The organism is Liquorilactobacillus cacaonum DSM 21116, from assembly GCF_001436735.1.
Taxonomy (GTDB): domain Bacteria; phylum Bacillota; class Bacilli; order Lactobacillales; family Lactobacillaceae; genus Liquorilactobacillus; species Liquorilactobacillus cacaonum.
Genome location: NZ_AYZE01000014.1, coordinates 174,423 through 232,093, shown reverse-complemented (window position 1 = coordinate 232,093; position 57,671 = coordinate 174,423). Strand labels below are relative to the sequence as shown.

Genomic DNA, 57,671 nt, shown 5'->3' with positions numbered 1-57,671 from the left:
GTGCACCACTTTCATATTTTAATTTTGAATAAACGCTGTTACCATTAATCAAAAGTGCAAGTTCTTTAAAACCTCCAACTTCGGTAACATTTTTATCCAGAACCTCGATTGTCCATCCTTCTTTTTCAGCAAATTTTGAGTACATACCAAACAAGTCTGCAGCAAATAAGCTAGCTTCATCTCCACCAGCAGCCCCTCTAATTTCCATAATAATATTCTTATCATCATTAGGATCCTTCGGAAGTAAGAGAATTTTTATCTCACTTTCTAAATTCTCTTTTTCAACTTTTGCAGCTGCTAATTCTTCCTTAACCATTGATGCCATTTCATCATCAAGTTTTTCACCTAACATTTCTTCATCATCTTTGATTGTCTTAGTTACATTTTTATATTGATTATATTTCTCAACTGTTTCTCTTAAGTCTGCCATTTCTTTTGAAAGACTCGTGAATTTTCTTGTATCACTTATAATATCGGGATCGGATAATAATTCACCCAATTCCTCGTAGCGATCTTCAAGAGATTGCAAGCGATCAAACAAATCATTCATTAAAAATAAACCTCCATTTTTCCATATAGTATAGTTTTTTAGTCTAGCGGTGGATTTAAATAATGTTTTCGACAAACCGGATAATATGCTTCATTACCGCCAATTAAAATCTGTTCGCCATCATAGACAGGTTTTCCATTGTGCATTCTTAAATTCATAATAGCCTTTTTTGCACAGAACCAACAAATTGTCTTCATTTCCTCAATTTTATCAGCATATAGTAAAAGATACTTGGAACCTTCAAATAATTCATTTCGAAAATCATTTTTCAATCCAAAGGCCATTACCGGAATACCCAATTTATCAACAATTTTTGCCAATTCCTTAATATGATGCTGTCGCAAGAACTGTGCTTCATCAATCAATACACAGGATAATTCTTGTTTTATACTCAATATTTTCTCATAAACATTAGTTGTATCGTAAATAGGCAACGCCTTTCTTTTCAGTCCCATTCGACTTGTGATAAATCCAATCTCATCTCGATTATCAACAGCACTTGTCATAATCACAACTGTCTTATCTTGTTCTTCATAATTATGTGCAACCTTTAATATTTCAATACTCTTACCACTATTCATTGCACCATAACGAAAAAACAATTGTGCCATGATTATCAACTCCAAATTTAGACTTTCCTATTAATTATATATGATTCTTTTTCAAATTTCACTATTCATCTATCCATTGCTTTGTATTTTCTTTTAAATTAACCTTTTATCTGACAGTCACTTAACCTTTTAACTTCGTTTTATGATATTATTTTCTTTGTAATTAACAAAAAAACTAGAATCACACATGATTACTAAATGTAGTTTTTTTGGAATGGAGGAACTATAATGTCACTCAAAAGTTCAGCGGCGATTATTGCGGGACGAACATCCTATTGGTTTTTACACAATTTTTTACATGGAGGAACTTCATTACCGGGAAAAATTACATTAACAATTGATCCCGATGTTCTTCAAAATCTTGCAAAAGACTACGAAACTGTCCTCATAACTGGGACAAATGGGAAAACTTTGACAACTGCTTTGACCGTAAAAGTACTTAATTCAAAGTATTCAAGTGTTTTAACAAATCCAAGCGGTTCAAATATGAAACAAGGAATTGTTACAGCATTTCTAACTTCACATAAAAATAAAAATGGGAAAAAACTGGCTATACTTGAAACTGATGAAGCAAATGTTGAACTTGTAACACGTTACGTCAAACCAAAAGTATTTGTATTAACTAATATTTTTCGTGATCAAATGGATCGTTACGGTGAAATTTATACAACATATGCTAAAATTCTTGCGGGAATAAGACTTGAGCCAACTGCAACAATTATTGCTAATGGAGATGCTCCAATTTTTAACAGCATTTCATTGCCTAACCCTACTATCTATTATGGTATTGATGCTGTTCCTGATAAAGAACAACTTGCATTGCCTAACACAGACGGATTACTTTGTCCAAAGTGTCAACATATTTTGCACTATAAAAAAATATCCTATGCCAATTTAGGGAAATATTATTGCCCAAATTGTGATTTTAAAAGACCTGAACTCGATTTTTATGTTTCAAAAATAAGCAAACAAACACCACAAAGTTCAGAATTTATCATTGGCAATACTGTATTTAATTTACACATTGGTGGTAACTATAATATTTACAATGCACTTGCAGCATATAGCATTGGTCGTTTTTTTGACGTTGATGACGAGCAAATTGCTCAAACATTGAATGACAAAGACGAAAAAGTGTTTGGTCGCCAAGAGGTCATTAAAATAGATGATAAAGAATTAACACTAATTTTAGTAAAAAATCCAGTTGGACTAGATCAAGTACTTGAAATGATTAAAACTGACACTCATCCTTTTTCACTAGCAGTCTTGTTAAATGCAAATTATGCTGATGGAATTGACACCAGCTGGATTTGGGATGGGCGCTTTGAAAATCTTCCATTTTCGAATATTCCTGTAGTTCTAGCAGGTGGTGAACGTTATCGTGATATTGCATTTCGTTTAAAAGTTGCCGGTGTAACGCAAGAACAATTTCTTGAACGTGAAAGTCTTTCGGATGTTCTTACATCAATAAAAAAAATTCCCACAAAAAAAGTATATGTTTTGGCAACTTACACAGCCGTTTTACAATTACGTAAATTATTAGCAAGCCAAGGTTATATCAAGGAGGGAATGGAATAATGGAATTTAAATTACATGTTGCCCACCTTTATGGTGATCTCTTGAATACCTATGGTGATATTGGCAATATTCTTGTTCTTGAATACTATGCAAAACAGATGAATGTTGAATTAACCTCAGAAATCGTCAGTCTTAATCAACCATTTAATGAAAAAAACTTTGATTTAGCATTTTTTGGTGGCGGTCAAGATTATGAACAAGTCATCGTTTCAAAGGACATTCAAAATAAAAAAAACTCTTTGACCTCTTTTATCGAACATAACGGTCCGATGCTTGCAATTTGTGGAGGTTATCAGCTTTTGGGAGAATATTATATTGGAGCCAAAGGAGAAAAAATTCCTGGAATAAGTGCTTTGCCACATTATACAAAAAGTCAAAATAATAATCGCTTTATTGGTAATATTGTCATCAAAAACACAGAAACAGAACACACATATCATGGATTTGAAAATCACAACGGTATTACTTATCTAGGACAAGGTGAACGCCCATTAGGTGTAGTACTTAGTGGCCATGGTAATAATGGAACAGACAAATCTGAAGGAGCAATCTACAAAAATATCTTTTGCTCTTATTTTCACGGACCAATTCTTGCACGCAATGGTGAACTAGCAAAAAGGCTATTACTTTTGGCTTTGAAAAGAAAATATCCAAATGCGGATTTCTCTCAACAAGAACAATTAGAGATCAAACCTACCTATTAATAAACTTCTTGATATAAAAATACCAAGCCAATACAATCTATGGTTTGGTATTTTTGTATAGTTATCCTTAATCATTAAGTTTTTTCTACGCTTTATCCCCAGGCTCAGAAATTATCAAAATCAGATTACCTTCAAATTTCCACTCCTTTACATCGAAAGGTAGAATGAAGTGATTGCCCTTTTTAATCACATATTCCTTATTATCAACTATCACTTTCCCGTTACCTTCCAAAACAGAAAATAGTGTGTATGGTGCTTTCTTTCGTATATCTGTATACTGTCCTTTAAGCAACTCCAATTTATAAACACTAAAAAAATCTGTTTGTACAAAAGTTGTTAATTCTGCATTGTCTTTTTTAATTTTCTTAATATCTAAATTTGGATCGATATGAGGTACATTTGTCACATCAATCGATTGTTGTATATGAAGTTCTCTTTTTTCCCCAGTTTTTGCATCAACACGATCAAAATCATAAACACGATAAGTTGTATCACTACTTTGTTGGGTCTCCAAGACCATTACACCCTTACCAATTGCATGAATTGTTCCGCTTGGTACATACAAAAAATCTCCAGCTTTAACTGGAACATGGCGCAATAATTTGTCCCATTTTTCATTTTTTATCATATCTGCTAGTTCTTCACGAGACTTAGCATAATGCCCATAAATCATTTCAGAATCCTTATCCGCTGCAATCACGTACCAACATTCTGTCTTTCCTAATTCATGCTCATGTTTCATCGCATATTTATCGTCTGGATGAACTTGCACAGAAAGAGCTGCTTTAGCATCCAAAATTTTTGTCAACAATGGAAAAACTTCTCCTTTTGCATTTCCAAATACCTCACGATGTTCATTCCATAGTTCATTGAGTTTATACCCTTTAAACTCACCATTAGCAATAGTTGCTGGCCCATGTAAATGTGCAGATATTGCCCAACATTCTCCCGTGTGGTCACTTGGAATTTGATATCCAAATTCCGTTGAAAGTCTATTTCCACCCCAGATTTTTTCCTGAAAAGCAGGTTCTAAAAAAAGTGGTTCTTTTGCCATAATTGTTGCCCCTCTCTTTTTTTGGTCTCGCTTACATTATATATCTTTTTCCCTCAAATATTCAGCAATAATTTGATCACGGCGTAATAAAAATTCATTATTTGGAGTAACTGGGTGAACTCTATTGGTCAATACAATAAGTGCATCTTTTTGTAATAAATCTATTAGTAGAAATGTTCCAGTATAACCCGTATGATATATACATTTTTGGTCAAATCGATTGATTCGTAAATCCCATCCATATGTTCTCCCTAGATTTTTTGTAGGTGTTTGATCCTTTAATAACTCATTTAAAATATTAGACTTAAAATAATTATGCGTCGTTCGTTCATTTATCATCCACCTTGAAAATGAAACTAGGTCTTGCATGGGCATAAACAGCCCCGCCGAACCACATCGATCACCTAAAATATATGCTTTGGGATCGTGAACTACTCCTTGGATTAATCCTCGCTCAAGCGTAATTTCAGTAGGGACACACTCTTCTTTTTTAGGAGAGAACGAACTACTATCTAATAATAATGGTTGCAAAACAACTTGTTCAATAACTTTTTGAACCGGCATTCCATAGATACTTTCAATTACTTGGCCCAAAAAAAGCATACCAATATCCGTATAGACGACTTCTTTTTCAAAAGTTGGTCCAACATGTAGTGTATATAGAGCTTTCAAAAGTTCTTCTTTACCTAACTTATTTCGATTTTTTATATACCCACTAATTCCAGAGGTATGCGTTAGTAAGTGCCTAATTGTGACCCGATTATCAAAAAAAGCCGGTAAAAATTTAATAATCAAATCATCAAATTTGAGCACCCCACTATCAACTAGTTTTAAAATAACAGTAGTCGTTCCTACAACTTTTGTTAGTGATGCGATATCATATTTTAATTGTGCTGTTAATTTAACCCTATTAGGGACAAGTTGGCGCTCTCCAAAAAATTCACTCTGTTTTTTTTCATGTTGAATCATCGTATATGAAACTCCTGGTACTATCTTGCTATCAACAAGTTCATGCAATAATTGTGCTGTTTTTGGATTCATCATTTTATCGACTTCTTTTTATTTACATTTACAATCTTAAAATTTCCATTCTCATAATCAACTTGACTTACTCGTGCGTTCTTTAGTAAAAAAAGTGGAACATCCCCACTTAGGTTTTCAATAAATAAAGAAAGAATCAATGCATGAGCTACTATTAAGACATTCACATTTTTTCCATTATATTGTTTTCCAATTGTAGACAAAGTTCTCTCAATTCTAATATTTAACTGGTCAGCATCCTCAATTTGTGCACCTTCATCCATCTTACTAAACAAATTGGCGACAGCAGTTACTCTTTTTTTTGCTAAAGCAGCCTTAACAATTTGTTTTATTCCCAACTTTTTGATTGCACTAGGAACCATGTGGCGATTTTTCATTTCTTCGAAGTTACCGAAACTAATTTCTCTAAGGCCAGGTTCACGAATAATCTTTGGCTTTGCTTCTAGGTTTTCACTCAAAATTATTCTTGCTGTTTCTTGTGTCCTTTTTAAATCACTCACATAAGCTCCAGCAAATTTAATATCTTGCAACTGTTTTCCCAACTTGCTAGCTTTTATCATTCCTTTGTTAGTTAGCGGTGAATCAGTAATCCCTTGAAGCCGATGATGCCTATTTAATTGTGTCTGCCCATGTCTAACTAAATAAAAATGTACTGTCATAATTCACCTTCATTCAAAGAAATTCTTAAGTTAGTTCAATTATACCAAAAATACTGCTACAATTAAGTTAAATAACTAAGGAGAATGATAAAAATGGCAAGTAATTCTGATTCTATTTTTAATTTGCTATCTTATTTAAAAAGACACCAAGCTAACTGCCAAATATTGAATAATCCATATAATAATGTTGTTAGACTTTCTATTCCAAACGAAACACCAATTGCGGATACTAATATATATTTCCCAGCTAATCAGCTAATGGTTAATCGTTTAACTGATGACTTTGTTGCGCAACACGGCAATCTACTAGACTTTTATCTTGATTTAGGACAAATAAATAACCCTTACTTTATTGAAGTTTGGGTTACTACTACGTATGTCACAAAAATTCAGAGATATTTTCTAGAACTTTCGTTTGAATAAGTTTTTCTCAACGATGTAATTTAAATGGAACAAATTTTAGCACTATTAGAAAATTAAGTAATACTAAGCCTGCTGTCACTAAAAAAACTCCTTGATAATCGAATACACTTGAGACAAGTGAACCAATCAAAGGGCCCACAACCCCACCAGTTGCTTGAAAAGATTGATTATAGCTAAAAATCCTTCCAAAAGCTTCACTTGGTACATCTACAGTCAAAATTGTCTGCACCGCCGGTAACATAGCTGCGCTAGAAAGGCCTAATGCAAAACGCAAAACACCTAACTGCAGCGGACTTGTGACAAAAAACATAGGGACAAAAACTATTGCTGTTACTAATAATCCGAATAATAAAACCCTTTCCGGTTTTGTTTTATCCATTAATCGGCCAATCCTTGAAGCAACTAATAGCGTTCCAAAGCCTGGCATTGCAGCAACCACACCACTAATTAAAGAAATATTTCCTTGACCGTGCATTAACTGTCTTACAAATAAACTAATAATGGGTGAGATTGACATTAATGATGATTGAACAAGCAATGTTGTCAAAAACATTGTAACGATTAATCCTTTATTATCTAACTCTGCAAAAATTTTTTTCATTGGCTTCATTTTTTTTGCAGGAATCGCAACAAAATGTTCCTTAGCATAAATATAAGTTAATACGAACACAGTTGCCATCAAAAAACCAGTAATAAAAAATGTAATTCGATATCCTAATGTTCCAGCGATTAACCCACCAAACAAGGGGCCTAACAAAGTACCAGTAACATTTGCAGTCATCAAATTTCCCATTACCTGTCCACTACGTTCATGTGGGGTTTCTCCTGCCATTAAAGCAGTTGCATTATTAATATAACCTGAAAAAGCACCCTGTAAAAATCTCAATAAAATAACAATCCAGACACTTTGCGCAGTTCCAATTAAAAATATTGTGCAAGCCATTACTCCTGAAGCACGAAGGCACATCAACTTACGGCCTTTTTGATCTGCTAAACTTCCCCAAAAAGGAGAAACAATTGCCTGTGAAAAATATGTAATCGAAAACGCAACTCCAGAATATATATTTAGTTGCCACGTCGAAAAACTCCCCAATGTATCTATATACAATGAGATAAATGGCATTGTCATTGAATAACCTAACGCTGTAATAAAACACCCAAACCAAAGTGTCAGGAAACTTCTTTTCCAAACTCGTTTATCATTTGTAGTGGTACCTTCCATACAAAATTCAGCTCCTTATAAATTAAACAATTACAATGTTAACACTTGAACTTCCTTTAGCCTACAAAATTATGATACCTAGCAGCAAAAACTAATTATCGAAAGTCCAGAATTTTCTAATAATAATATTATTTGCTTTTGTCGTTAAAATCCAAATATAGTTAAACACACCCTAAAAAATTTATTTGGAAACCAAAAAAGAAACTACAGCCAAAATGTAATTTTTAACTCAGTTCCTTTATTGTTTGCACATGCTTTTTTTCATACTGGTAAATAGTTAGAGATAATCCTATCTATTCTTATAATAAAAATTTGTTGTCGTTAGCTAATTAATCATCCAAGTCACGTTCAATATCTAGGCCATATATATTACTAACTGGTTCATCCTTATCAACCGGATGAACCACTAAAATAGTTGTTGCACCTTTTTCACTAACATATCCTGCAAAACTTGCCACTTCTTCGACGCGATATGCTAGGCCATCTGAGTTATAGATATACTGCCCGGAAACAGGCATGTTTTCAAAATATACCTTGTTCATACGATAGTATTCATTTTCTCCATCATGCATTACAAGAACAACCTTAAACATACACACTTCACCTCTCACAGTCTATAAATACAGTTAAATTTTATCTAATATAGTAATTATATCATTTATAAATTCAAATACATGTTATAAATATCTAATTAGTTACCTTATTCATCTCATTTACTACTTACTCATTTTACATTAATCAATAAGAATATTATTAATTTCAAAAAGATTGTTAACTGTATAACTAGCTTTGTACTTCACCAAATTTTTGTTGTTTTTTGGATTAAACCAAATTGTATCAATACCTGCATTGATTCCTCCTAAAACATCAGATGTCAGTGAATCACCTATGATTAAAGAATTTTGTGGTTTACTACCTTCAATATTTTCAAAAACAAAATCAAAAAAATTTTTATTTGGTTTTTGAAATCCGACCTCTTCAGAAATAAATATTTGAGAAAAAAATTGAGCAAAGTGTGAATCTGCTAATCGCGGTATTTGAACACGCTTAATTCCATTGGTAACAACGTATAAGTCATAACCATAATTTTTTAAATCCGTTAACAATTTTCTTGCACCTTCAATTTCTTGGTGCCCTTTTGAAAGATAGGTAAGGTATTTCCTACTAATTTTTTCATTATCAACAACAAGGTTAAATTCGTTATTAAAAAAATCTGCAAAACGCGTTCCTAATAGTTGCTCCCTTGAAATCTTACCTTGTTCAAGTTTCTTCCACAGTCCTTGATTAAATATTCGAAAATCTTCTTTAATATGCTCATTTAAATTAATTCCATCTATTTCAGAAAAAAGTCGTTCTAACGCTTGATTCTCTGTCGCTTTAAAGTCTAACAATGTATCGTCAATGTCAAATAATATAGTCTGATATTTTTTAGTCAAAGTCCATTCCTCCATAATTAGTTCAATTATAACAATAATCAAGGTTTATGTATTCGTAAAAAAACATTATAATTAATAAAAATCTAAATCAAAAAGGATATTTTATATGGCAATTTTTAATTATTCATTTGAAATTTCTCAAAATCATCTAGATGTAAATCTAAAAAATCTCAATCCAGAATTTATAAGTGTTGCATATACGAATCATTCATTATCTTTTTTTAAAACAACACTTTCAACTGCTATTTTGCAAAAAAACAAGACAAATGTTAGAACAGTAATTCATGTACCAGCTTCCGCATTTTCTTCTGCTGAGCTAAACAAACTTATGATTACAATTAAACAATCCAACCTAGACTCCATGCTTATTTTATCTGGTGAAAAAAAATCCCAGATAAGCCAATTCTCCTCCAGTCTCAAGCTGACTCTATTCATGCATAAAAAATTTCCGAATCTAAATATTCTATGTGCTTGTCATCCAGAAGCCATAATTTCAGAGAAATCATTAGCACAAGAACTTTTATTGATGAAAAAAAAAGAACTTGCCGGATGTAGTCTATTTATATCACAAATTTTTTTTGATTCCGCCTTATTTAAAAAATTTGTACTTCGTTGCAGAGCTTTTGGCATCAAATCACGTATCAAAGCTGGCATAATGCCTATTACCACTTTCAATCAAGTTTCTTTCATTAAAAACACACTACAATTGCACCTTCCCGCTGAATTCAGCTTTGCCACTGAGGCAAGTCAACTTAGAACTGTCGGAATTAATTTCGCTATAAATCAGATAAATGGTTTAATGCTCCAAAAAATAACTGATTTTCATTTTTTTGCAACTGAAGACTATAACGTTGTTGAATCTATACTCAAAGGAGTATCATAATCAACGTTGAAAATAATATTTTTAGGAGTGATAAAATGTGTGACAAAATTGAAAAACTCAAAGTACCAAATCTTTCTTCTAAGCTACGTGCTGACATTGTTGAGACACCCAGAATAATTCGTAACGCATCAGGAATCAGTTTATTTGGCAAGAAAATTAAAAGCATTATTTATACAACAGATGTTGCTGTAATTGCAAATTGCAATGCTGATGCTGTATTAGTCGTTTATCCATGGACGCCAAACACCAGAATTTTAGATGCAGTTTCGACTGTTTCAAACATTCCTATACTCGCCGGTATTGGAGGAGGTTTAACTAAAGGTATAAGATCAGCAGTTGTAGGATTTTTTGCTGAAGAAAGTGGTGCACAAGCTGTTGTCTTAAATGCACCAACTCCCATAGAGACCATAAAAAGTGTAAAAAAAGCCGTTGATGTTCCAATTATTTATACCATAGTAAATTCACATGTCGATTTAAAAGAGCGTATTGAAGCTGGGGTCAAAGCTTTTAACATTGCTGGTGGTAAAGATACAGCACTTCTAGTAACTTGGACTAGAAATGAGTTAAAACGACTTAACTTAGACCCGGATTTTCCAATTATTGCCTCTGGTGGTAAAACAGATGAACAGATTCTCAAAACAATCCAGGCTGGAGCAAATGCAATTTCATTTACTGCTTATGGTATTACAGAAGCGACATTCCAAAAGAAAATGGAACAGTATCGTCGTGAGAACTAAAAAAGACTACCTTTGCATTCTTACCACCCACGAAAAAGGTAAGCTAGCACAAGATAGTCAAAAACAGTGTTTAAACATTGTCTTTTGCCTTAACTAAAAGACAACTGCATTGTACGTTATTCCAATATGTTTGGCAAATTTTTCGAACAGCTAGTAAAAGATACACAAAACTCTGCTTTTTTAGATATGGAATTAATTCATATCCAAAAAGCAGAATCAGAAGTATTTTATCTCCCGATTCTGCAATACCAAACCAATATCATCATCAACAGAATTAACATCTAATCTGTATAAATTTACTCTATTAAGTCGGCTCTACTAACGTTTTAATATAAATAATAAATTTTAGAATTATAGTGAAATTAGGAAGGGGTTAAGACCTCCTCTATAAGAAAAACAAAGGCAAGTCACCTACTTGCTAGGAGATATAAGATCACTTCCTTTCAGTTACTAAAGCAACATACTATTGGAAATGTACTCAATATCTCACCTCCTTAAAAAGAAGATAGCTTTACACCCATATTTTACCACTAAAACTGATTATTACTAGCTAAAACTAGTCTTCATGTTCAATTATATCTTCAGTGATATCATCATACATAACATTATCAATTCGATAAGAATCACGCACATCAATTTTTGAAACTTTCATATCTGGTTTCAGTAAAAAACTTTTTCCATTAGAATGCTTAATTGAACTATTCCCCGGATTATAGCTAGTAACGACAACGATATGTCCTTTACCCTTTGCTTTTTCCCCTTCAGCATTCTTGCCATTTGTTGTTCCTACATATACACATGGATTAGTTTCATTACCAACCATTAATCCCAAATCTTTAAGTACACGTTCCATCTTAAATCCTTCTTCCACCTTTAAATTGACGAAGGCGTCATACCGTTGTACGACGCCTTCTAACTAAGCTAATTATATTAAATTGTTCCGAAAATTTTATTACATGAACCAAAATTAAATTCTAACTTTCAAAGTGTTATCCCAACCTCTATAACACAATTACAACTCTATAGTTGCGCCTTTTAACATGAAAGATCACCAAACCTAAAAACGATCTATAAATTAAATAACGCTTAATGTACATTCATTGTATCACAATTAACAAGAAATTGGTAGTCAACTAATCTATACGGATTTAAAACCATTAGGAAACATAAAAAGGATTAGCAATTATCAGCTTAACATCAGGCTTATTTTGAAAACTTCCCACAACTTCCACTCTAAATTCTCCACTCTTTAGTGGTAAGGAAACTTTGTAACTCCGAAGTTGTTCAGTAACCTTAATTTCCTCAATACATTCTTCGTTTTGAAGTAATCGCAACTTAGTAGGCTTAACCATGAAATTTCCGTTCAAGTTATTGCTTGTTTCTCCCAATTCAACATCGACTTCATACATACCTGGATTAAGTAACGACCCCATCTGAAAAAATCTAGAATTCGAATGTGCTTTCACTTGGATAGAACAGGTTGGACCAAGTGTAACATAAAAATTTCCCTGCCGAATACTTTGTTTTATTTGACTCGAACTAATTTCTTCTAATCCAATATAGTTTATTGCTACATTGTCTTCAACTTTTTTAGGGCGATGCCAATCTCTTCCGCTACTACACGAAATATGTCGACCTTCTTTTAATAAATCACTCCAAAGCTTGTAAGCCTGCTCATTATACAACTGATTCTGTGGAGAATTACCATTAAAAATCTCAATAAAATCAACTTTATCCCAATTTCGTACAAGAAAATCCCAATGACATCCCGTACAAATTGGACTGCCCAGTTTAAACGGATGTGCAACTCCTATCAAACCATCTGCCATCTTAATTTTATTAATCCAACTATCAATATCATCCGGTTTGGCAATACTCCAATCGATAATTTCATTTGCTCCTAAGACAAGCATATGTCCGTAATAAGTTGTCCATTCAATAGACCCTTTAAAAATAAATGGACGTTTTCCATACATACAATTTCCTTTAAGTTCGTCATATGCACTTGTCGTATTATGATCAGAAATGCTTAAAATATCGTAACCAAATTCTTGTGCATTATTGACTAACTCCATAGTAGTCTGTTGAGCATCACTGTGTGTCGTATGTGTGTGCCACTCAATGCTATAGTACCTCATAAAACTTGGGTCACCTCGCTAACTACTAATTGCACAGAAATTTTTTGAGAAGCAACACAATGCTGATGCAAATTAATTTTCCATTTGCCCACCAAATCACCAATTGCATTATATCCTAAAGACGAAGAATTCTTTTTGATTTTAATAAGTTGCTCAGAACTTTTATAATGATGATTACCTATATATTGCCCATCCTTACTTAATGAGCAGGTAAGTAGATTTTTTAACGGTAATGTCTTGACTATCGTTGATTCATCATAATCATATTCATTATCAAGCAATTCTTTTTCAATCAATTTTCTAGCAAGCGACTCTTCAACATCTTGTGGTGAAAATCGTAGCTCGATGATTAATTCATCCACTTCTTTTTCAATTTCAAAGAAAAATGGAATATTCGTTTTATCGTCTACAGGGGTCAATTCAAAATTCCATTGCTTTAATTCTTGCAACATTTTATCTCCACTTTTCCTTACGCATATTAACAATGATATAAACAACTGCAGAAAGACTACATAGTAAAAACAAAATTACAGATAAAGCTGCCGCCTGATTGTAATTCATATTTTCGTTGAACTCTCGATATAAAACTACGCCCAACATTTGTGGATTATTTGCACCCATCAAGAATGGTGTAGTAAAGGCTCCAACATTGCTCATAAATACAAAGGCTCCTGCAATAAAAATTTGTTTATACGTACTCGGCAAAATTATATCCTTAAGTAAAGTCATTTTTTTTGCCCCAATATCACGTGCACTTTCTATAGATGCATCCTTAATTGATGACAGGCTCGCTAAAAGTAGTAATGTCGCAAATGGAATATTAAACCATAAATTCATAGAAATTAGTCCCTTTGCTGCGTACAACATATTAGGGTTATACTGAATTCCAAACTTCAAAGCAATGCGACTCAAAACGCCACCATTACGAACAACCATCATAAATGAGTACACGGCGACAAGTCCTGGTATAAATTGTGGTAAAACAGTTAACGCTACCACAGCTTTACTAATTTTATTTTGGTTGAATCTAATATAAAGAGCCAGAATAAAACCAAGAATTAATGACAAAAGGACTGTTGCAATTGACACAAACAAAGTATAACCAATATTGAAAAGTTGAATCTTATTAGTTAAAAAATATTGATAATTGGCTATTGTGAAATGTGATGTTGTTGAATCTTGAAATGATAGTTGTATTGAAGTCACAATCGGATACGCGATCAACAGCAGGATTAGTAAAAAAGCTGGTGTCACATAGATATATGGAATGATTGCTTTTCTCAAACCTCTGCTTTCATTCATAGTTATTTAACTCCATTTCCAATTTCTGAAGTCCATTTTTGATTCATGTCATTTGACAAATCACCAATACTTGAGAAACGGAAATCCTTAGCACTAAGATTCTTAAGATATTTTAGGTTGCTTGATGTAATTTCTTTTTCGTTAATTACAGGAATTGCTGCCATTGTATTAACAAGAATATTTTGAGCTTTCTTTGTCAACATGAAATTCATCACAGCCTCAGCACCCTTTTTATTCGATCCAATCGATGGAATAACCAAACTATCCAAGTTACCTGTAAGTGCTGGAGAAATTTGTGTCATTTTAATAGTCTTTGGCAATGTTCCACTTTGTAAAGCAATTGTTGTCATATCTTGCCATGCTGGAATCATTTCAACCTGTCCGTTAGTTAGTAAATCCATTGTTCCTTGGTTTTTATTTGGATAAACTACCTTGCCACCTGATTTATACATATATGAATCAAGTGATTTTAACAAGTTAAATCCTTTATCCCATTTAGCTTCCCACTTCTTGTCACTAGATGTCAATGCTGATTTAGGAAGGTAATTATAAAGTGCTGTCTGTACAAATGATGATCCTGCCCCACCTGAATCAGGTGTATTGTATGCAAATTTGCCTGGATGCTTCTTTATCCATGCATAAAGCTGTTTAGCAGTTTTAGGTGGATTCTTTACTTTGGAAGAATCATAAGCTAAAACAACGGTAGTTCCTCGATATGGTAGCAAGTATCCCTGTCCTGCCCCAACAGTTGCTTTATCATTTTTAATATTAGGTATTGCTGACTTGTCGTATTTCAAGAAAATATCTTTTCCACCCAATTGTGTATATCCAGAATATTCTGCATCTGAAGCAAGTATTAAATCATAATCTGTTTTTTTCTGGCCTGCCTTTTTGGCAGCAACCAATCGGTCTTGCAAACTTGCAGCACTAGTTCCTGACATGATAAATTCCAAATTTAATTTATATTTTTTACCTTCTGGACTTGCATTAAAGGCACTTACAATTTTTGTCATTCCGTCTTTAACATTTTGGGAACCACCTGCCCACAAAGTAACATTTGTTTGTTTTACTGTCTTTGTGCTAGACTCGCTTGTTGCTTTTTTGTTACTCGTAGAATTACTACAGCCTGCCAATGATGCAAAAATTGCTAACCCCGCTGTAAAAATTGCAGCTTTCTTAATAAATTTCATTTTATTTCTCCTTTTCAAAACTCAGCTTTTTTGTAATTTTAAATACAATTTTAGATCCTACTGTATATTTTTCTATTACTTCTTTTGAACCAAAAAGTATAATTGTTTCACTCGCAACTGTTACAAACAATTGAGTGTAATGTCCCATTTGCGTTAAGCTTTGAATGACACCATCAAAAGTTTCTGAATTATTTTCATTCACTGAAACAAACTCTGTGTCTTCAGGACGAAATGCAATAATTCTGTTTTCTTGATTCAAAAAGTTCATCTGACCAATAAATGAGGCTATATAAATATCAGCTGGACTATTATAAATTTCACTTGGCGTCCCAACTTGAACAATTTCGCCTTTTTTCATAACAGCAATCCGAGTTGAAAGCATCATCGCCTCTTCTTGATCATGTGTAACAAAAATTGTTGTAATTTTTAGTTTTTGTTGAATCTTTTTTAATTCTTCTCGCATTTGTACTCTAATTTTTGCATCTAAGGCTGAATATGGCTCATCTAACAATAGTATTTCTGGTTCCAAAACCAATGCTCTTCCAATTGCAACACGCTGTTGTTGTCCTCCAGAAAGTTGTTGAGGATACTTCTGCGCCATTGCTGAAATGCCTAACATCTCAAGCATATCTGCTATCTTATTTTTGCGCTCATCTTTTGGAATTTTACGCAACTTCAACCCAAATTCAAGATTTTCAAATACTGTCATTCGCTCCCAAAGATTGTAACCTTGGAAAACCATGATTGTCGGACGTTTTTCAGGTGGAAGAGTCGTTATATCTTGATTATCAATACTGATGCTTCCTTCAGTTACACTCTCAAAGCCACCAATTGACCTTAACAGTGTACTTTTACCACAGCCAGAAGGTCCCAATAATGTTAAGATTTCACCTGCTTGAACTTCCAAGTTAATATCCTGAATACCATCACCATTATCATACTTTTTTGAAACATTTTTAATTTCTAACTTTATTGTCACTAGTTTGTCACGTCCTTACTTTACAAACAATTGCTGTAATATTGATTTTTTCCCCAAAAATTTATAGCAAATCCACAAAATTAATATTGCAGGAACAATTAGGAGAATTGCAAAAATTGCTCCAACCATCGGAGATTGATCTAAAATAATGCCATACATCGATGTTGCCATTGTCTTTATTTGTGGAAAACCAACAAGTAATGTTCCTTGAGATTCATCCAACGCTCCTAAAAATGTGTACATGGCCGCGACGATGATTGCTGGCAAAGCACTAGGAAAAGTTATTTTAAAAAATGTTCTGATTGGTCCTGCACCAACATCACGAGCTGCTTCTTCTTGTTGTTTATATACATTTTGAAAGGCTCCAATTGGAATCCAGATCATAAAGATCATGGTATTCAATACATTGATCAGAACTACGCCAGTTAATGTGCCCATTAACTGTAACTTGTAAAAAATAATTCCGATTGCTGTGTAAAGCCCTATCTTAGGAAATGCATTCGACAATAAAAATGAAAATAAGAACCAAGATCTTCCTTTAAACTCATATCGAGCGATTGCATAGGCTGCCGGCAAACAAATTATCATTGAAACGATTGTTGCTAAAATAGCAATTAAAAAGGAATTGAAGAATGCTTGCAATAAATCACCTTGAGAAAAAACATTTTTCCACCAAGTAAACCCAAAAGCTGATGGAATAATGTGTGGTGCTTGATATTGGGTTGCAAAAGCCAACATAATCGTATTAAGCAAGGGACCATACATAAAAAATGTAAAAATAAATAAAATACTAAAATTCAAAATAAATTTTCTTCTACTCATTTTCTTTTGTCCCTTCTAAAAAAATTTCATAATCATGTGCAGCTAAAGTGGTAATATTATCAAATCCATAGCTTTCAAGATAGCGAACTGTCAATAAATCTTCTGCAGTCCAAACTGATATTTTTAATCCAGAAACTTTTAAAAGCTCTAAATTAAGTGGATGTAATAATCGATAAGGAATATTAATCCATACCGCTCCTTCGTCCTTTGCCTGAATCAGAGCACTCTCAAAGAAATCTCGATCTTGCAATAAACGCTCAAAAGTACTATTGGGTAAAATAGTGTCAATATTTCTCCAAAGCTTTTCCCCAAATTCCAATTGATCAGCTTTAGTTGCAGCCCCTGTGAAGATAAGTCGTTGTTGCAATTCAAATTTTGTTGCCATTTTCATTACCTCTGTTGCAATCCCCACGTCCTTTAAATCACAGTTGATTAGGCATTGGCTTGTACTCTTTTGAATATCGATGAATGCATCCTCCAAAGTCAAAGGTGCTGTCATGGTATAATCATGACTCAATATCAAAGTAGTATCCGCAGCTCTTCTAACATCAATCTCAAGTGCATCTATCGACCATTTTGTCGCAGTTCTTAGATAGTTAAGACTATTACTAATTAACCCATCACTACCTGAATGTGCGGTAATAATTACAATCACTCCCTTTTATTAACTCGTACGTACGAATGTTAATTATAATTAGCTAATGTAAATTATTAGGCCATATTGCAGTAATTTTTTTGTAAATATATAATTTACCAAATATTTATAAAATTATTTTATTTAATCACAATTACTTGATCTCCAAAAACAATCACTTTAAAACTGAACTTAGTTTTTTGGTTATCTAGCTGACTATGTAGAAATAACCTTGCAGAACTTAAAAACCCCCGTCTAATAATGTCGTTACGAAAATTACTTCTTATAGTTTCGTTTTTTCATCTATATTAAAATAATTTTATATGGCATCAGTTATTTTTATTTTATTTTTTTAAATAAACACATACAACAAAAAGGACTAAGCCACAATATAGCTGACTTAGTCCTTACTCAATTCATTCTATGTTAATAAGTTTTACTAATTAAATACCCTTTTCTTGTTTCATTCTAACAACATCAAATTATAAATAATTATCCGTCTCATTCAAAAGATTCTAGTATAGCCCAGAAATTTGACCATCATCGCTCAATTCCATACCATTTGCTGCTGGAGTCTTAGGTAATCCTGGCATAGTCAAAACATTACCAGTAAGCGCCACAATAAACTGCGCTCCTAATTTTGGAACAAATTCCCGGACATGAATTGTAAAATCTGAAGGTGCTCCTAATTTTTTTGCATCATCTGATAAAGAATACTGTGTTTTAGCCATACATACTGGCAAGTGGTCCCATCCTAATTCAGCGAATTGTTTAAGTTGGCGTTTAGCTTTTGGACCATATTCTACTTTTGAACCACCATAAATGTCGGTAACAATTTTTTCGATTTTAGTTTGAATGCTATCTTCTACCTCATAGAGTGGTTTAAATTCAGTAGTTTTATCGCAAGAAGACACGACTGCTTTTGCTAAATCCAAGGCTCCTTCTCCACCATTTGCCCAAACATTTGCAACAAACGCCTCTGTCTCATCATTGGCACATAATTTTTGTAAAGTTATTAACTCGTTTTCTGTATCCGAAGTAAACTGATTAATTGCAACTACAACAGGTACATTATATTGTTTCATATTATTAATATGTTTCCTTAAATTGACGTAGCCTTTGGTCAAAGCTTCTATATTTTCTTGTTCAAGATTATCTTTTTTCAACCCACCATGCATTTTTAAAGCGCGAATCGTTGCAACAATAACAATTGTGTCTGGTGTTTTCCCCAATACAGGCGTTTTAATATCTAGAAATTTTTCTGCACCTAAGTCAGCACCAAATCCAGCTTCCGTTATTGTATAATCAGCTAATTTCAAGGCAGTCTGTGTAGCAATCACACTATTACAACCATGAGCAATATTTGCAAATGGCCCTCCATGAACAATTGCAGGCGTGTGGGCTAATGTCTGAACTAAATTGGGCTTAATCGCATCTTTTAATAATAAAGCAATTGCACCTGTAACCCCCAACTGTGTAACAGTAACAGGTTCCCGTGTTGCCGTATATCCAATAACAATATTACCAATACGACGCTTTAAATCCGCAATATCTTTTGCAAGACATAAAATCGCCATTAACTCACTTGCAACTGTAATATCAAATCCATCTTCTCGAGGGATTCCTTGAGAAATTCCTCCAAGACCAATTACAACATGCCGTAAAGCACGATCATTTATATCCAAAACTCTCTTCCAAATAATTCGCCGTTGATCAATGCCCAGAGTATTCCCTTGATATATATGATTATCAATTAGTGCAGCTAATGTATTATTTGCTGTTGTTAATGCATGCATGTCCCCAGTAAAATGAAGATTAATATCCTCCATTGGAACAACTTGCGAATAACCACCACCAGTTGCTCCACCTTTCATCCCCATCACTGGCCCCAAAGAAGGCTCACGAAGCGCAATTATTGCTTTTTTACCAAGCAAGCTCAGTCCATCACCTAATCCAACGGTTACCGTAGATTTCCCCTCCCCAGCAGGAGTAGGATTAATTGCCGTAACTAAAATTAATTTCCCTTTAGTTTTCTTATTGGCAGCAACTGGAAGTTTGATTTTTGCTTTATAGTCTCCATACTGATCAATATCCGTAGGCTTCAACCCAACTTTTGCAGCAATTTCGGTAATTTTCACAATCTCAGCTTGTTGTGCAATTTCAATATCTTTCAATGAGAACATCCTCCTAACAAATATGCCTAAATTATAATCTATTGTTCGTTAAATGTCATTAAAATCACTAAATTGCTTTGATTTAAAAGTCAGTCAATGATTATCACAAGAAATTAACGAACATTTGTCGTTGTTAACAACAAATTATACAATATTTCACGACCATTTTTATTCATGAAATAAAAAAATTTTTGATTTTCAACTTTTACTACCACACCATGACGCGTCATTCTGACCTTGCTAATATTTATTAAATCAATTTTCTTAATATTTTGTGGGATTACTGTGTGTACAATCATTCTTTCGTCAGTTAATTCTATCCATCTAAAAAATAGTTGAATAAACACCGTGATTAAAAATATTAGAAAAACAAGGATTGTCCATATTTGAAGAACAGTGATTTCAAGCCATAGTAATAAACTAAAAAGTAGTATAATAAACGTAAATGACCAACATATTGTACTTGTCGCAATGTCTGGTTGATAACGTAATTTCTTATTCATAAAAACACCTTCCTAGGAGCGATTAATGTGATTAAACTTTATACTGATGCAGCTACAAAAGGAAATCCAGGAATTAGCACAGCTGGCATTTTGATTATAAAAAATGGAAAACAATATCAATACGCGATTAACCTTCCAAATTCATCCAACCACACAGCTGAATTTTTAGCAGCAATAACTGGATTCCAGTATGTAGACAATCTCTTTAGCAATACAGAAACTCTGATGTTTTTTTGCGATAGTAAAATTGTAATTGAAAGCATTGACAAGAACTATTCCAAAAATTTTCAAAAAATGCTCTCTGAATTGATTAATTTACAAAAAAAGTTTCCTCTAGTTATCAGTAAATGGATTCCAGAAAAAGAAAATAAAGGAGCCCATTTTCTTGCCACCCAAAAATTGCGTAACTCACTATAAACGCTAAATTCTTCTTTCATTATACTAAAGATTTAATATAATCTGCGAACTTAATTCTTAAAATAAATATTTTTTAAGAATTATTAAAAAAATAGGTCAATTATATTTGAATTCTAAAATCGATTTGTACAATCTTTTAAAGTTAGTTCAAATTTAATAATCAACCTACATAGCCATATTTTTTTGAAATTAAAATTCACGCTTAATTGAAACTATATTTTATCTCTAATACATTAATCCTTACGTTCTTTTTTTCCCCAATACTGAAAATAATCCGTTCTTAGTGAGCCATTATATAATTTTCTTTTCTTAGTTGCCCTAGTACCGTAGAAGTTTTCAAACTCAAGGTCACTCGTTAAAATATATTTACTCCAAGTATTTAAATTCTTGTATGTCTGTCCCATTTGCTTATAAAGTTCTCTAACAGCCTTTTGATCACTCAATCGTTCACCATATGGTGGATTTGCTACAATGACTCCGTTTTTCTTTTCAGTTCGAAAATCTTTCAAAGCAAGTTGTTTAAATTTTATACTGTGAAGAAGACCTGCTTCTCTAGCATTCAATTTTGCAATGTCAATCATCTTACCATCAATATCATATCCAGAAATATCTAACTCAATGTCATAATCAGCTAATGTATCAGCTTCATCACGAATTTGTTGAACAAATTCTTCTGTTTGCCAACCCCAGCTTTCACAAATAAAACTTCGATTAAATCCAGGAGCAATATTGTGTCCAATCATCGCTGCTTCAATTGGGATTGTCCCAGATCCACATACCGGATCAATGAAGGGCATTTCTGGATACCAATGTGCTAAAAGAATCATTGCTGCTGCCATATTTTCTTTTAGCGGTGCCAACCCCTTTTCAATTCGATAACCACGTTTAAAAAGACTTGACCCTGTTGTATCTAACGTTAACAACACTTTATCTTTGTTAATCGCCACTTCTAATGGAAACTTGGCCCCAGTTTCTGCTAATCTAGTTTTTCGATGATAAACTAAACTCATCTTATCAACAATTGCTTTTTTTACAATAGCTTGCACATCTGGAACACTATACAACTTGGACTTTTGTGATTTTCCTGCAACAGGAAATTCAGCATCCAATGGTAAGTACCGATCCCATGGTATTGCCTTTGTTTTTTCAAACAATTCATCAAAAGAAGTCGCAGTAAATTCCGCAATTATAATTTTTACACGATCAGCAGTTCTTAACCATAAATTAGTTTTGATAATATCAGCAAAATCGCCATTAAATCTGACACGACTATTTTCAACTTCAACTTTATAACCTAGATGTTTAAGCTCATTTCCAACAAGAGACTCAATTCCAGCAGCTGCAGTCGCAATTAAATTGTATTCCTCCATTTTTTACCAAACCTTTCTTAATTTGTAAGTGAACCCGTTTATTTACAATAATAATAGAAGAACCAGGTTAAAATTTACTTTTTAACCTAGTTCCAAAATAAAAAGGTTAGGATTAAACCTAACCTTTCCCTGAAATGTAGTCCTCTATAAGCCACGTTCCGTACGTCATCCAATACAGGTAATTGGAATCGGTGGTAATCATCTATCTCCAGATAGTCACCTATCTGCCCCCATGATTTGTTCATTTCCGTCATGAAGCGCCCCTACCAAAGTTTGGGTTACCTGCTCGTGGGGTTTACCGCGTTCCATCAATATCGTTTCCAATATTGCTTCGTCACTGTGGCACTTTCAAGACTACTCAGACATAGCACTAAACCTTAGCCTTTTTATCTGCCGTTACCCATAAAGGTACCTTGCCTTATTTTTTCAGCAAGCACGATCACTACAGACATCTCAGTCTGTGCAAGCTTGGACTTTCCTCAGCCTACTCAAGGTAGACCGCGATTACCAGAAAACTACACCAAATATTCAAGATAGACTATTAAAAACGACTATCTCTATTTGCATCATCATTCAATTGAGCACCAAAGACATGACGCTCTAAATTAGATAAACGTTTTAAAATGTCCATGTTCGTCACATTAGAAACCGGACGGCTAGCTTGCCCAGTTTTACCTATGGCCAATTGCTTAGTTAATTCATCAACCTTGCTAACAAGACGATCATTTTCCATCTGTAAGCGTTGAGTTTCTTTAGAATAAGTCTCATAATCTTTGATAACATCATCAAGAAATTCATCTACATCTGCTGGATCATAGCCACGCATTTTAGGTTTAAAATTCTTATTTACAATATCTTTTGGCGTGAAATTTATCTTCTCCACAGCAATGCACCTCATATTCTATAGAAAACTATGTTTACAACTCTGTTAATTATAACAAATATTATTATGATTGCAAATCATTTTCATTTTTTCTTTCAAAAAACTCACGTGCACCATTCTCAAGCCAGTCCATATCAATCATCAAAACATTATATTTATTTTTTTGCGCATACTTTTTTGCAGCTATTACATCATATTTTGATTTTCCTTCAAATTCTGGATCATATACTATTAGTGCTTCTTCTGTATGGTTCAACATAAATTTTTGCCAGTTTTGTAATTGCTTCGGAGATTTATAAACTTCAGTACTAACTTCTCCAAAAAAATCTACCTTATTTTTTAAAATCGAGAAAGCATTTTGTCTGTCTTCTTTCCAATTTTTTTCAAAATCTTTGTAAGGTAACATCATTGCGACTTTAAGGATAGGAAAATCTTTTTTCAATTCTTCAACAACTTGAACTGTTAACTGTTCAATTCCTGTCTGTCCACCTACAAGTATCCATTCAAGCCCATTTTCTGCTTTAGAACGTAGCGCATCTTTTATAATACTTTTCAACACTTCAATTTTTGGATCAGAATCTTTATAAATATTTAATTCGTAACTACGATAACCTGTAATCCATAAACGCATTATATTACTTAACCTCCATCATAACTTGACTAATCATAAAACAAGAATAATATGAATATCAAATATCATTTAATAATTTGGAAATGTGTCTTTTGCCAACTGTTTACGTTGTTGGTATAATAAGTCGAATGGGAGTGTGAAGAAACATGGTTCTTAGATATCCAAATGGCAAACCGTATCAACCTATACTACCAAAAAAAAATAAAAATAATCATGAAAATATTATATTTGGTAATCGTGGTATGTCACTTGAAGATGAAATTAACCAGAGTAATCAATACTACCTCCAACAAGATACTGCGGTTATTCATAAAAAACCAATACCTATCCAAATCGTACAAGTTGATTACCCTCAAAGAAGTGCTGCTGTAATCAAAGAAGCCTATTTTAAGCAAGCATCCACCACTGATTATAATGGCGTTTATCGTGGGTATTACTTAGATTTCGAAGCCAAAGAAACTCATAATAAAACTTCTTTTCCGCTAAATAATTTTCATGAACATCAAATCACTCACATGAAATCTTGCATAAAACAAGCGGGAATTTGTTTTACTATTATTAAGTTTACTGCAACACAAGAAGTTTTTTTATTACCAGCTTCAATCCTCTTTAATTACTGGAACAATCAAGAAAATGGTCGCAAGTCTATTCCAAAAAGTATTATTGAAAAAAATGGCTTTAAAATCAAGTATCATGTAAAACCGCTTATCCCATATCTAACTATTATAGATAAGTTAATTGAAAACTTACATAAAGAATAAAGGAGCAAATCATGAGTAGTAATCAGAATCCCAATAATTCACGGGTAATGCGTAAAAAACAACAGGCCTCCAATAATAAGAAACCCACTAATAAATTTAAAACATTCATCAAGCGGTTTCTCTTAACAATGCTAGTACTGGCAGAAATAGTCATCGCTGTGGGAGCCACAACGTTCTTTATGTATGCAAAAAATGCACCTTCACTAAGTGAATCTCGCCTCACGAGTGCAGGATCCACAACAATATATGATTCTGAAGGAAAAGTAATAACTAGAATTGGCACTCAAAACAGGATATATGTCAATAGTAATAAAATACCTCAGACATTAAAAGATGCAGTTGTTTCAATAGAAGATCGTCGTTTTTATAAGCACCATGGTATTGATCCTGTTCGTATTGCAGGTGCAGCACTCTCCAATTTATCAGCCTCTTCCGGTCTACAAGGTGGAAGTACATTAGACCAGCAATTAATAAAATTAGCCTACTTTTCAACAAGTTCCGCTGATAGAACACTGAAACGCAAGGCTCAAGAAGCTTGGTTAGCTCTTAAGCTTGATGATACCTATAGCAAACAGCAAATTTTGACTTTTTATATTAATAAGGTTTACATGGGCAATGGTGTTAAAGGAATGCAAACTGCAGCAAAGTACTATTTTAACAAATCCTTAAATCAGCTTGACTTAGCACAAACTGCATTACTAGCAGGTATTCCAAACGCACCGACAGATTATAACCCATATTCTAATCCGACATTGGCAAAAAAACGTCGCGATGAAGTCTTAGATGCTATGGTTACAAATAAAAAAATTACTTCTGCACAAGCAGCCGAAGCAAAGAACGAAAGTATAACACAAGGACTTGTCCAAACTCATTCAAGTTCTACAAATACAACTCAAAAATCAAAAATTGCTGATGCATATTTAAAGCAAGTTATTCAAGAAGCCGAAGATAAGGGTTATAACCCATATAAGGGTAATTTAAAAATTTATACTAATTTAGATATGAATGCTCAAAAATATTTATATAATCTTGCAAATACTGATGATGAAATTGCCTATCCAGATGATAGACTTCAGGTAGCATCGACTGTCGTAAATCCTAACAATGGTAAAATTGTAGCAATGATTGGTGGCCGAAAAACAGGAAATGTAACTTATGGATTAAATAGGGCAGTTCAAACCGATAGAACAGATGGATCAACCGCTAAACCATTAATGGACTATGGACCAGCTATTGAATATCTAAGTTGGGCAACATATCATGAACTACAAGATACTAAATATGTTTATCCTGGTACGAACATTAATTTATACGACTTTGATGATGAATATCAAGGAAACATTACAATGAGAAGCGCGCTTACTCAGTCTCGAAACATTCCTGCAATTAGGGCATTACAAGCTGTTGGTATCACAAAAGCACAGAATTTTATTAGTAAACTCGGTTTTAATTACAAAAAAACTCTGGAATTTCAAAATGGGATTGGTTTACCTTCTTCAACCTTGCAAAATGCTGCTGCTTATTCTGCGTTTGCAAATGGCGGAACATATTACAAGCCTAGATATATTAGCAAAATTGTTTCCTCAGACGGTGAAAGTAAAAGTTATTCAAGTTCTGGAAAACAAGTTATGCAATCATCTACCGCATACATGATTACTGACATGTTAAAAGATGTCATTTCCAGTTCCCAAGGTACAGGACGTTATGCGCGAATAAGTGGTTTATATCAGGCAGGAAAAACCGGTACAAATTCATATCCATCAGATGTTGCTTCTAAATTTCCTAGTTCTGCAGACATGGACTCTTGGTTCAATGGTTACACGCAAAATTACTCAATTTCTGTTTGGGTTGGTTATGATCATCAATATGAAGCAGGTAACTACTTATCAGCATCATCAGCTAGAATTGCTTCGTATTTCTATAAATACGCAATGACTTACCTTTCCCAGGGAAAATCTAATAAAAACTGGAAAAGACCAAGTAATGTATATGTAAAAACAGTAAATGGTGTACGCGAATTGTACCTAGCAGGTTCCTCTGATCCGGTTCCTACTGACCTTGGTAGCTCAAGTATTGAAAGTAGTGTATTTAGTAGTATAGCGTCATCTTCTAGCTCAAGTTCCATTGATTCTTCAAGTTCTATTAGCTCTAGTTCCTCAATCCCAAGTTCATCTTCTAATATTGTTGATTCTTCTGCTGATGAAACTTCAGATTCTAACAATTCAGCATCTGGAACGACGACTAATGGATCATCTTCTACAAGTTCTTCGAGTTCTGCCACAAGTCCTACACAATAAATAATTTAAAATTATCTTCAAAAAAGGAAGAGTCTAGTGAAAATCAGAAATTGATTTTTACTAGACTCTTCTTTTTTTAAATTGCTACTACCATGTTACATATCTAAATCAAAATAATTATTAATACTTAACTTCTCGAATTTACTGTACCGCTACTTTTCCAGTTGCATAATTAATTATTATTCCATTTTGTACATTTGGAACAAATACATTAAATTCAATTGTACCATCACTTGATTTTGCTTCTATATGTGCACCTGATGGTACAATATTACTTCCATCATAAATATCACTTACCTGGTAACGTATTTTTTTATTTTGATCTAAACCTCTTCTAACAATCGTTTCATAATAATTTTGACCAGTTGAATAACTAGAATCAGCTTCATTTGCCCAAGCTGTTTGTGTAGCTATATTTCGAGGATTAGATTCTGAAGCATCAAAATTTTGAATTCCCCCGACTAACGCATACCCAAGTAAATGTCCTCGATCGTAGGCATGTTTATATGCACCACTGAGATTTAAAGCCTGTTCAAATCCAGCTGGCTTCCAAGAAGTTGCACCTTCATTTGTTTCTTTTCTATTTTGATATTGTCTCGTTGTACTGTTTAACCAAGCATTCCCCACTACCGGTCTTCCTAAACTATCAACTGTATTAACAGCATAAGGTGCACTAGTTATATTAGTATTTAGGGTAGTTCGATTATTATCAATAATGAAAGCTCCGGCATTGTTCCATGCTATTTCATTTCCTAACTGATTCCTCACATTTTGTGATAATACTGATTCTGCAAGATCTTTACTGGGAGTTCGATTTATACTAGTTGAACAACTACCAGATACATTATTAGTGCTTGAGCTGTTGCTTATTGAACTACTTGTTGCATTAGTTGTTAAGCTGCTAGTTGTTGAACTACTTGTTGGATTACTCTCACTATTCTTTTTTAATACCAAGCTTTTTGTAAGACTACTCTTAGAAGCTTGGTGTTTATTATTATCTTTAGTATTCGAAAAGTTTCCTATCAAAAGTCCTATCACAATTACCAAAATCCATCCCAAAACACCTGTTGTTGATTTACTTCCTTTTTTTCTACGCATTTTTTCCCCCAATAAATAATTATAGTTATCATAATATATTAACACATTTTTGTAATGATATTTAGTATTTAAATAAAGAATTACGATATTACAAACCGTAAGAAAAAAGCAAGCCTATGCCATCTTGTTTGACCTAGACTTGCTTTTTAATATTTTTTTCTTTTACTTAGCGACTAAACTCTTATATTTGTCCAGCAATTCTTTTTTCTTCAGTAGTATCTATTGTTGCATCAATAGATTTGCCAAACACAAAAAATCGTTGATATAAATACTCGGTAATCCCATTTAAAAGTAAATTCAGTATAGTAACTAAATAATCATTCCATTGAAGCACCGTTACTAGGTAATTTCCTCCAAAAGTTGAAACAGGAGTAAAAATTGAGTAATAAATAAAAACTTTAAACATTGCAACTGGTATATTATTATTTGATTTGAATGTAAATTTGCGATTCAAAGTAAAATTCCAAATAACTGATAAAACTAATGCTACTAAATAGCGAATTTCATAATTTATTGATGTCAACTGTGTCAAAATCGTAAAAGTTCCCATTTCAATTACACCTGCTGACGATGCAAATGTAAAGTATTTAAGTGTTCTTAAAATTTCTCTTTTTCTACTCGTTTCCATAATCAATTCCTCCTCAACAAAAGAACAAATTACTTACTCTCAGCTACAGCCAACATTTGAACTGCATCGGTCAATGACTTATCTAATATTTTGATTACATCTTCAGCAGTTTCTTTTTTCATTAATAATCCTGGCTTAAATTGCAAAACAGATTTATCAAAATTAGCCATTACAGCCCAAACACCATTTTTTATTAATGAGACCATCAAAGCCTGTCCCCCCATAGGGTGAGAAGTCTTTAACCCCATAATCACGCCACATTGTCTAACTTCAACTAAAAAGTCAGAATGACGTTTTTGAATCTCTGCCAAATTTTTAGCAAAAAAATCAGTTAACATTTGAATATTCTCCTTAGTCTCTGGCCGATTTAAAATATCCAAAACTTTAGAAGAAACAATACATCCTAGTTCAGTACCATTAAAAGAAGACGTATGTGCAAAACCATCATCTTCCATCCATGCGCCGGCTTCTTCGGTCATTATAACCGCGGACATAGGATAGTACCCGCCAGAAAGACCTTTCCCAGTTACAATCATATCTGGCTTAGCACCATACTTGCAGCAACACCACATTTCTCCACTGCGCATTAACCCAGTTTGCACCTCATCAGCAATATATAATGCTCCATATTGATGTGCCAATTTCTCAACATTCTTATGATATCCCTCAATAGGCATTGGAAATCCTGCCGTTGCAGGAATACTCTCAATAATAACTGCTGCCGTATCTTCTCTTTTTAGCACTTCTTCTAATTCTTCTAAATTATTATATTCAATGTGTGTGTAATAATCTGGATTTGGTTTCATATTAAAATATTCTGCTAATTCTGGATTCCCAGCCTGCATTGAAATCCCAGAAGCACCATGAAATGCGCAACTTAAACTAACAACTCTACTTCTTTGTGTAGCCCTTCTAGCAAATTTAACAGCCGCATCAATTGCCTCTCCACCACCATTTAATGTGAATACATACTTCATATTATCAGGAGATACTGCTAATAATTTCTCTGTCAATTCATTTTTATATTGTGATGGAAAATAATGATTACCTGCATCTACCAATTCTGCACCTTTTATTAATGCTTCTTTTATTTCAGGATTTCTATGACCTAAGTTAAACACACCACCATTTGAATGCATATTAATAAATGTATGTCCATCAAGGTCTTTGAAGTAGCTTCCTTCTCGTTCACCCATAACCATTTCAATTCCAGATTGTCTAAAGGTATCTACCCTATTAGGATTCCATATTTCATGTGCCTCATTATAAATTTCATGTGCTTTTTTTGACATTTAAATTCCTCCGATGTTAATTAATTGTTTGATAATCACGGGTACTATTTATATTTTCTTCTTGCGAGAATTCCATCAAATATTTTCTAGATAAAATTGCAGTCCCCTTTGCAAAAAAAGCTAGTACTTCCGGTGTCAATTCCGCCGCTTCCCCACTTCCAGGAATAACAGCCCCTAATCTATATAATAAACTCTGTAACATCCCAATCCGGCGCATCATTATAAAGGTCCAAACCTCACGTCTATCTTCATTCTCAATGGTGCGTATCGATTCATATCCTTTTAGAAGTTCATTAACAACCTCTGAAAGATCACCACGATGTTCCATCAAAGCAACAGAACTTGCAATATCATACATATACCAACCTTTACCACAATCATCAAAATCTAGAACAGTTAGTTGGTCTCCGTCTTGTAACAGGTTTGCTGTCCGTAAATCACTGTGTATCATTCCGTACCTTTCCTTACCTTTTCCATATATTTCAAGCCTTTTTTTCATTAATTCCACACTTGCATCGATACTTTCAATATCACTTTCTGAAAGCCAATCACGATTTCGATAAGAAACACCATAAAAGTTGTTCCATTCTTTCCCAAATGTCCCTTTAAAATCCCACTCCATCCGATCATAAAATGATGGTTCTTTCCACTGTATCGCTAATTTATGCATTGTTGCCGCAATTTTACCAATTTTTTGGTACAAGGCTCTGTCTTCTATACTTAAGCCCGTTTTTTTCCATTTACAAGTTGCTTGTTGTAAAACAGCAGCAAATCTGAAAACCGGTACAGTTATTTTAAGCGGTATTTTTTCAATCTTAGCTATCAAGTTACCAATATCATCATTACCATCACTTGAATCCACAGGTGATTTACCTTTTTGATATGAAAAACAATCTACAAAACGTTTTTCTTCAAGTTCTGATGTAACAATTTCTTCCACATAATTATTCTTTAGTGAAGGTTGTGGAGTATCTAATGAGAGATTCGTATTGTCGCTAAGATATTCTAGCCAAGTTAGTTCAGTTTTTATACTCTTAATGGTTGCAAAATCAAGGCGATGAACTCTCATAACCATTGTAGGCATGCCCTTAGAAGTTAATTTAAACGTTGCATTTTCTGTAAAATTTAGTAATGTTGCATTAGCATCTTCCGGATAGCCCCATAATATTTTTGCACGATTCGCAACTGACTGAAGATGTACAATTTGCTCTTTAAAAGACAAATTTTTAAATTTTCCATTCCTAATTTCTAATTTTTCCAACTAAAATTACCTCCAATCGGCCTCTTGAATGTTATATTACATAACATTAAGCAAAAAAAAAAGAACATCTTTTGATGTTCTTGCATTAAAATATTTTATAACTTATTTGCTTATTTTATCAAAGTAAATTGTTGATACCGCATTAAAATCTTAGCTGTTAATTTTTTAATTCCACATTTTCAATTTTTTCATCTTTAACAGTTGGTAAAGATATTCTAAAAACAGACCCTCTCTCAATCACACTTTCAACAGATAATTGTCCATGATATCCTTCAATTAAACGTTGTGCGATTGAAAGTCCTAGCCCATTTCCGCCTTTGCCCCGACTTCTTGCCTTATCAACACGGTAAAAGCGATTGAATACTTTTTGAATGTTTTCCTTAGAAATTCCCTCACCAAAATCTTGTATCGCAATATTTACATACCTTTTATCTCGTGAAACAGACAAATGTACTTCTTTTCGATTTTCTGAATATTTAACCGCATTATCCATTAAAATGATCAAAACTTGCTCTAAATGATTTCTATAAATTTTGACTGGTGTTCTACTATTCAAATCATCATCTAGCAAAAAAACAAAATCCGGCTTAATCATTTTAAAATTATTAAAAACTTGTAATACGATTTCACGAACATCAGCAACTTCTTTACCATATTGTATCTCAACTTGCTCTGCTCGTGACAAGTCAAGCATCTCCTGAACCAAACTCTTCATTCGATTAATTTCTTGTAGCGAAGCTGATATCGACTCTGCTAACACTTCAGGATCATCTTTACCCCAACGATTCAACAACTCCATATGTCCCTGAATAATCGCAACTGGCGTTCTTAATTCATGTGACACATCTTCAACAAATTGTTGTTGTTGTTCAATATATCTCTGCATTCGGTCAAGCATATCATTAAAAAGCTGACTCAAATCAGATAATTCATCATTCCTCTTTTGTGTCTCTAATGGAACTCTAATGTCAGCAATAGGATCATCTTCATCTTCTTTATTGATTTTATCAATCGTCTCATTAATCAAATCAATCGGTCTTAATAACCAGGCCGATAATGCATAACCTAGCATCGCACTAGCCAAAGCTGCAGTGATTCCAAATACAAAAAATATTAAGCCTAATTTATCACGTGCATTATCGTAATCAGTCAACCGATTAGTAACTTGGATATATCCAATCACTTTTTGTGTACTTTTAGACACTACGGGTTTACGAATAACTAATACATTAACACCCTTTGACTTTTGAAGATCCGTAGTATTCGTATTATCACTAATATTAAAATTAACCGGTAAAGACCTAGAAGCAAAAACTTTTTCACCATTTAAATTATAGATACCCACCCCTATGTTTTTTCGAGATAAAGTTACAAACACAGAATCTGCATATAAACTGGAGGGACGATTTTTTTCATGCTCAACCGTTGAAATATTGGAGCTCAATTCACGTTTAGCACTCCGGTTTGTAAGTTCCTCATCAGAGGATGATAAACGGCTTTGGGCAACTGCAACTGCATCGCTTGCGTACTGTTTTTCTTGCTGCAACATTAAATTTGAAAAACTCTGAAATAGTAAGGTTGCAAAAATAGCAAAGATAACTAGTACACCTATACTTGTACCAATTGACCATTTTAGCTTGATTGAAAATCTATTTTTCTCTCTTTTTTTTGCAACAAGTACCCTTTTCTTTTTTTTCACGAACGCATCACATACCCTGTGCCACGAACAGTTTGAATATAACTTTCTTCTTCTGGTCGATCAATTTTATTACGAAGGTAACGAATATATACATCAACGACATTTGTCTCAATTTGAGATTCATAGCCCCATACCTTTTTAAGCAACACATCACGGGCAAGCACTACATTTATATTTTCCATCAATGCAAGTAACAATTCATATTCCCTTTTAGTGAGTTCGATAATCTCATCTCCACGACGAACTACCCTATTTTCTTTTTCAATAGTTAAATCACGATAGGTAACCTTAGTTTGTTTTGAAGCATTTTGCTCGCTTTCAATATCAATTCTGCGAAGCAAAGCGCGCAATCGTGCCAGTAATTCTTCAATAGCAAAAGGTTTTACGATATAATCGTCTGCCCCATGATCAAGTCCAGAAACTCTATCAATAACAGAGTCTCTAGCTGTCATCATGATAATCGGTGTATTTTTAGTTTGTCTAACACGACGACAAACCTCAAGGCCATTCAATTCAGGTAACATCAAATCAAGCAAAATTGCATCCCAATCACTCGCTAAAGCTGCTTCCAACCCTGTTCGGCCATTATAATGAACTTCCGTTTCATATCCTTCATGTTGTAATTCTAATTCTACAAACCTCGCGAGGTTTTTTTCATCTTCAATTATTAATATTTTATTCATAGTTCACTCTCCTAATAAAAATTATAACGAAATTATAATTTATTTTTCATATACTATTAATCTATCACAAAAACATTAAATTCGCACTTTTTGAAAATTAATTTTAACGCACAAAAAATCGATAGACTTAAATTTGAAATCTATCGCTTTTTACTTTCAAATACCATATTAATACTTAAAATACTTATTCCTCATGATACCATTCATAATGGAACATTCCTTCTCTATCAGTTCTTTCGTAGGTATGTGCTCCAAAATAATCACGTTGCGCTTGAATAATATTAGCAGGTAAATTAGCTGAACGATATTGATCAAAATAAGTAATCGCAGCTGTAAATGCCGGTACCGCAACACCAGCTTGAATTGCTAGCGACGCAACTTCACGTACAGCAGCTTGATACTTGTCTGTAATTTCTTTAAAATATGGATCTAGCATCAAATTGCTTAATTTTTTATCTTTTCTATAAGCATCTGTAATCTTTTGTAAAAAACGAGCCCTTATTATACATCCTTCACGCCAAATCATTGCTAATTCATCATATTTAAGATCCCAATCATAGTGATCAGAAGCAACACGCATTTGTTCAAAACCTTGAGCATAACTCATAATTTTACTAAAATAAAGTGCTTCCCTGATTTTTTCAATTAATGCTTTTTTATCAAGCGTTGTTTTATCAAAAGCTGGGCCGTTCAATACTTCGCTGGCTACAACTCGTTCATCTTTTAAGGCAGAGATATATCTGGCATATACAGACTCTGTAATCAGTGACTGTGGTACTCCCAACTCTAAGGCACTCTGAGAACTCCATTTACCTGTCCCTTTATTACCAGCTCTATCAAGGATAACATCAACAATTGGTTTTTGTGTGTCCAAATCATCCTCGCGCGTTAAAATCTCAGCTGTAATCGACATTAAGTAACTATCCAGTTCACCTTTATTCCAATCACTAAAAATTTTTGCAATTTCATTTACTTCTAATCCAAGAACGTTTCGCAATAAATTATAGCTTTCAGCAATTAACTCCATGTCGCCATATTCGATACCATTATGGACCATCTTCACATAGTGACCCGCTCCATTTGGCCCAATATAACTTACACAAGGTGTCCCATCTTCAGCTTTAGCCGCAATCTTATTCAGAATTGGTTCAACAAGCTTATATGCTTCTACCTGTCCACCTGGCATCAACGAAGGACCTTCAAGTGCACCCTTTTCACCACCAGAAACACCCATTCCAATAAAATTAATTCCAGATTCATCTAAAGTTGCATTCCGACGCACAGTGTCCTCAAAAAATGTATTTCCTCCATCTATCAAGACATCACCCTGACTCAAATGTGGTAAAAGTTGCTTAATTAGTCCATCTGTTGGTGCTCCTGCCTTAACCATCATAATAATTCTTCTTGGAGTCTCAAGAGAGTCAACAAAATCTTCAACAGTGTAACTAGGTACAAGTTTTAAACTTGGATGATCAGTTACTACTTTTTCTGTTTTGGCACCAGTTCTATTATAAATCGCTACTTTATAACCACGGCTTTCAATGTTCAAAGCCAAGTTTTTTCCCATTACAGCCATTCCAACTACACCAATTTGTGGTTTATTCATCATTAAACCTCCTACACATTTTATTTCTTCTCTAATGTTACCAAAAACAACTCAAAAGATAAAGACGTTGCGCCATTTTCTATCTATATAAATAGAAAAACCGACAATTTGAAAAACAAATCATCAGTCTCTAAATTTATTATTTATGAAGCCTGTTTGTCATCTAAAATAATTTCTGGCATTTGATTTCCATCAACACTTAATTTATTAACTACAACTTCAGAAACATCTGTTCTACTTGGGATTTCATACATTACATCTCTCATTGTACTTTCAACAATTGAACGCAACCCACGAGCCCCTGTATTTCTTTCTATCGCAAGATGAGCAATTTCTTTCAATGCATCTTTTTTAAATTTCAATTTTACATCATCTAGTTCAAGCAACTTGCTATATTGTTTTACTAATGCATTTTTAGGCTCTGTCAATATTCTAACTAAATCTTCTTCTGTAAGTTTTTCCAAAGCAGATAAAATTGGTAGTCGGCCAATAAACTCAGGAATTAAGCCAAACTTCAGCAAATCCTCTGGTATTATTTGCTGCATCAAACTTTTTTGTTCATTATAGATGTTTTTCGAATCAACACCAAATCCAATAGTTTTATCTCCAAGTCGATTCTTAACCATTGTCTCGATTCCATCAAATGCCCCACCAACAATAAATAAAATATTAGTTGTATCAATTTGAATAAATTCTTGTTGTGGATGCTTTCGGCCTCCCTGAGGTGGAACATTAGCAATAGTTCCCTCCAGAATTTTTAATAAAGCCTGCTGAACACCCTCACCCGAAACATCACGTGTTATTGAAACATTTTCACTTTTTTTAGCTATTTTATCAATTTCATCAATATAAATAATGCCTCGCTCTGCGCGTTCAACATCAAAATCAGCACTTTGTAATAATTTCAACAAAATGTTTTCAACATCTTCACCAACATATCCAGCTTCTGTCAGTGTTGTTGCATCAGCGATTGCAAAAGGAACTTGTAAAATTTTAGCTAAGCTTTGAGCCAAAAAAGTCTTTCCTGACCCTGTAGGTCCTACCAAACAAATATTACTCTTCTGTAATTCTGTCTCACTTTCCGTATCCTCAAGTGTAGCATTAATGCGTTTATAATGATTATAAACAGCAACAGCTAAAGTCTTTTTCGCTTGGTCTTGACCAATAACATATTGATTTAAAATCTCTACTATTTCACGAGGCTTGGGAACATCTGTCAGTTCCTCAGCTACTTGATCTCTAAACTCTTCATCTATAATCTCTTTGCATAAATCAATACATTCATTACAAATATAAACGCCTGGTCCAGCAACAATTTTCTTTACTTGATCTTGCGATTTTCCACAAAATGAACATGTTACAGGTCCGTTACTGTCTGTATTTTCAAACATATTTAACCCCCTAAAGTTTGTCCTAGAATTATAGGTCTCTCTAATCAACCAATTATTATATACGTGCTAATCTCATTTGTCGATGACTTAGCTTGCATAAATACTTTATTCTTGTCGAAAAATTAATTTAGCAAAAAAGCTGCAACAAAACACACTTGTTTTGCCACAGCTCTTTCTCAATCAGACACTTTACTTTTCGTCTGTTTCTTTTTTCTCACGAGTTTGTTTAGCTGAATCAGCAATTTCTTCAACAACTTTACGGACAGCAATATCATGTTTTAACATATCGTCACTCAATGCTGAACGAACAACCGATTCTTCCATTCCATATTGCCCAGCCAAATTCTTAACTTCTTTTTCAATTTCAGCTTCACTAATCTCAATAGATTCTTTAGCAACAATAGCTTCAAGAACCAAATTAGTTTTAACACGTTTTTCAGAATCTTTTTCAAATTGTTTGTGTAAATCTTCTTCAGAAGTACCTGTAATTTTATAGTACATCTTAGCATCGATACCTTGTTGTTGCATTCCAGCCATATATTGATCAATTTGACGATGAACGTCTTCTTCAATCATTTCAGCTGGTATTTTACCGATTTTAGCATTTTCAACTGCAATATCAATAGCCTCATCTTGAATCTTAGCCTTAGCATCAGTAACCTTTTGCTCTTTGATTTCATCTTTAATTTTGGCTTTTAATTCTTCTAAAGTATCAACTTCTTCATCAACATCTTTAGCAAAATCATCATCTAATTCTGGAAGTTGTTTTGATTTGATTTCATGAATCTTAACATCAAATACAGCTTCTTTATTTTGTAAATCTTCTGCTTGATAGTCCTCTGGGAACGTTACAGTAACTGCAACTTCTTCCCCAGTTTTATGTCCAACCAATTGATCTTCAAATCCTGGAATAAATGAATTTGATCCCAATTCAAGTGAATGATTTTCTGCTTTACCACCATCAAAAGCAACACCATCAACTTTACCCTCAAAATCAATGACTACAGTATCACCATTTTGTGCAGCTTCATCTTCTTTAAGAACAAGTTCTGCTTGTTGTTGTCTTAACTCTTCTAATTTAGCATCAACATCACTGACTAATACACGAGTTGAATGAGGAGTTACTTCAAGCCCTTTATAATCACCAAGTTCAACTTCAGGTTCAACTGAAACTTCAGCTGTCAATACCCATGGTTGGCCTTTTTCCAAGCTTTCAACATCAACGTTTGGTTGACCAACAGGTTTAATGTTTGTCTCCTCAACAGCATCTGAATATGCATCTTGTAATAAGACATTTAATGCCTCTTGGTAAAGAGCTTCCTCACCATACATTCTGTTAAAAATCTGACGAGGAACTTTTCCTTTACGAAAACCAGGTACATTCAAATCTTTTTTAACACGGTCGAAAGCAACATTAAGGCCTTCTTTAATTTTTTCTTGTGAAATTTCGAAAGTTAACTTTCCTGTATTTTCACCTTGTTTTTCCCATTTTGCAGACATTATTTTCCCTCCGCACGAAAATTTTGTACAATCAATTTACTAATTGCATACTAAATTAGTGTACCTTAGTTACATTAAATTGTAAACAATTACACTAAAAAAACCTTTGTATTATAGTACTTTATTTAGAATATTATTTTTTTCTAAAAAAAAAACCCGGAATAATCCGAGTTTTCATAGAAATTAATCGTCAATTTCTGAAACAACACCAGCACCAACAGTACGGCCACCTTCACGAACTGTGAATTTAAGACCTTTTTCGATGGCAACAGGAGCAATCAATTCAACTGTAAATGTAACGTTATCACCAGGCATAACCATTTCTACACCTTCTGGTAATTCAATAACACCTGTAACATCAGTTGTATGGAAGTAGAATTGAGGACGATAGTTTGAGAAGAATGGAGTATGACGTCCACCTTCTTCTTTACTCAAGACATAAACTTCACCCTTGAATTTCTTATGAGTCTTGATTGAACCAGGAGCAGCAATAACTTGTCCACGTTCGATTTGATCACGGTTTACACCACGAAGCAATGCACCAATGTTATCTCCAGCTTCACCTTCATCAAGAGTCTTACGGAACATTTCAAGACCAGTAACTGTTGTCTTCAATGGTTCTTCTCTCAACCCAACGACTTCAACTTCATCACCGACTTTAACAATACCACGATCAATACGACCAGAAGCAACAGTACCACGACCAGTAATCGTAAATACATCTTCAACAGGCATCAAGAATGGTTTGTCAGTAGGACGAACTGGAGTTGGGATATATTCATCAACTGTATCCATTAATTCTTCAATCTTAGCAACAGCATCTGCATCGCCTTCAAGTGCTTTAAGTGCTGAACCACGGATAACAGGAATATCATCACCAGGGAAATCATATTCGCTTAATAATTCACGAACTTCCATTTCAACTAAGTCCAATAATTCTTCATCATCAACCAAGTCACACTTGTTTAAGAATACAATAAGGTATTCAACACCAACCTGACGTGCAAGCAAGATATGTTCACGTGTCTGTGGCATAGGACCATCTGTTGCAGCAACAACAAGGATAGCACCATCCATTTGAGCAGCACCAGTAATCATGTTTTTAACGTAATCAGCATGTCCTGGAGCATCAATATGAGCATAGTGACGTTTTTCTGTCTCATACTCGATATGTGCAGTATTGATTGTAATACCACGTTCACGTTCCTCTGGAGCTGCATCGATTGTTGCAAAATCTTGTTGTTCTGCCAAACCTTTGTCAGCTAAAACCTTTGAAATTGCAGCAGTTAAAGTTGTTTTCCCATGATCAACGTGTCCAATTGTACCGATGTTTACATGGGGTTTTGTTCTTTCGTAATGTTCTTTTGCCATTAATACGAACCTCCTGTAGTTTTGCAAGAAAAATCCGCAACAAATATTAGTTTGCTGATAATCCTTTAAGTTTTATTATACTACTTCTATGCAAAAATACCAAGACTTTTAGTACCTTGCAAAGAAGAATTCTTAAGCTATTATATAGATACGCAACGCGTTTGTAAATACCTATTCCAAAATAAGATTCTATTAGGGCATATTTTTTTTAATATTCCAACTTACCATTATATCTTCTAAAGATTTTGCAAGAACTTGGTCTTTTGGCAAAGTATCTTCAAAATTGTCTAATAAAAATATTTTTCTCCAGTTTCTAACATCACTAATAATTAATTCTTCAAATGGGTATAATAATCTCAATTTAAGTTTGACTTCATTCCAAATTAACAAATTACCATCATCATTTTGTCTTGAAAGAATTTCATGTTTCAATGCAGCGTACACTGAAGTTTGTTCAAATTCATGAAGCTTTGCTGGAATTAATTTAGTGATTTGATTATCTATAGATAAATAATTTATTTCCTGTTCATCTTCCAATTCTCTAAGATCATCTAAAATACTAATTCTAATGAATTGATGAACATTTTCATCACTTAATATTTTCCTTGCAACCCGCTTAAATATTTTCAAAGGCAATCCATAACTTTCTTGAAGTATCTTTTTTTGTAAATAAGTTTCTTGTAGACCACAATATTTTAATTTCTTGGCTAAATTTTCCGAATCGAGCTTACTTATTTTATTTTCTTCGTTTACTATAATATCCAAAAAAAATTTTTTTTCATTTACAGTCATATAATTCTTTATATTCAAATATAATTTATGAGCCCCAATACCGTTTTTTGACTTAACCGTTGCTACTAATAATGATTTTAATTTTTCGTTATCTTTTATATATTCAACCAGATATTCTTGTGCCAAGCGACATGCTTCCTTAAAATCCTTTTGCCTATAACAAGCCTCAAAAAGAAAATAATTTGTTCTGAAATTTTTTTTTTCAAGATAACATTCTGAAAATAGGTCCTGAGCTTTTCTATAATTTTTTTTTTCTAAACAGTTCATTCCTTCAGAAAAAAAAATTTGATAGTCTTGCTCATTCATTTAAAATCACCTCCATAAAAAGAAATCTAGGTCAAAAATTATACTCTGACCTAGACAATCATTATTCCTTTCAAACAAATTTAAACAATAACCTTGAATAAATTAATGATAATATTCCGATTAGACACATATTATTTCTTCTTTGAAAAGTGTCTATGCTGATTTATTTCCATAATTACTGGTAAAATCACAGGATGTCTCTTAGTATGTTCATACAAAAAACGATTGAGTTGGTCACGGACATCTTGTTTTAAATGTCCCCAATCAAATTCTTTATTATCCAAATTTTTTTGAACAACATCTACAACAATTGCAGAACTCTCAGCAATCATATCACGAGAAGTTTTCACATATACAAACCCTCTTGAAGTTATTTGAGGTGTTTCAACAATTTTTTTCTTTCGCCTATCAATTGTTACAACTGCAATAAAAACTCCATCTTCAGATAGAATTTTTCGATCGCGTAAAACAATATTTCCAATATCACCAACACCACTTCCATCAATAAGTGTATTCCCAACTTCAATAGAGCTCGCTAGTAATAATTTATCATGATCGTACTCTATAACATCGCCTTTTGAAGTAATAAAGATATTGTCTTTTTGTACGCCTATCTCTTGCGCGCATCTACTATTTGCAGCTAATAAACGATATTCACCTTGCACAGGTATAACATACTTAGGTTTAAGTAAATTCATCATCAACTGCAAATCAGTTCTGCTTGCATGCCCTGATGAATTCAACTCATCTGAGATAGCTTTAACATCTGCGCCAGCTCGATAAATCATGTTTCTTGTTTTGGCAACTGATGTTTCCATTGCATGTGATGGCGTAGTTGTAATGAAAACTAAATCTCCTTCTTTTAAAGAAACCATTTTATGTTTACCTAACGCCATTTTTTGTAAGGATTTCAGGGGCTCACCTGATCGACCTGTTTCAAGAATTATTAAATTTTCATCCGCAATCTTCTCAATAGAAGAAAATGAAACTAATAAGTCATCATTTGGCAAATGTAACTTTTCTAATCTCAATGCTGTATTCACAATTTCTTCAGCATCATGACCTGTTAAAACTATTTTCCGATTGTTTTGTGCCGCAGCATCAAAAACTTGTTGTAATCTCATAATATTTGAAGCCACACAAGCAACTACAATTCTACCTTTGTGATATTCAAAATTTTCATTGATAAATTCAAATATCTCATGCTCTGCAACTGGGGCATTTGGATTTTCTGCATTTGCAGAATCACTCAGTAGAGCCAAAACTCCACTTTTTCCAATTTCAGCAAGTCTACCAAAATCTGTACAATATCCATTAGTTGCGGTCTGATCGAACTTAAAATCACCTGTATATACGATACTTCCCTTATTAGTCTTTACAACTATTCCACAAGATTCCGGAATAGAATGCGTGGTTTTAAAAAAACTAATCGTAGCATTTTGAAAATCAATTTCTGTTTTATCATCAATTACATGGAAATCTTCAAAATTTTCAGTTTTTTCTTCATCATGCACCGTTATTTTTGCTAATTCAATTGTTAACTCGGTTCCAAAAACAGGAACATCAAATTCACTTAGAAAATACGGTAAGGCACCGATTGCATCGGCATGCCCGTGTGTTAGAAAAACTCCAACAATTTTATGTGCATTTTCTCTTAAATAACTAAAATCAGGAATAACTGTATCAATACCCAACAATCCATTTTCTGGATATTTTAACCCACAATCCAAAATAAATATTTCATCACTCACTTCAACGACATACATATTTTTAGCATTTTCACGTATTCCTCCGAGTGGGATGATTTTTATATCACTCATACTTTCACCTCTCTTTTAAATATGCAATTTCTTGACTAATTGTTTTTCTTGTTCCTTTGACAATTCTAAAATTGGAAGGCGACATCCGCCGACACTAATTCCCTTGTAATTAAGAATTGCTTTCACCGGGCTTGGGGAAGGTGCACTAAATATTGCCTTAATATTAGGTGTTAGTTCACGCATCACTGCTCCCGCTTCTTTATAATTCCCCTGATCCACTAGGGAGTACATCCGAGCTATTTCGTTGCCATAAATATGTGATGCTACCGAAATAACGCCCTTAGCTCCAATAGTCTTTGCAGCCAATGCATCTGCATCTTCACCTGTATATGTCAAAAAATCAGAAGATGTCTTTGCAACAATCTGACTCAAATTAACATTTCCAGTACAATCCTTAATCCCAATAATATTTTTTTCTTTTGACAAAACAGCAATTGTTTCCACATCCATAGTAACACCTGTTCTACCTGGAATGTTATACATAACTATCGGTAATTTACTTGCATCTGCAACTGCCCTAAAATGTGCTATCATACCATCTTGATTAGGCTTGTTATAATATGGAACTACTACTAAGGCTGCATCTACACCTTTTATCTGTGAAACTTCATTGGTGAATTCAATTGTTTGAGCTGTATTATTAGAACCGGTACCCGCAATTATTGGAACCCTACCATTAACAAACTCAACAGTTCTTTTGATTAACTCGATTTTTTCAAGCTTTGTCAATGTAGGTGCCTCACCAGTTGTTCCTGAAACAAGAATTCCTTTTGTTCCAGAACTTAACAACTCGTCAATTAAAATTTTAAGACTCTTATAGTTTATTTGACCATTATCACCAAATGGTGTAACCATGGCTGTAATGATTTCAGCATCATCAAATTTCATTATTTCAACCCCTAATTAATTTGGAACTCGCATTAAACCAAGCGCATGAAGCCTTTCTGCAATTTGAACAGAATTCCAAGCAGCTCCCTTTAACAAGTTATCAGAAACACAATATAAATGGAAAGAATTAGCTTGTTCTTCATCAGCTCTAACTCTCCCTACAAATGTTTCCTTCTTTCCCTCCGCGTTAACAGCTTGTGGGTAGATTTGGTTTTTAGGATCATCTTCTAGAACAACACCAGGTGCTGTTTTTAAAATTTTTTTTATTTTTTCTACATCTGCGCCACTTTTCTCTAATTCAAACCAAACAGTCTCTGAATGCGCAACTGCAACAGGCACTCGAACACAAGTGGCAGTTACTTGAATATCTTGATCATTCATAATTTTTTTTGTTTCGTGAATCATCTTCCATTCTTCGTGCGTATAGCCATCTTCTTCAAAAACATCAATTTGAGCAAGTGGATTAAATGCTATTTGATAATGTTTTTTATCACCAGAAACTGGAAGAATTTGTGGTTCATAGTCTTTCCCTTCCAAAACAGCCTTTGTCTCGTCATGTAACTCTTGAATTGCTCTATTGCCTGCACCAGAGACTGCCTGCATTGTAGTAACAATAACTTTTTTTAATCCGTAAATTTTGCGGAGTGGTTCTAAAGCAACAACCATTTGAATTGTTGAACAATTAGGATTAGCAATCAACCCCTTGTGTTCATATAGAGCATCTTCATTAACTTCTGGAACAACTAATGGAACTCCCTGTTCCATCCTAAATGCACTAGTATTATCAACTACAACTGCCCCACGTCTAACAGCCTCAGGAGCAAATCTTTTTGATACACCACCGCCTGCCGAAAAAAGAGCCAAATCTATTCCTTCAAAAGAATCAGGGACAAGTTCTTCAACAATTATGTCCTCATCTTTAAATTTTAGTTTTTTCCCAGCAGATCTTTTTGAAGCTAAATATTTAACATTTTTAATGGGTAATTCCGACTCTTCTAGCATCTGAATCATCCGGGTACCCACAGCACCCGTTGCACCAACAACAGCAACATTATATCCGTCCATATGAAAAACCTTCTTTTTTTCTTATTGAAACACAATTATACCATATTTAAAATACTAATTGTGCTTTTATAAAACATCCTATTGTTTCTTTTTTCATCATTTTATCATTTAAATTCTACTTTTGCTTAATTTTTATACAAAAAAAGAAAGTTTCCGAAAATCTTCTTCAAGACAACGGGAACTTTCTAATATTATTTGTAAATTAACGACGTAAGCCAAGACTCTTAATTAATTCACGATAACGTTGTACATCCTTAGCACGTAAATATGCTAACAAGTTACGACGATGCCCAATTTTCTTCATCAAACCACGTTGAGAAGCATAATCCTTCTTATGTGAACGGATATGATCATTAAGCTCATTAATATCAAATGTTAAAACAGCTATTTGAACTTCTGCAGAACCTGTGTCACCTTCATGACGTGCATACTTCTGCATAATTTCAGTTTTCTTTTCTTTCGAAATTGCCATATTACTTTTCCCACCTTCCATATCATAAATACCGCTATCCCGGAATAACGTTGGTGAGCATCGTTACTCTGAGTACAGGGTACTGTGCCAAAGCACTAGTCAATAGTATACACGTACTACATCGTAATTGCAATTCTTATATTCAACTTGTTAGTCAAGTGAATTTCCTTGACACTTTTTCACTTTTTTATTGCAATGTTCCATGAGCTCTTGTATAATAGCCTATGTTGAATATTTTATGATGCCAGTATGGAATCTATGTGGAGGTGAAATCTTTGCCAATTATCAAATCAGCTATTAAGCGTGTTACAACAAACGAAAAAGCTAATGCTCGTAACTCTTCTAAACTTAGTTCAATGCGTACTGCAGTTAAAAAGTTTGAAAATGCAAAAACTACAGGTGCTGAAAACGTTGAAGAATTATATAAAGCAGCTATCAAAGCTGTTGACCAAGCTAAATCAAAGGGTTTAATTAAAGCAAATAAGGCAGCTCGAGACAAGTCAAGACTTTCAGCTCGTTTTGCAAAATAATAAAAAAGCTATTTCGAAATTGAAATAGCTTTTTTTATATTTCTAATATAATTTTTTTCTTTGAGTTAAAGTAAATATCACCATATATATTATTTTCTTGAAAAAAAACCTAACATAAATAACTGAAATAACTTACGCGCGTCTTTTTGTGAAGACTTCATTTGTTCCTCTAGTTTGACCAATCCTAAATATTTTAAACTTAGAAAGTCTTGCCTATATTTTTTGCAACTTTGTAAGGCTAATTTTACTCTATACGGATGAACTTTTAATACACTCGCAATATTGCCTTGAACATACCCATGGCTTTGTAATATTTGTACTTGCAGAAGTAACCTGATTTGTCCAATCAAAATTGCATTAATTTTCAATGGTTCTTCATGTTGTAAAATTAAGTCATTATACATTTCTATAGCTTCCGTAATTTTATCAGTCAATACTAAATTACCTAGGTCAAAAATGTTCTGTTCAAGAGTTTGCGTAACCATTCTATTTACCATTTCTTCAGTAATTTTTTTTGTTTCATTAGCTAGAAGGGTTAATTTTGAAATTTCATTTAATAATAGCGACATCTTTCCTTCAGTTCTAATTTTTAATAATTCATATGCATTTTTTGTAATCGTACACCCCTTTTCTGCAATTAATCTTTTAACTTCTTTTAACGTATCTTCATCTGAAACATAGCCACTCTCAATTAAAGTTGCACTTTTCAACAGTTGCTTACTTATTTTTTTTCTTTCGTCTAGCTTTTCATATGGTGCAATCACCAAAAAAATTGTAGTAGGTTCCGGATTAGCAACATAGTTTATCAAGTCATCTATATTTTGATCTAATTTGCTTTTTTTACTCTCCGTAGTTAAAAAAACCGGATGCTTTATAATTATTAATTTTCTTTCACCAAAAAAAGGAGCAGAAACAGCATCATTTAAAGCATCACTTATAAAATTGCTTTCCATATCATATTGTCCAATATTCATTGCTCTTTCTTCTTCGGGTATACATTGTACAAAAGCTTTAACTACTTTATCTTGAATATAGTCTTCTTTGCCTAAAACAAGGTAGATATTGTCAAAATTATTCTGCTTTATGTTGGCAAATAGTTCATCCATTTTCATTTTATTACACCATTTCCCTTCAAAAGAGTCTCAACTTTTACTTCATGATTTCCAGTGGGTAAAATTTTTATCATACCTACTTCTGCAGTATTGACATATGGAACATGATAACCATTCAAAGTTTCCAAAGTTTCAACATTTGGATGCCCATACCTATTATTTCTACCTGCTGAAATTATTGCAAATTTTGGTTTTAGTTGCTCAACATATTCTTTTGCTGTTGATGTTTTACTTCCATGATGCCCCGTTTTAAGGATGTCAGCCTTTAACAATTTATTCTTTTTTATTACTTCTTTTTCCCCTGCTTGATCTAAATCTCCGCTTATAATAAAGGAAACCCCACTTAATTTAAAAGTAACGGTAATTGAATCTTTATTTTCTCCATTACCTTGGCCGAAAGGATGCAAGATTTTAAACAGTCCAATTCGCTTTACTTTAACTGTAGAAATAGGATGTACATTTTCTTTTTTTACAGCAGAATTATTCAATCTTATCACAAAAGATGCTAACTTCTCCATCCCATCTGGTACAAAAAGATTGTCAATTTTAATTTTTTTTGAAAATGTAGGAAAATTACCAACATGATCTGTATCTTGATGTGTCAAAAAGAGATTGTCAATTTCACTGATACCCTTACTTAATAAATAATTTGCAATAATCGTTTCTCCTGTAGTTTTTGATTCCCTTTTTCTCCATTCTTCATTGTTAAAACTTATTTTTCCACCAGTATCAATCAAAGTAATCTTTTTATTAAATTTTTCGACAATTAAAGTACTATCACCTTGCCCAATATCAAAATAAATAACTTGTTCATTTAGGGGATACCTAATTATTATTGCACAAAGAATAAAAGAAATTAAAATATACAAAAATAACTTGTATCTACCCTTTTTTCTTTCTAAAAGTAAAAATAAAATACTCCAAAAAACAACAAAGAATAGTGGTGGTTTACCATAGTTCCAAGTAAATGGTAAAGAACTTAAAAAATTAAAAATTGCAGTAAAACCGACTAAAATTTTATTACAGAAAAAAGTAAGTATTGGTATTGTTGACCCAATAATAACAGCTGGAATAATTAGCCACTCAAAAAAAGGGATAATTCCGATTGACAAAAAAGCTGTTAACCAGTTCCATTCATATGTATTCCACAATACGATTGGAATACTATATATTGTTAATTTTAACCCCAAATAAACAGGACCTTTTTCCTTATTAATTAATAATATAAATGTCAGTAAATAACTGAGTTGTGCCCCCATTGAAAAAATAATGCCCGGGCACAAATACAAATTAGTTATCAGCACACATGATTCCGCTGTAATTCCTGAAAGTTTTGTTTTAAAAATGGACTGATTGGCAATTATTAGCCAACTCATCATCACAGCTCGAACTAAGCTAGCCGATGAACCACCAATTATTAGGTATAGGGGCAATACTAGTAATAAAACAAAAGAACATATCTCATCAGATACATGAAGTTTTGTGAACAACCATCTAATTGCAATAATGATATAAAAAACATGCATTCCTGACAAACTAAAGAGATATAATAAACCTAATTTATTGATAATATCAATTTGACCATTAAAATCCGAATCATAGTATCCAATCAGTAATAATTGACAGTATCCTGAAAGAGGTTGCTGTATTTTTCCAAAATAATCAATTAAATATTTTCGTATATTATGAATAAATGAAAGTAGTGAACTTTTTCGTAAATTGTTTTGGTAGTTCTCTACTTCTTTCAAATCAGAAATGTATACTGTATTTGCAATATTTTTAGATCTTAGAAACTGACGATAGTCAAATTGATTCTCATTTGTAAAACTATCAGGTTGTTTTATTTCTCCGGAGAACAAAAAAATAGCTGTTTTTTTGTTCTCCAAAAATAAATTTTTTTCATTCTTAGACTTAAATTTATAAGAAAATTGGACAATTTGTTTTCCTTCAATCCAGGTTGCCGGAAATTTTAATAAATCTCCATCTATTTGCCACTGATCCGGATAAATTTCACAATGCTGTTGTGAAATTAAAATTTTGCTTTCAATTGACTGCGCATCAATTTTTTTTTGCCACATTGAAACCATATATAACGAAAATAATACAAAAACTACCCATGCACAAAAAAAAGAACGGTCTTTAATTGTAATTATTCTAAAAAAAAGAATTAAAGCAATTACTACTACAATCCAATTAAAAGAAAGCTTTAAAAAGCAAAGAACAACTGCAGTTACTGCAAAAAGAAAAATATAATTTTTTATGAATTCAACTCTCTTATATTCTCAAAAAGAGAATCATTTGCGACTTTTTGCAAATAAGCTGCATCTAATTTTACCTGTTGGACATCAACATTCTTTAATTTCATCAACTTCAAAGCATATTCATCATTATGATAATTTCTTAAGTAAAAGAGCTTTTTTATACCTGCTTGTAACAACATTTTTGTACATTGCAAACAAGGAAAATCAGTTACATATACCTCTGCGTTTTCAGTTGCAACTCCAAATTTTGCACATTGCAAGACAGCATTCATTTCAGCATGAATAGTTCTCACGCAGTGCCCATCTACTAAATAGCATTGATGATCAATACAATGTACATCACCAGATACAGAGCCATTATATCCTCCAGCAATAACTCTCTTATCGCGTACAAGTATTGCCCCAACTGATAATCTTTCACATGTACTACGCAAAGATAATAAAACAGCTTGCATCATAAAATATTGATCCCATGGGATTCTTTTATCTTTCATACTCTCACCCTTCAATAATTAATTAGTTGATTTATTTTAATACTATATCAGAATCAAATTTTCAGCAATACTGAGTAATTTATCAAGATCCCAATTTCAGATACATCTGAAACTTCTCATATGTTTTATCACCAATTCCAGAGATATCTTTTAATTCATCAAGTTGATTGAATCTTCCATGTTCAGTCCGATAGTTAATTATTTGTTCTGCTTTTTTTTCACCAATTCCTGGAATGTTTTCCAATTCTTCTTTTGTGACTTTGTTTATATCATATTTTTCCATGCCTGCTTCGCTAACTGATTGTGCATCACTATTATTAGACTCATTTAACGAATTGCCAGAATTACCAGTCTCAGCTTGTACGGTAGTCAATAATGAATTCGAATATTCACCCTTAAAGGGAATATAGACAATGGATTGGTCTTTTAAAATCAAAGCAAGATTTATCTGATTATTATCTGCATTTTCCAGTATTCCTCCCGCCATTTTTATTGCTTCATCCACACGGGAATCGTTATTCAATGTATATAATCCTGGATATTTTACTGCACCTTTTACATCAACTGAAATTTTTTTTACAGAATTCTTACTTGTTCCATAACCGGTAGACATAGTTATAGAACTCAAATTATTTCTGGAACTGCTCAATGAAAAATTAAATTCCTTAGTTTCACCAATAGTATTAAATTTCAAAAAATATGCAATCGTTAACCCACTTAAAACTAAAAAAACAGAAATTGCTATCATAAAAAGTTTCTTGTTTTCATCCCAAAGCTCATATAGTTTATTCAAATATCCTCCCTCCTCTAATTATAAATACGCAAAAACTTATACCTGATAAATTACTAGGCTCTAAATTTCATAAATTAGCAAAAACTAAAAAAGACTAGGTCAAAAATTTGTTTTCGACCTAGTCTTTACTTTATTGATATAAATATACTTAAATTACTAGTTTTTTCCATTTTTTTTGATTCACAGAATTAAATCAAAAAACCACTTATGAAAAAAAGAGAGCTATTAACGCCAAAATTGCTGGTAAACCCTGTGAAACTATAATCTTAGGATTAGCTGTAATGGACCCGTAAATTGCAGCGATGACAACAAAACCTACAAATAAAAGCACTCCACTAAAAACAGCATTACTTGGAAACATCAAAAGCACAACTAGTATCCCAATACCTATAAATCCGTTGTATAATCCTTGATTCGCCATTGCTACTTTAGTTTCCTTTTGTGCCAAATATTCTCGTGACAAATTAAACGCTTTTTGTGCAAATTTTGTTTGTGCTCCAAACATCTCTAATAACATTATAAAAAGTGCCTCAAGAGCCACAAATACGACTAAGATATAACTTAGGATACTCATTTTTTACCTCTTCCAAAGAATTACTTATTTCTTAAATATGAAATTGCTTCATTTATATTTTTGACAGGGATTACTTTAATTTTTAAATTATCTTTTTCCACCGTCTCTTTTGCTTCATCGTAATTAGATAATGCGGTCGGATCTGCCTTTTTCTCTGCTTTAGATACTGGATTATTAGGCGCAAAAAAGACTGTTGCACCTGCACGACTAGCAGCAACAACTTTTTTATCAATTCCGCCAATATCTCCAACTTTCCCATTACTTGAAATAGTTCCAGTTCCCGCAATATTCCTACCTGCCTTCAAGTCCACATTTGCAACTTGAGAATACATCTGTAATGAAAGCATCAACCCTGCAGAAGGGCCACCTATCCCCTCCATATTTGCTCTGATTTTAGTAGGACTTTTTACCTTCGTTTTTTCAGCTAATGATATTCCTATTCCACTTCTATTTGTTCCAATTAATGTAACTGTTTTTCCATTCGCTTTCTTCTGTTTTCCATCTCTTAAATAAGTAATTTCAATTGGAGAGCCCTTTTTTTGTGCTTTCACGTATTTCATAAAGCCTTCAGTACTATCAAAATGTCGATTATTAACAGCAACAATCGTATCACCAACTTTAAGTTTACCTTTAAAAGTGGAATTCTTTAAAATTGACATCACATATATACCTAGGTACACCCGTTTATACTTTTTATGTGCTAATTTCAAAGAGATTGCTTTTGCTTGATTTACTGCATCAGTCATATAGTAAGATTGTACTTTATCAAATTCAGCGTTTGTTTCACCACCTGAAATCTCACTTGCAGGAACTCTAGAAGTATACTTATCAAGAAAACTTGTTACATATAGTATCGGAGTAGCTTTTTGTAAGCTTACATAAGTCAACATTAATTTACCTTTAGACTCGTCTGTTCTACCTTTAACTGTAACATAATCAGCAACATTGATAGCTTTTCCAACGCTTTCTAAATAAACTGGCAATGGTAATAAACAAACAACTGCTAATAAAATAACTCCCAAAAAAGCATAAGCATAAATTTTAAATTTTTTCATCTTAATTTGTCCTTTAAAACTCTTTCAACATTTTTTGGTACCATTCCACTTAAGTCACCACCAAATTTTGCAACTTCCTTAATCAAACTTGATGAAATATGCTCATATTCTTTTGAAGTCGGGAAAAAAATAGTATCTATTCCAGGATTTAACCTTTTATTAATAGCAGCAATATCCGTTTCGTATATAAAGTCATGGGTATTTCTAAGTCCTCTAATTAATATATGAGCATTTAAATCTCGCATTACCTCAACTGTTAAAATATTTTCACGTGATTCCACAGAAACATTTGTAATATCTTGAATTTCATGCTTAATTAAACTTACTCGTTCATTACTCGAAAAAAGGCCTATTTTACTAGTATTTGTCATCACTATAATAACCAACTCATCAAAAATTGATGAAGCTCTCTTGATTAAATCAATATGACCACATGTAATTGGATCAAAACTTCCTGGAAAGATTGCACGCATTCCCTATTCACCCCTGTACTGATAAACTATCACTTCTGTTATTCCATAATCAGCCCGTCTTTTTAATTCAAAGTTTAAAATATTATCAGTCAGATGTGCGTCTTGATCAGTCTCACAAACAACTATAGCATCCTTATTAAGCAAATTTAAACTTACTATTCTTGACAACAGTAACATAATTTTTTGTTCTTTATATGGTGGATCTAAAAAAAGATAATCAATCTTAATCTTTTCGTTGTGTAATTTTTCCAGTATTCTTTCTGCATCATTTTTAAAAACAGAAAACTTATTAGGCTCTTTAGTAATTTCAATATTTTCATTTATTGTTCTGATTGCCTGATACTGTCGATCTACCAAATAGGCATGGTCCACGCCTCTAGAAACGGCCTCAATACTTAAACCACCACTTCCTGCAAACAAGTCCAGACTAACACCTCCAGAAAAATAAGGTCCGATTATATTAAACATTGATTCTTTAACTTTATCAGTTGTTGGCCTTGTTTTCATACCTGGAACTGCCTTCAACCTTCTTCCACCATAAACACCCGCTATAACTCTCATATTCTCACTCTTTATTATCTTTATATTTCTCGCGATCTTCATCAGTTAGCTTGTACATTTTACTAACAGTTTCCGCAAAATCTATTTCAACATCTGGTAACGGTGAAACCATTACCCTTTTAACATAGCGCATCCTTGACAATTGACTAATTGTTTCTGAAACTTTGATTCTATCAGTATATAAAACAACATATTTCATCTTTCTTGAAACATAGTGAATCGTTCCAAACTTACGTAATTGTCTGCTATTCTTTAAATGATACAAATAGACTATTACTCCTTGACGTTCATTTATTTCTAAACTCATCAGTTACCACCTTTGTTAATGATTATGACCAATAGTCCTTGGTCGTATGCAATTCCAATCTTTTTAGTCCCAGAAGCAACCATACTATCCCAAACATTTTGTTGTAATTTTCTATTCTCAAAAAAAGTAGTCGCGCTATAGAAAGGAAAAATGACGTGAATTTCAAAGCTTTTAGAATTTAGCTTAGCATCATTATAAATTTTATTTGAAAAGCCATTCTCATCCAAATTCAAAAACTTTTTTTGCCCTACATCTCCACTTAAAACATCTGATAACAGATTGGCATCTCCAACTTTTAAATACCGTTTTGGATTTTTATTAAGCAAGCTAACTATACTACTTGCACTTTGATTCAATATCTCATCTGATGATAAAACTGTGTTCGCCAAAATTCTTCTTTTGACATTAATTAATTGTAACAAATCAAAAGGCACCATTGTATCTAATTGTTCCCAATTTGTTTCTCCTTGATATTGTGCAGGAATTGGTGTCCTAGAAACAATTCGATAGATATTTTTTTTCAATAGCATATCAGTATTCAAAAACTCCAAAGCCATTACTTTTTTTGAATTAGGTTGCAGATATGATATTACATAGCTACCGTTTGAAAAGCCAATCAATGGATGGTTATTTAAATCATTTTCAGAAAGTTCAAATTGAAATTTTTCTTCACTATATGCAACTTCAAAATTAGCATATAAAGTGGATATTTTCACTAATTGTTTCAAAGACATCCCAATTTTAAATTTTGATTTAACACTAGGTATATTGCCGACAACAACAATCGAACAAACCTTCTGTGTATACTCATCAATTCCTACTTTTAGATAATTAACCGAATCAACATTGTATAAGAGCCATCTAACATTTATTGCACTATCCATAACCGCTTGGGGCTCTCCAAATTCTTTTTCAAATTGAGTAATATTCATCCCAATATAATTGGCAAACCCCTGTGCTTTGATACGCATAATTTTTGGCGTAGTTAATCTAACTTTTCCATGAACTTTTTCTGTAATTCTGTGGTGTTCGTTTTTTGTATCATTATCAGTATATATAGCATTACCATACATTATAACTAAAGATAAAAATACAATTATTATAAAATTTCTAAACGTGCGCAAAACTAATTTTTTTCTCATCTACTATTTACTAACTTTTTACAGGATCAATTTCAATCAATAAATCTTGTGTTTCTAAAATATCGCCCGCTTTAACATAAATATGAGTAATTTTTCCATTAGTTGGGGCTTTTATTGTTGTTTCCATCTTCATTGCCTCAGTTACTATTAGTGGCTCACCTTTACTAACAATTTGTCCTTTTGTTACCAAAACACTTAATACTGATCCATTTAATGTTGCCCCAATATGTTTGGGATTTGTCGGTTCGGCTTTCAGAATTTTTTTTATCTTACCTTTCTTACTCTTATCTTGAATTACAATTTGTTGATCTTGACCATTAACAATGAAATACAAAACTCTCTTGCCATCTTCATCAGCTTCTCCTATGGATGCCAATTTAACAATCAAAATTTGTCCTTTACCTTGCTCTATATGCACTGTTTCTTCAGTACGCATTCCTTGATAAAAAGTGGTTGTATCAAGTGACGATAAATCACCAAAATTTTCGATTGCACTAGCATAGTCAACAAAAACATCAGGGTAGAGTAAATAACTCAATAGCTCTTCTTCTGTAGGTAAATGTTTTAGTTTGTCTCTCAACTCAAGATTTTTCTCACCAAAATTAACTGTTTTTGCTAGACTACCCGGTCGCACCGTTATGGGCTTCCGATCTTTTAGAACAATTTGTTGGAGTTTTTTTGGAAAGCCTCCAACGGGTTGTCCCAAATCACCTGCAAAAAAGTTAACAACAGATTCTGGAAAATCAAGCATCTGACCACGCTCAAAAATATTATTTGAGTCTAACTTATTTTGAATCATAAAAATTGCAAAATCACCAACTACTTTTGAACTCGGGGTTACTTTTACAATATCGCCTAATAATTCATTTACTTCTTTGTAAGTTTTTTTAACTTCCTCAAAATCCTTTATGCCTAAAGCTTTGGCCTGTTGTTGCAAATTAGAATATTGCCCACCTGGCATCTCTGTCTCATAAATGTCCGTTTGTGGAGCAGTAATTCCATTCATGAAATCTTGATAAATAGGTTTGATACCTAACCAATAACGATTAATCTTTTCTACATTTTCAATATCTAAATCAGGCTGCCTTTTATTACCTGATAAAGCATAAAATAAACTACTCATACTTGGTTGACTAGTTGTACCTGATAGCGCACTCGCAGCTACATCAACAATATCTACACCAGCACGAGCAGCTTGTAAATATGTAGCAATCGCATTTCCAGTTGTATCGTGCGTATGCAAATGAATTGGCACATCTACTTCTTCTTTTAAAGTTGAAATCAATTCAAATGCTGCTTGTGTTTTAAGTAAACCTGCCATATCTTTAATTCCAATTATTTGTGAACCGGCAGAGACCAAATCTTTTGCAAGTGTGCGATAGTAATTTAGGTCATATTTATTTTCTGCAGTATTTAAGATATCCCCCGTGTAACACATTGTACCTTCAGCAATCTTTCCAGTATCTCTAACGAACTGTATACTTTTTTCCATTTGTGTTACCCAATTTAAACTATCAAAAATTCGAAAAACATCAATTCCATCTGATGCACTTTTCTTAATAAATCGTTGTAAAACATTATCAGGATAGTTTTTGTACCCCACAGCGTTAGATCCTCTAAACAACATCTGTAATAATGTGTTTGGCATTGCGTTTCGTATTTTCTTCAATCTTTCCCATGGATCTTCATCTAAGAAACGATATGCTACATCAAAGGTTGCTCCTCCCCAAACCTCTGCAGAAAATATATTTGGAAGAGCATTATCAAAGACTTGAGCAACAGGTAACATATCCTTAGTGCGCATTCTTGTTGCAAAAAGACTTTGGTGTGCATCTCTCATCGAAGTATCTGTTAACAATAGCTTAGACTGTTCTTTTACCCAATCCATTGCTGCAACTGCGCCATTCTTATCAAGGATATTTTTTGCATTTTCTTTTCGCGAAGACACTGCAAAATTGTCTATTAACTCTATTTTGGGGACAAAAACTTTTTCATGTCTTTGTGCGCCTGGAAAACCGTTGACAGTAATATCACCAATATACTTGAGTAATTGGTTAGGTGTATTCTTAAGATGGGTCAGATGAAAAAGCTCTGGCGTAGAATCAATAAAAGTTGTATCTGCTTTCCCAGAAATAAAGTCAGGATGATTAATAACATTTCGCATAAACGGGATATTTGTCTTAATCCCCCGGATTCTAAATTCATCAAGAACTCTATTCATTTTCAAAACTGCACCATTAAAAGTTCGTGACTGGACACATGCTTTTACTAATAAAGAATCAAAATATGGACTAATTACAGCACCCGCATATGCATTCCCACCATCTAACCGCACTCCAAAACCACCCGGTGAACGATAAGTTTCAATCTTACCAGTATCAGGCATAAAATTATTTTCTGGATCTTCTGTTGTTACACGGCATTGAATTGCAAAACCATGATAATTCATTTTATCTTGGCGTGGAATTTCTAAATCTAAAAATAAATCTGCACCTGCAGCAATCTGGATTTGTGACTGTACAATATCGATACCCGTTATCATCTCAGTAATTGTATGTTCAACCTGTACACGTGGATTAACTTCAATAAAGTAAAAATTCGTATCTGTAACAAGAAATTCAACAGTTCCCGCATTTTGATAGTTAACACTCTTCATTAAAGAAATTGCAGCCTCACAAATTTCCATGCGCCTTGCCTTATTCAATGAACTAGGAGCAACCTCAATAACTTTTTGGTGCCTTCTTTGAACAGAACAATCACGCTCAAATAAATGAACAACATTACCATGTTTGTCCGCTAAAATCTGTACTTCAATATGTTTAGGATTTTTTAAGTATTTCTCAATATATAATTCTTCATCCCCAAAAGCTTGCTTTGCCTCACTTTGAGCCCTATTAAAACTTTCTTCGATTTCTGACTCATCACTTATAATTCTCATTCCACGGCCACCACCACCTAAGGCCGCTTTCACCATAATAGGGTACCCATGCTCCGCAGTAAATAATTTCACTTCTTCTAAAGTATGAACTGGTCCATCACTACCTGGAATTGTTTGTAAACCTGCTTTATGTGCCGCCTCTTTTGCTTTTACTTTGTCTCCAAAAGTTGCTAATTGGGCTTTAGTAGGACCAATAAATATGATACCTGCAGCCTCACATTTTTCAGCAAAGAGTTCATTTTCAGCCAGAAAACCGTAACCCGGATGAATTGCATCTACCTCAGTTTCTTTTGCTACTCTAATAATATCGTCCATATCTAGATAGGCTTCAATTGGTTTCTTACCTTCACCTACCTGATATGCCTCATCAGCTTTAAAACGATGAACAGAGAATTCATCTTCTTTTGCATAAATCGCAACTGTTTTTATTTTAAGCTCTTGGCATGCACGAATGATTCGAATCGCAATTTCGCCACGGTTTGCAATTAATATTTTTTTCATCAGAATCCCACTTTCTTGAATTGAGTAATGAATCTCTAAAATTAAAAACTTTTAAACCC

57 protein-coding genes and 1 other RNA gene (2 of these 58 cut by a window edge) are annotated in these 57,671 nt (G+C 33.2%); 9 read left to right on the top strand and 49 right to left on the bottom strand.

The features are described from left to right. Together prfA and FC80_RS04985 are read right to left on the bottom strand one after the other, a co-directional pair. Positions 1 to 550, bottom strand: the 5' portion of a protein-coding gene (gene prfA / locus FC80_RS04990; RefSeq protein WP_057829033.1) for a peptide chain release factor 1. Its footprint begins 533 nt before the window's first position; the window shows 550 of its 1,083 coding nt (coding positions 1-550); it begins with the start codon at positions 548 to 550; its stop codon lies beyond the left edge, outside the window. A gap of 38 nt (positions 551 to 588) precedes the next feature. Continuing rightward, complete coding sequence (locus tag FC80_RS04985; protein ID WP_057829032.1) at positions 589 to 1,161, bottom strand: thymidine kinase; 573 nt, start codon at positions 1,159 to 1,161, stop codon at positions 589 to 591. Between the two features lie 228 nt (positions 1,162 to 1,389). On the opposite strand from FC80_RS04985, the gene FC80_RS04980 reads away from it, so the two are divergent. Both FC80_RS04980 and FC80_RS04975 read left to right on the top strand, forming a co-directional pair. Further along, on the top strand, positions 1,390 to 2,739 hold the full coding sequence (locus FC80_RS04980; RefSeq protein WP_057829031.1) for a Mur ligase family protein: 1,350 nt from the start codon (positions 1,390 to 1,392) through the stop codon (positions 2,737 to 2,739). After that, a complete protein-coding gene (locus FC80_RS04975) occupies positions 2,739 to 3,443 on the top strand; it encodes a type 1 glutamine amidotransferase (protein ID WP_057829030.1) in 705 nt (234 codons plus the stop codon). The genes FC80_RS04980 and FC80_RS04975 overlap by 1 nt, the downstream gene beginning before the upstream one ends. A gap of 85 nt (positions 3,444 to 3,528) precedes the next feature. Here FC80_RS04975 and manA read toward each other — a convergent pair whose 3' ends face one another. From manA to FC80_RS04960, 3 genes are read right to left on the bottom strand one after another with little or no spacing between them, the layout of a single operon-like run. Further along, positions 3,529 to 4,497 carry a mannose-6-phosphate isomerase, class I gene (gene manA, locus FC80_RS04970; RefSeq protein ID WP_057829029.1) on the bottom strand — a complete coding sequence of 323 codons (969 nt, stop codon included), beginning with the start codon at positions 4,495 to 4,497 and terminating at the stop codon, positions 3,529 to 3,531. 36 nt (positions 4,498 to 4,533) lie between these two features. Beyond that, on the bottom strand, positions 4,534 to 5,538 hold the full coding sequence (locus tag FC80_RS04965) for a serine hydrolase domain-containing protein (protein ID WP_057829346.1): 1,005 nt from the start codon (positions 5,536 to 5,538) through the stop codon (positions 4,534 to 4,536). Beyond that, positions 5,538 to 6,197, bottom strand: coding sequence for a histidine phosphatase family protein (locus FC80_RS04960; RefSeq protein WP_057829028.1), 660 nt, complete (start codon positions 6,195 to 6,197; stop codon positions 5,538 to 5,540). Before FC80_RS04960 ends, FC80_RS04965 begins: the two co-directional genes overlap by 1 nt. 93 nt (positions 6,198 to 6,290) lie before the next feature. On the opposite strand from FC80_RS04960, the gene FC80_RS04955 reads away from it, so the two are divergent. Further along, positions 6,291 to 6,620, top strand: coding sequence for a hypothetical protein (locus FC80_RS04955; RefSeq protein ID WP_057829027.1), 330 nt, complete (start codon positions 6,291 to 6,293; stop codon positions 6,618 to 6,620). A gap of 7 nt (positions 6,621 to 6,627) precedes the next feature. On the opposite strand, the gene FC80_RS04950 is transcribed toward FC80_RS04955, so the two are convergent. From FC80_RS04950 to FC80_RS04940, 3 genes are all read right to left on the bottom strand, one after another. Beyond that, positions 6,628 to 7,842: an MFS transporter gene (locus FC80_RS04950; RefSeq protein WP_057829026.1), complete on the bottom strand. Its 1,215-nt coding sequence runs from the start codon at positions 7,840 to 7,842 to the stop codon at positions 6,628 to 6,630. A gap of 329 nt (positions 7,843 to 8,171) precedes the next feature. Beyond that, positions 8,172 to 8,435, bottom strand: a complete 264-nt coding sequence (locus tag FC80_RS04945) for a hypothetical protein (RefSeq protein ID WP_057829025.1) — start codon at positions 8,433 to 8,435, stop codon at positions 8,172 to 8,174. Between the two features lie 141 nt (positions 8,436 to 8,576). After that, positions 8,577 to 9,278 (bottom strand): YjjG family noncanonical pyrimidine nucleotidase, encoded by a 702-nt coding sequence (locus FC80_RS04940; RefSeq protein ID WP_057829024.1) that lies wholly within the window; start codon positions 9,276 to 9,278, stop codon positions 8,577 to 8,579. A 106-nt stretch (positions 9,279 to 9,384) separates the two neighbouring features. Between FC80_RS04940 and FC80_RS04935 the strand changes: the two genes are divergently transcribed. Continuing rightward, on the top strand, positions 9,385 to 10,161 hold the full coding sequence (locus FC80_RS04935; RefSeq protein ID WP_057829023.1) for a methylenetetrahydrofolate reductase: 777 nt from the start codon (positions 9,385 to 9,387) through the stop codon (positions 10,159 to 10,161). Between the two features lie 35 nt (positions 10,162 to 10,196). Further along, on the top strand, positions 10,197 to 10,898 hold the full coding sequence (locus FC80_RS04930) for a beta/alpha barrel domain-containing protein (protein WP_057829022.1): 702 nt from the start codon (positions 10,197 to 10,199) through the stop codon (positions 10,896 to 10,898). A 556-nt stretch (positions 10,899 to 11,454) separates the two neighbouring features. Here the strand turns inward: FC80_RS04930 and FC80_RS04925 are convergent. The 10 genes from FC80_RS04925 to FC80_RS04880 form a co-directional block, all read right to left on the bottom strand. After that, positions 11,455 to 11,751, bottom strand: a complete 297-nt coding sequence (locus FC80_RS04925) for a hypothetical protein (RefSeq protein WP_057829021.1) — start codon at positions 11,749 to 11,751, stop codon at positions 11,455 to 11,457. A 304-nt stretch (positions 11,752 to 12,055) separates the two neighbouring features. Beyond that, entirely contained in the window at positions 12,056 to 13,036 is a 981-nt protein-coding gene (locus tag FC80_RS04920) for a CehA/McbA family metallohydrolase (protein WP_057829020.1), read from the bottom strand. Further along, positions 13,033 to 13,485 (bottom strand): hypothetical protein, encoded by a 453-nt coding sequence (locus FC80_RS04915; RefSeq protein WP_157055591.1) that lies wholly within the window; start codon positions 13,483 to 13,485, stop codon positions 13,033 to 13,035. Before FC80_RS04915 ends, FC80_RS04920 begins: the two co-directional genes overlap by 4 nt. A gap of 4 nt (positions 13,486 to 13,489) precedes the next feature. Further along, the gene (locus FC80_RS04910) at positions 13,490 to 14,338 is read right to left on the bottom strand and encodes an ABC transporter permease (RefSeq protein WP_057829018.1); all 849 of its coding nucleotides are present in this window, start codon (positions 14,336 to 14,338) and stop codon (positions 13,490 to 13,492) included. 2 nt (positions 14,339 to 14,340) lie between these two features. After that, on the bottom strand, positions 14,341 to 15,528 hold the full coding sequence (locus tag FC80_RS04905) for an extracellular solute-binding protein (RefSeq protein ID WP_057829017.1): 1,188 nt from the start codon (positions 15,526 to 15,528) through the stop codon (positions 14,341 to 14,343). Position 15,529: 1 nt separating this feature from the next. Beyond that, entirely contained in the window at positions 15,530 to 16,507 is a 978-nt protein-coding gene (locus tag FC80_RS04900) for an ABC transporter ATP-binding protein (RefSeq protein WP_057829016.1), read from the bottom strand. A gap of 15 nt (positions 16,508 to 16,522) precedes the next feature. Continuing rightward, positions 16,523 to 17,329: an ABC transporter permease gene (locus tag FC80_RS04895; RefSeq protein ID WP_057829015.1), complete on the bottom strand. Its 807-nt coding sequence runs from the start codon at positions 17,327 to 17,329 to the stop codon at positions 16,523 to 16,525. Beyond that, the gene (locus FC80_RS04890; protein WP_057829014.1) at positions 17,322 to 17,984 is read right to left on the bottom strand and encodes a glycerophosphodiester phosphodiesterase; all 663 of its coding nucleotides are present in this window, start codon (positions 17,982 to 17,984) and stop codon (positions 17,322 to 17,324) included. The genes FC80_RS04895 and FC80_RS04890 overlap by 8 nt, the downstream gene beginning before the upstream one ends. Before the next feature lie 494 nt (positions 17,985 to 18,478). Next, positions 18,479 to 20,137 carry a formate--tetrahydrofolate ligase gene (locus tag FC80_RS04885; protein WP_057829013.1) on the bottom strand — a complete coding sequence of 553 codons (1,659 nt, stop codon included), beginning with the start codon at positions 20,135 to 20,137 and terminating at the stop codon, positions 18,479 to 18,481. Between the two features lie 113 nt (positions 20,138 to 20,250). Beyond that, positions 20,251 to 20,640 carry an EbsA family protein gene (locus tag FC80_RS04880; protein WP_057829012.1) on the bottom strand — a complete coding sequence of 130 codons (390 nt, stop codon included), beginning with the start codon at positions 20,638 to 20,640 and terminating at the stop codon, positions 20,251 to 20,253. A 27-nt stretch (positions 20,641 to 20,667) separates the two neighbouring features. On the opposite strand from FC80_RS04880, the gene FC80_RS04875 reads away from it, so the two are divergent. After that, positions 20,668 to 21,057 carry a ribonuclease HI family protein gene (locus FC80_RS04875; protein WP_057829011.1) on the top strand — a complete coding sequence of 130 codons (390 nt, stop codon included), beginning with the start codon at positions 20,668 to 20,670 and terminating at the stop codon, positions 21,055 to 21,057. A gap of 233 nt (positions 21,058 to 21,290) precedes the next feature. Here FC80_RS04875 and FC80_RS04870 read toward each other — a convergent pair whose 3' ends face one another. From FC80_RS04870 to FC80_RS04860, 4 genes are all read right to left on the bottom strand, one after another. Continuing rightward, positions 21,291 to 22,427, bottom strand: a complete 1,137-nt coding sequence (locus FC80_RS04870; RefSeq protein ID WP_057829010.1) for a THUMP domain-containing class I SAM-dependent RNA methyltransferase — start codon at positions 22,425 to 22,427, stop codon at positions 21,291 to 21,293. Positions 22,428 to 22,569: 142 nt separating this feature from the next. Continuing rightward, positions 22,570 to 22,943: RNase P RNA component class B (gene rnpB / locus FC80_RS09385), an RNA gene on the bottom strand. 25 nt (positions 22,944 to 22,968) lie between these two features. Beyond that, entirely contained in the window at positions 22,969 to 23,310 is a 342-nt protein-coding gene (gpsB, locus tag FC80_RS04865) for a cell division regulator GpsB (RefSeq protein ID WP_057829009.1), read from the bottom strand. A 64-nt stretch (positions 23,311 to 23,374) separates the two neighbouring features. Further along, on the bottom strand, positions 23,375 to 23,941 hold the full coding sequence (locus tag FC80_RS04860) for an SLOG family protein (protein ID WP_057829008.1): 567 nt from the start codon (positions 23,939 to 23,941) through the stop codon (positions 23,375 to 23,377). 146 nt (positions 23,942 to 24,087) lie between these two features. On the opposite strand from FC80_RS04860, the gene recU reads away from it, so the two are divergent. Beyond that, positions 24,088 to 24,702, top strand: a complete 615-nt coding sequence (recU, locus tag FC80_RS04855; protein ID WP_057829007.1) for a Holliday junction resolvase RecU — start codon at positions 24,088 to 24,090, stop codon at positions 24,700 to 24,702. Between the two features lie 11 nt (positions 24,703 to 24,713). Then, positions 24,714 to 26,999, top strand: coding sequence for a transglycosylase domain-containing protein (locus FC80_RS04850; protein WP_057829006.1), 2,286 nt, complete (start codon positions 24,714 to 24,716; stop codon positions 26,997 to 26,999). Positions 27,000 to 27,140: 141 nt separating this feature from the next. On the opposite strand, the gene FC80_RS04845 is transcribed toward FC80_RS04850, so the two are convergent. From FC80_RS04845 to rpsO, 15 genes are all read right to left on the bottom strand, one after another. Continuing rightward, positions 27,141 to 28,097 carry a DNA/RNA non-specific endonuclease gene (locus FC80_RS04845; RefSeq protein ID WP_057829005.1) on the bottom strand — a complete coding sequence of 319 codons (957 nt, stop codon included), beginning with the start codon at positions 28,095 to 28,097 and terminating at the stop codon, positions 27,141 to 27,143. A 181-nt stretch (positions 28,098 to 28,278) separates the two neighbouring features. Then, positions 28,279 to 28,725, bottom strand: coding sequence for a GtrA family protein (locus tag FC80_RS04840; RefSeq protein ID WP_057829004.1), 447 nt, complete (start codon positions 28,723 to 28,725; stop codon positions 28,279 to 28,281). Positions 28,726 to 28,754: 29 nt separating this feature from the next. Then, positions 28,755 to 30,017: a class-III pyridoxal-phosphate-dependent aminotransferase gene (locus FC80_RS04835; RefSeq protein WP_057829003.1), complete on the bottom strand. Its 1,263-nt coding sequence runs from the start codon at positions 30,015 to 30,017 to the stop codon at positions 28,755 to 28,757. A gap of 16 nt (positions 30,018 to 30,033) precedes the next feature. Beyond that, positions 30,034 to 31,278: a phosphotransferase enzyme family protein gene (locus tag FC80_RS04830; RefSeq protein WP_057829002.1), complete on the bottom strand. Its 1,245-nt coding sequence runs from the start codon at positions 31,276 to 31,278 to the stop codon at positions 30,034 to 30,036. 157 nt (positions 31,279 to 31,435) lie between these two features. Then, positions 31,436 to 32,977: a HAMP domain-containing sensor histidine kinase gene (locus FC80_RS04825; RefSeq protein WP_057829001.1), complete on the bottom strand. Its 1,542-nt coding sequence runs from the start codon at positions 32,975 to 32,977 to the stop codon at positions 31,436 to 31,438. Further along, positions 32,974 to 33,660 (bottom strand): response regulator transcription factor, encoded by a 687-nt coding sequence (locus tag FC80_RS04820; protein WP_057829000.1) that lies wholly within the window; start codon positions 33,658 to 33,660, stop codon positions 32,974 to 32,976. The genes FC80_RS04825 and FC80_RS04820 overlap by 4 nt, the downstream gene beginning before the upstream one ends. Positions 33,661 to 33,844: 184 nt before the next feature. Then, entirely contained in the window at positions 33,845 to 35,266 is a 1,422-nt protein-coding gene (gene gndA, locus FC80_RS04815; RefSeq protein WP_057828999.1) for an NADP-dependent phosphogluconate dehydrogenase, read from the bottom strand. A gap of 143 nt (positions 35,267 to 35,409) precedes the next feature. Further along, entirely contained in the window at positions 35,410 to 36,657 is a 1,248-nt protein-coding gene (clpX, locus tag FC80_RS04810; protein WP_057828998.1) for an ATP-dependent Clp protease ATP-binding subunit ClpX, read from the bottom strand. 189 nt (positions 36,658 to 36,846) lie between these two features. Continuing rightward, entirely contained in the window at positions 36,847 to 38,157 is a 1,311-nt protein-coding gene (gene tig, locus FC80_RS04805) for a trigger factor (protein WP_057828997.1), read from the bottom strand. A gap of 183 nt (positions 38,158 to 38,340) precedes the next feature. Continuing rightward, entirely contained in the window at positions 38,341 to 39,528 is a 1,188-nt protein-coding gene (gene tuf / locus FC80_RS04800) for an elongation factor Tu (RefSeq protein WP_057828996.1), read from the bottom strand. Positions 39,529 to 39,720: 192 nt separating this feature from the next. Continuing rightward, positions 39,721 to 40,626, bottom strand: a complete 906-nt coding sequence (locus FC80_RS04795; RefSeq protein ID WP_057828995.1) for a hypothetical protein — start codon at positions 40,624 to 40,626, stop codon at positions 39,721 to 39,723. Positions 40,627 to 40,757: 131 nt separating this feature from the next. Beyond that, on the bottom strand, positions 40,758 to 42,446 hold the full coding sequence (locus FC80_RS04790; RefSeq protein ID WP_057828994.1) for a ribonuclease J: 1,689 nt from the start codon (positions 42,444 to 42,446) through the stop codon (positions 40,758 to 40,760). A gap of 15 nt (positions 42,447 to 42,461) precedes the next feature. Continuing rightward, positions 42,462 to 43,334 (bottom strand): 4-hydroxy-tetrahydrodipicolinate synthase, encoded by an 873-nt coding sequence (gene dapA / locus FC80_RS04785; protein WP_057828993.1) that lies wholly within the window; start codon positions 43,332 to 43,334, stop codon positions 42,462 to 42,464. A 15-nt stretch (positions 43,335 to 43,349) separates the two neighbouring features. Continuing rightward, the gene (locus FC80_RS04780; protein ID WP_057828992.1) at positions 43,350 to 44,399 is read right to left on the bottom strand and encodes an aspartate-semialdehyde dehydrogenase; all 1,050 of its coding nucleotides are present in this window, start codon (positions 44,397 to 44,399) and stop codon (positions 43,350 to 43,352) included. Positions 44,400 to 44,601: 202 nt separating this feature from the next. Then, a complete protein-coding gene (gene rpsO, locus FC80_RS04775) occupies positions 44,602 to 44,871 on the bottom strand; it encodes a 30S ribosomal protein S15 (RefSeq protein WP_057828991.1) in 270 nt (89 codons plus the stop codon). A 275-nt stretch (positions 44,872 to 45,146) separates the two neighbouring features. Here rpsO and rpsT point away from each other — a divergent pair, with 275 nt between their 5' ends. After that, complete coding sequence (gene rpsT / locus FC80_RS04770; protein ID WP_057828990.1) at positions 45,147 to 45,401, top strand: 30S ribosomal protein S20; 255 nt, start codon at positions 45,147 to 45,149, stop codon at positions 45,399 to 45,401. Positions 45,402 to 45,490: 89 nt separating this feature from the next. Here the strand turns inward: rpsT and holA are convergent, their stop codons facing one another. The 12 genes from holA to FC80_RS04710 form a co-directional block, all read right to left on the bottom strand. Then, positions 45,491 to 46,513, bottom strand: coding sequence for a DNA polymerase III subunit delta (gene holA, locus FC80_RS04765; protein ID WP_057828989.1), 1,023 nt, complete (start codon positions 46,511 to 46,513; stop codon positions 45,491 to 45,493). Beyond that, the gene (locus tag FC80_RS04760) at positions 46,510 to 48,762 is read right to left on the bottom strand and encodes a DNA internalization-related competence protein ComEC/Rec2 (protein WP_057828988.1); all 2,253 of its coding nucleotides are present in this window, start codon (positions 48,760 to 48,762) and stop codon (positions 46,510 to 46,512) included. Before FC80_RS04760 ends, holA begins: the two co-directional genes overlap by 4 nt. Positions 48,763 to 48,770: 8 nt before the next feature. After that, positions 48,771 to 49,268, bottom strand: coding sequence for a ComE operon protein 2 (locus tag FC80_RS04755; protein WP_057828987.1), 498 nt, complete (start codon positions 49,266 to 49,268; stop codon positions 48,771 to 48,773). An 82-nt stretch (positions 49,269 to 49,350) separates the two neighbouring features. After that, on the bottom strand, positions 49,351 to 50,061 hold the full coding sequence (locus FC80_RS04750; protein WP_057828986.1) for a helix-hairpin-helix domain-containing protein: 711 nt from the start codon (positions 50,059 to 50,061) through the stop codon (positions 49,351 to 49,353). Between the two features lie 205 nt (positions 50,062 to 50,266). Further along, a complete protein-coding gene (locus FC80_RS04745) occupies positions 50,267 to 50,635 on the bottom strand; it encodes a DUF1304 domain-containing protein (RefSeq protein WP_057828985.1) in 369 nt (122 codons plus the stop codon). A gap of 20 nt (positions 50,636 to 50,655) precedes the next feature. Continuing rightward, positions 50,656 to 51,690 carry a SepM family pheromone-processing serine protease gene (locus tag FC80_RS04740; protein ID WP_057828984.1) on the bottom strand — a complete coding sequence of 345 codons (1,035 nt, stop codon included), beginning with the start codon at positions 51,688 to 51,690 and terminating at the stop codon, positions 50,656 to 50,658. Further along, the gene (gene coaD / locus FC80_RS04735) at positions 51,687 to 52,163 is read right to left on the bottom strand and encodes a pantetheine-phosphate adenylyltransferase (RefSeq protein ID WP_057828983.1); all 477 of its coding nucleotides are present in this window, start codon (positions 52,161 to 52,163) and stop codon (positions 51,687 to 51,689) included. Before coaD ends, FC80_RS04740 begins: the two co-directional genes overlap by 4 nt. 3 nt (positions 52,164 to 52,166) lie before the next feature. Then, positions 52,167 to 52,724, bottom strand: a complete 558-nt coding sequence (rsmD, locus tag FC80_RS04730; protein WP_057828982.1) for a 16S rRNA (guanine(966)-N(2))-methyltransferase RsmD — start codon at positions 52,722 to 52,724, stop codon at positions 52,167 to 52,169. A gap of 4 nt (positions 52,725 to 52,728) precedes the next feature. Continuing rightward, positions 52,729 to 53,031 carry a YlbG family protein gene (locus FC80_RS04725; protein WP_057828981.1) on the bottom strand — a complete coding sequence of 101 codons (303 nt, stop codon included), beginning with the start codon at positions 53,029 to 53,031 and terminating at the stop codon, positions 52,729 to 52,731. After that, positions 53,031 to 54,173 (bottom strand): CAP-associated domain-containing protein, encoded by a 1,143-nt coding sequence (locus tag FC80_RS04720; protein WP_057828980.1) that lies wholly within the window; start codon positions 54,171 to 54,173, stop codon positions 53,031 to 53,033. Before FC80_RS04720 ends, FC80_RS04725 begins: the two co-directional genes overlap by 1 nt. 10 nt (positions 54,174 to 54,183) lie before the next feature. Next, entirely contained in the window at positions 54,184 to 57,612 is a 3,429-nt protein-coding gene (locus tag FC80_RS04715; protein WP_057828979.1) for a pyruvate carboxylase, read from the bottom strand. Positions 57,613 to 57,663: 51 nt separating this feature from the next. Then, on the bottom strand, positions 57,664 to 57,671 hold the 3' end of the coding sequence (locus FC80_RS04710; RefSeq protein WP_235807237.1) for an FtsW/RodA/SpoVE family cell cycle protein. Its footprint extends 1,138 nt past the window's final position; 8 of the gene's 1,146 nt are visible here — the last part of the coding sequence; its start codon lies beyond the right edge, outside the window — the gene reads right to left on this strand; it ends in the stop codon at positions 57,664 to 57,666.

Bases quoted from the DNA above. Each gene is read 5' to 3' on its own strand.
- FC80_RS04985 (WP_057829032.1), bottom strand. From the start codon at position 1,161: ATGGCACAATTGTTTTTTCGTTATGGTGCAATGAATAGTGGTAAGAGT.
- FC80_RS04980 (WP_057829031.1), top strand. From the start codon at position 1,390: ATGTCACTCAAAAGTTCAGCGGCGATTATTGCGGGACGAACATCCTAT.
- FC80_RS04975 (WP_057829030.1), top strand. From the start codon at position 2,739: ATGGAATTTAAATTACATGTTGCCCACCTTTATGGTGATCTCTTGAAT.
- manA (WP_057829029.1), bottom strand. From the start codon at position 4,497: ATGGCAAAAGAACCACTTTTTTTAGAACCTGCTTTTCAGGAAAAAATC.
- FC80_RS04965 (WP_057829346.1), bottom strand. From the start codon at position 5,538: ATGAATCCAAAAACAGCACAATTATTGCATGAACTTGTTGATAGCAAG.
- FC80_RS04960 (WP_057829028.1), bottom strand. From the start codon at position 6,197: ATGACAGTACATTTTTATTTAGTTAGACATGGGCAGACACAATTAAAT.
- FC80_RS04955 (WP_057829027.1), top strand. From the start codon at position 6,291: ATGGCAAGTAATTCTGATTCTATTTTTAATTTGCTATCTTATTTAAAA.
- FC80_RS04950 (WP_057829026.1), bottom strand. From the start codon at position 7,842: ATGGAAGGTACCACTACAAATGATAAACGAGTTTGGAAAAGAAGTTTC.
- FC80_RS04945 (WP_057829025.1), bottom strand. From the start codon at position 8,435: ATGTTTAAGGTTGTTCTTGTAATGCATGATGGAGAAAATGAATACTAT.
- FC80_RS04935 (WP_057829023.1), top strand. From the start codon at position 9,385: ATGGCAATTTTTAATTATTCATTTGAAATTTCTCAAAATCATCTAGAT.
- FC80_RS04930 (WP_057829022.1), top strand. From the start codon at position 10,197: ATGTGTGACAAAATTGAAAAACTCAAAGTACCAAATCTTTCTTCTAAG.
- FC80_RS04925 (WP_057829021.1), bottom strand. From the start codon at position 11,751: ATGGAACGTGTACTTAAAGATTTGGGATTAATGGTTGGTAATGAAACT.
- FC80_RS04920 (WP_057829020.1), bottom strand. From the start codon at position 13,036: ATGAGGTACTATAGCATTGAGTGGCACACACATACGACACACAGTGAT.
- FC80_RS04910 (WP_057829018.1), bottom strand. From the start codon at position 14,338: ATGAATGAAAGCAGAGGTTTGAGAAAAGCAATCATTCCATATATCTAT.
- FC80_RS04905 (WP_057829017.1), bottom strand. From the start codon at position 15,528: ATGAAATTTATTAAGAAAGCTGCAATTTTTACAGCGGGGTTAGCAATT.
- FC80_RS04895 (WP_057829015.1), bottom strand. From the start codon at position 17,329: ATGAGTAGAAGAAAATTTATTTTGAATTTTAGTATTTTATTTATTTTT.
- FC80_RS04880 (WP_057829012.1), bottom strand. From the start codon at position 20,640: ATGAATAAGAAATTACGTTATCAACCAGACATTGCGACAAGTACAATA.
- FC80_RS04870 (WP_057829010.1), bottom strand. From the start codon at position 22,427: ATGGAGGAATACAATTTAATTGCGACTGCAGCTGCTGGAATTGAGTCT.
- FC80_RS04860 (WP_057829008.1), bottom strand. From the start codon at position 23,941: ATGCGTTTATGGATTACAGGTTATCGTAGTTACGAATTAAATATTTAT.
- recU (WP_057829007.1), top strand. From the start codon at position 24,088: ATGGTTCTTAGATATCCAAATGGCAAACCGTATCAACCTATACTACCA.
- FC80_RS04850 (WP_057829006.1), top strand. From the start codon at position 24,714: ATGAGTAGTAATCAGAATCCCAATAATTCACGGGTAATGCGTAAAAAA.
- FC80_RS04845 (WP_057829005.1), bottom strand. From the start codon at position 28,097: ATGCGTAGAAAAAAAGGAAGTAAATCAACAACAGGTGTTTTGGGATGG.
- FC80_RS04840 (WP_057829004.1), bottom strand. From the start codon at position 28,725: ATGGAAACGAGTAGAAAAAGAGAAATTTTAAGAACACTTAAATACTTT.
- FC80_RS04835 (WP_057829003.1), bottom strand. From the start codon at position 30,017: ATGTCAAAAAAAGCACATGAAATTTATAATGAGGCACATGAAATATGG.
- FC80_RS04820 (WP_057829000.1), bottom strand. From the start codon at position 33,660: ATGAATAAAATATTAATAATTGAAGATGAAAAAAACCTCGCGAGGTTT.
- gndA (WP_057828999.1), bottom strand. From the start codon at position 35,266: ATGAATAAACCACAAATTGGTGTAGTTGGAATGGCTGTAATGGGAAAA.
- clpX (WP_057828998.1), bottom strand. From the start codon at position 36,657: ATGTTTGAAAATACAGACAGTAACGGACCTGTAACATGTTCATTTTGT.
- tig (WP_057828997.1), bottom strand. From the start codon at position 38,157: ATGTCTGCAAAATGGGAAAAACAAGGTGAAAATACAGGAAAGTTAACT.
- tuf (WP_057828996.1), bottom strand. From the start codon at position 39,528: ATGGCAAAAGAACATTACGAAAGAACAAAACCCCATGTAAACATCGGT.
- FC80_RS04795 (WP_057828995.1), bottom strand. From the start codon at position 40,626: ATGAATGAGCAAGACTATCAAATTTTTTTTTCTGAAGGAATGAACTGT.
- FC80_RS04790 (WP_057828994.1), bottom strand. From the start codon at position 42,446: ATGAGTGATATAAAAATCATCCCACTCGGAGGAATACGTGAAAATGCT.
- dapA (WP_057828993.1), bottom strand. From the start codon at position 43,334: ATGAAATTTGATGATGCTGAAATCATTACAGCCATGGTTACACCATTT.
- FC80_RS04780 (WP_057828992.1), bottom strand. From the start codon at position 44,399: ATGGACGGATATAATGTTGCTGTTGTTGGTGCAACGGGTGCTGTGGGT.
- rpsO (WP_057828991.1), bottom strand. From the start codon at position 44,871: ATGGCAATTTCGAAAGAAAAGAAAACTGAAATTATGCAGAAGTATGCA.
- holA (WP_057828989.1), bottom strand. From the start codon at position 46,513: ATGAAAATGGATGAACTATTTGCCAACATAAAGCAGAATAATTTTGAC.
- FC80_RS04755 (WP_057828987.1), bottom strand. From the start codon at position 49,268: ATGAAAGATAAAAGAATCCCATGGGATCAATATTTTATGATGCAAGCT.
- FC80_RS04745 (WP_057828985.1), bottom strand. From the start codon at position 50,635: ATGAGTATCCTAAGTTATATCTTAGTCGTATTTGTGGCTCTTGAGGCA.
- FC80_RS04740 (WP_057828984.1), bottom strand. From the start codon at position 51,690: ATGAAAAAATTTAAAATTTATGCTTATGCTTTTTTGGGAGTTATTTTA.
- coaD (WP_057828983.1), bottom strand. From the start codon at position 52,163: ATGCGTGCAATCTTTCCAGGAAGTTTTGATCCAATTACATGTGGTCAT.
- rsmD (WP_057828982.1), bottom strand. From the start codon at position 52,724: ATGAGAGTTATAGCGGGTGTTTATGGTGGAAGAAGGTTGAAGGCAGTT.
- FC80_RS04725 (WP_057828981.1), bottom strand. From the start codon at position 53,031: ATGAGTTTAGAAATAAATGAACGTCAAGGAGTAATAGTCTATTTGTAT.
- FC80_RS04720 (WP_057828980.1), bottom strand. From the start codon at position 54,173: ATGAGAAAAAAATTAGTTTTGCGCACGTTTAGAAATTTTATAATAATT.
- FC80_RS04715 (WP_057828979.1), bottom strand. From the start codon at position 57,612: ATGAAAAAAATATTAATTGCAAACCGTGGCGAAATTGCGATTCGAATC.